General features: G+C 59.4%; 45 protein-coding genes and 1 pseudogene (1 of these 46 running past the window's edge). 17 read left to right on the plus strand and 29 right to left on the minus strand.

The window, feature by feature from the left end:
* The 6 genes from PH5382_RS13215 to PH5382_RS13240 all read right to left on the minus strand — a co-directional run.
* A partial coding sequence (locus PH5382_RS13215) for a hypothetical protein (protein WP_156414912.1) occupies positions 1 to 261 on the minus strand: 261 nt, incomplete at its 3' end.
* A gap of 660 nt (positions 262 to 921) precedes the next feature.
* A complete protein-coding gene (locus PH5382_RS13220; protein ID WP_058334871.1) occupies positions 922 to 2,196 on the minus strand; it encodes an amidohydrolase family protein in 1,275 nt (424 codons plus the stop codon).
* Positions 2,196 to 3,140: an ABC transporter permease gene (locus tag PH5382_RS13225; protein WP_058334872.1), complete on the minus strand. Its 945-nt coding sequence runs from the start codon at positions 3,138 to 3,140 to the stop codon at positions 2,196 to 2,198. The genes PH5382_RS13220 and PH5382_RS13225 overlap by 1 nt, the downstream gene beginning before the upstream one ends.
* 1 nt (position 3,141) lies before the next feature.
* On the minus strand, positions 3,142 to 4,191 hold the full coding sequence (locus PH5382_RS13230; RefSeq protein WP_058334873.1) for an ABC transporter permease: 1,050 nt from the start codon (positions 4,189 to 4,191) through the stop codon (positions 3,142 to 3,144).
* Positions 4,181 to 5,740 (minus strand): ABC transporter ATP-binding protein, encoded by a 1,560-nt coding sequence (locus PH5382_RS13235; protein ID WP_058334874.1) that lies wholly within the window; start codon positions 5,738 to 5,740, stop codon positions 4,181 to 4,183. Before PH5382_RS13235 ends, PH5382_RS13230 begins: the two co-directional genes overlap by 11 nt.
* 15 nt (positions 5,741 to 5,755) lie before the next feature.
* On the minus strand, positions 5,756 to 6,781 hold the full coding sequence (locus PH5382_RS13240; RefSeq protein WP_058334875.1) for a BMP family protein: 1,026 nt from the start codon (positions 6,779 to 6,781) through the stop codon (positions 5,756 to 5,758).
* A gap of 322 nt (positions 6,782 to 7,103) precedes the next feature.
* Between PH5382_RS13240 and PH5382_RS13245 the strand changes: the two genes are divergently transcribed.
* Genes PH5382_RS13245 through PH5382_RS13260 form a run of 4 tightly spaced genes read left to right on the plus strand, consistent with a single transcriptional unit; the run spans position 7,104 to position 12,178 of the window.
* The gene (locus PH5382_RS13245; RefSeq protein WP_058334876.1) at positions 7,104 to 8,354 is read left to right on the plus strand and encodes a sarcosine oxidase subunit beta family protein; all 1,251 of its coding nucleotides are present in this window, start codon (positions 7,104 to 7,106) and stop codon (positions 8,352 to 8,354) included.
* Positions 8,355 to 8,377: 23 nt separating this feature from the next.
* A complete protein-coding gene (locus PH5382_RS13250) occupies positions 8,378 to 8,665 on the plus strand; it encodes a sarcosine oxidase subunit delta (protein WP_058334877.1) in 288 nt (95 codons plus the stop codon).
* Positions 8,662 to 11,619, plus strand: a complete 2,958-nt coding sequence (locus PH5382_RS13255) for a sarcosine oxidase subunit alpha family protein (RefSeq protein ID WP_058334878.1) — start codon at positions 8,662 to 8,664, stop codon at positions 11,617 to 11,619. Before PH5382_RS13250 ends, PH5382_RS13255 begins: the two co-directional genes overlap by 4 nt.
* Positions 11,612 to 12,178, plus strand: coding sequence for a sarcosine oxidase subunit gamma (locus tag PH5382_RS13260; RefSeq protein ID WP_231751876.1), 567 nt, complete (start codon positions 11,612 to 11,614; stop codon positions 12,176 to 12,178). The genes PH5382_RS13255 and PH5382_RS13260 overlap by 8 nt, the downstream gene beginning before the upstream one ends.
* Positions 12,179 to 12,193: 15 nt before the next feature.
* On the opposite strand, the gene PH5382_RS13265 is transcribed toward PH5382_RS13260, so the two are convergent.
* Both PH5382_RS13265 and PH5382_RS13270 read right to left on the minus strand, forming a co-directional pair.
* Positions 12,194 to 13,156 carry a GlxA family transcriptional regulator gene (locus PH5382_RS13265; RefSeq protein WP_058334880.1) on the minus strand — a complete coding sequence of 321 codons (963 nt, stop codon included), beginning with the start codon at positions 13,154 to 13,156 and terminating at the stop codon, positions 12,194 to 12,196.
* Between the two features lie 123 nt (positions 13,157 to 13,279).
* On the minus strand, positions 13,280 to 14,215 hold the full coding sequence (locus PH5382_RS13270) for a LysR family transcriptional regulator (protein ID WP_058334881.1): 936 nt from the start codon (positions 14,213 to 14,215) through the stop codon (positions 13,280 to 13,282).
* Between the two features lie 121 nt (positions 14,216 to 14,336).
* Here PH5382_RS13270 and PH5382_RS13275 point away from each other — a divergent pair, with 121 nt between their 5' ends.
* The 6 genes and pseudogenes from PH5382_RS13275 to PH5382_RS13300 all read left to right on the plus strand — a co-directional run bounded on the left by PH5382_RS13275 (position 14,337) and on the right by PH5382_RS13300 (position 21,859).
* The gene (locus tag PH5382_RS13275) at positions 14,337 to 15,788 is read left to right on the plus strand and encodes an aldehyde dehydrogenase family protein (protein ID WP_058334970.1); all 1,452 of its coding nucleotides are present in this window, start codon (positions 14,337 to 14,339) and stop codon (positions 15,786 to 15,788) included.
* The gene (locus PH5382_RS13280) at positions 15,788 to 16,777 is read left to right on the plus strand and encodes a membrane dipeptidase (protein ID WP_058334882.1); all 990 of its coding nucleotides are present in this window, start codon (positions 15,788 to 15,790) and stop codon (positions 16,775 to 16,777) included. Before PH5382_RS13275 ends, PH5382_RS13280 begins: the two co-directional genes overlap by 1 nt.
* Before the next feature lie 67 nt (positions 16,778 to 16,844).
* Positions 16,845 to 18,389, plus strand: a complete 1,545-nt coding sequence (locus PH5382_RS13285; protein ID WP_058334883.1) for a BCCT family transporter — start codon at positions 16,845 to 16,847, stop codon at positions 18,387 to 18,389.
* A 61-nt stretch (positions 18,390 to 18,450) separates the two neighbouring features.
* Positions 18,451 to 20,157: pseudogene (locus PH5382_RS13290) on the plus strand (hypothetical protein).
* 4 nt (positions 20,158 to 20,161) lie between these two features.
* The gene (locus PH5382_RS13295) at positions 20,162 to 20,809 is read left to right on the plus strand and encodes a DUF3726 domain-containing protein (protein WP_058334884.1); all 648 of its coding nucleotides are present in this window, start codon (positions 20,162 to 20,164) and stop codon (positions 20,807 to 20,809) included.
* A gap of 42 nt (positions 20,810 to 20,851) precedes the next feature.
* On the plus strand, positions 20,852 to 21,859 hold the full coding sequence (locus PH5382_RS13300; RefSeq protein WP_058334885.1) for an Ldh family oxidoreductase: 1,008 nt from the start codon (positions 20,852 to 20,854) through the stop codon (positions 21,857 to 21,859).
* 80 nt (positions 21,860 to 21,939) lie between these two features.
* On the opposite strand, the gene PH5382_RS13305 is transcribed toward PH5382_RS13300, so the two are convergent.
* The 15 genes from PH5382_RS13305 to PH5382_RS13380 all read right to left on the minus strand — a co-directional run bounded on the left by PH5382_RS13305 (position 21,940) and on the right by PH5382_RS13380 (position 42,265).
* Positions 21,940 to 22,866 carry an FAD:protein FMN transferase gene (locus PH5382_RS13305; RefSeq protein WP_058334886.1) on the minus strand — a complete coding sequence of 309 codons (927 nt, stop codon included), beginning with the start codon at positions 22,864 to 22,866 and terminating at the stop codon, positions 21,940 to 21,942.
* Positions 22,863 to 23,396: a nitrous oxide reductase accessory protein NosL gene (locus tag PH5382_RS13310; RefSeq protein WP_058334887.1), complete on the minus strand. Its 534-nt coding sequence runs from the start codon at positions 23,394 to 23,396 to the stop codon at positions 22,863 to 22,865. Before PH5382_RS13310 ends, PH5382_RS13305 begins: the two co-directional genes overlap by 4 nt.
* A complete protein-coding gene (locus PH5382_RS13315) occupies positions 23,393 to 24,214 on the minus strand; it encodes an ABC transporter permease (protein ID WP_082645667.1) in 822 nt (273 codons plus the stop codon). The genes PH5382_RS13310 and PH5382_RS13315 overlap by 4 nt, the downstream gene beginning before the upstream one ends.
* Positions 24,211 to 25,119 carry an ABC transporter ATP-binding protein gene (locus tag PH5382_RS13320; protein ID WP_058334889.1) on the minus strand — a complete coding sequence of 303 codons (909 nt, stop codon included), beginning with the start codon at positions 25,117 to 25,119 and terminating at the stop codon, positions 24,211 to 24,213. The genes PH5382_RS13315 and PH5382_RS13320 overlap by 4 nt, the downstream gene beginning before the upstream one ends.
* Positions 25,112 to 26,371 (minus strand): nitrous oxide reductase family maturation protein NosD, encoded by a 1,260-nt coding sequence (locus PH5382_RS13325; protein ID WP_058334890.1) that lies wholly within the window; start codon positions 26,369 to 26,371, stop codon positions 25,112 to 25,114. The genes PH5382_RS13320 and PH5382_RS13325 overlap by 8 nt, the downstream gene beginning before the upstream one ends.
* 1 nt (position 26,372) lies before the next feature.
* Positions 26,373 to 28,286, minus strand: a complete 1,914-nt coding sequence (gene nosZ, locus PH5382_RS13330) for a TAT-dependent nitrous-oxide reductase (protein ID WP_058334891.1) — start codon at positions 28,284 to 28,286, stop codon at positions 26,373 to 26,375.
* Between the two features lie 26 nt (positions 28,287 to 28,312).
* On the minus strand, positions 28,313 to 30,487 hold the full coding sequence (locus PH5382_RS13335) for a NosR/NirI family protein (RefSeq protein WP_156414913.1): 2,175 nt from the start codon (positions 30,485 to 30,487) through the stop codon (positions 28,313 to 28,315).
* 721 nt (positions 30,488 to 31,208) lie between these two features.
* On the minus strand, positions 31,209 to 33,011 hold the full coding sequence (locus PH5382_RS13345; RefSeq protein WP_058334893.1) for an AMP-binding protein: 1,803 nt from the start codon (positions 33,009 to 33,011) through the stop codon (positions 31,209 to 31,211).
* 17 nt (positions 33,012 to 33,028) lie between these two features.
* Positions 33,029 to 35,401 (minus strand): amidase, encoded by a 2,373-nt coding sequence (locus PH5382_RS19485; protein WP_082645668.1) that lies wholly within the window; start codon positions 35,399 to 35,401, stop codon positions 33,029 to 33,031.
* Positions 35,402 to 35,403: 2 nt separating this feature from the next.
* Positions 35,404 to 36,120: an ABC transporter ATP-binding protein gene (locus PH5382_RS13355; RefSeq protein ID WP_058334894.1), complete on the minus strand. Its 717-nt coding sequence runs from the start codon at positions 36,118 to 36,120 to the stop codon at positions 35,404 to 35,406.
* On the minus strand, positions 36,113 to 37,144 hold the full coding sequence (locus tag PH5382_RS13360) for a branched-chain amino acid ABC transporter permease (protein ID WP_058334895.1): 1,032 nt from the start codon (positions 37,142 to 37,144) through the stop codon (positions 36,113 to 36,115). Before PH5382_RS13360 ends, PH5382_RS13355 begins: the two co-directional genes overlap by 8 nt.
* Positions 37,144 to 38,010: an ABC transporter permease subunit gene (locus PH5382_RS13365; RefSeq protein ID WP_058334896.1), complete on the minus strand. Its 867-nt coding sequence runs from the start codon at positions 38,008 to 38,010 to the stop codon at positions 37,144 to 37,146. The genes PH5382_RS13360 and PH5382_RS13365 overlap by 1 nt, the downstream gene beginning before the upstream one ends.
* An 84-nt stretch (positions 38,011 to 38,094) precedes the next feature.
* Positions 38,095 to 39,318 (minus strand): urea ABC transporter substrate-binding protein, encoded by a 1,224-nt coding sequence (locus tag PH5382_RS13370; RefSeq protein WP_058334897.1) that lies wholly within the window; start codon positions 39,316 to 39,318, stop codon positions 38,095 to 38,097.
* A 58-nt stretch (positions 39,319 to 39,376) separates the two neighbouring features.
* Complete coding sequence (locus tag PH5382_RS13375) at positions 39,377 to 41,017, minus strand: flotillin family protein (protein WP_058334898.1); 1,641 nt, start codon at positions 41,015 to 41,017, stop codon at positions 39,377 to 39,379.
* A 132-nt stretch (positions 41,018 to 41,149) separates the two neighbouring features.
* Positions 41,150 to 42,265: a substrate-binding domain-containing protein gene (locus PH5382_RS13380; RefSeq protein ID WP_058334899.1), complete on the minus strand. Its 1,116-nt coding sequence runs from the start codon at positions 42,263 to 42,265 to the stop codon at positions 41,150 to 41,152.
* A gap of 128 nt (positions 42,266 to 42,393) precedes the next feature.
* On the opposite strand from PH5382_RS13380, the gene PH5382_RS13385 reads away from it, so the two are divergent.
* The 3 genes from PH5382_RS13385 to PH5382_RS13395 all read left to right on the plus strand — a co-directional run bounded on the left by PH5382_RS13385 (position 42,394) and on the right by PH5382_RS13395 (position 47,490).
* A complete protein-coding gene (locus tag PH5382_RS13385; protein WP_058334900.1) occupies positions 42,394 to 42,819 on the plus strand; it encodes a MarR family winged helix-turn-helix transcriptional regulator in 426 nt (141 codons plus the stop codon).
* 251 nt (positions 42,820 to 43,070) lie between these two features.
* Positions 43,071 to 44,384: an efflux RND transporter periplasmic adaptor subunit gene (locus PH5382_RS13390; RefSeq protein WP_058334901.1), complete on the plus strand. Its 1,314-nt coding sequence runs from the start codon at positions 43,071 to 43,073 to the stop codon at positions 44,382 to 44,384.
* 1 nt (position 44,385) lies between these two features.
* Positions 44,386 to 47,490, plus strand: coding sequence for an efflux RND transporter permease subunit (locus tag PH5382_RS13395; protein ID WP_058334902.1), 3,105 nt, complete (start codon positions 44,386 to 44,388; stop codon positions 47,488 to 47,490).
* Between the two features lie 73 nt (positions 47,491 to 47,563).
* On the opposite strand, the gene PH5382_RS13400 is transcribed toward PH5382_RS13395, so the two are convergent.
* From PH5382_RS13400 to PH5382_RS13410, 3 genes are all read right to left on the minus strand, one after another.
* Entirely contained in the window at positions 47,564 to 48,031 is a 468-nt protein-coding gene (locus tag PH5382_RS13400) for a nuclear transport factor 2 family protein (RefSeq protein WP_058334903.1), read from the minus strand.
* Positions 48,032 to 48,057: 26 nt separating this feature from the next.
* Complete coding sequence (locus PH5382_RS13405) at positions 48,058 to 50,196, minus strand: FAD-binding oxidoreductase (protein ID WP_058334904.1); 2,139 nt, start codon at positions 50,194 to 50,196, stop codon at positions 48,058 to 48,060.
* 95 nt (positions 50,197 to 50,291) lie between these two features.
* On the minus strand, positions 50,292 to 50,921 hold the full coding sequence (locus PH5382_RS13410; RefSeq protein ID WP_058334905.1) for a glutathione S-transferase family protein: 630 nt from the start codon (positions 50,919 to 50,921) through the stop codon (positions 50,292 to 50,294).
* 207 nt (positions 50,922 to 51,128) lie between these two features.
* On the opposite strand from PH5382_RS13410, the gene PH5382_RS13415 reads away from it, so the two are divergent.
* Positions 51,129 to 52,037 (plus strand): LysR family transcriptional regulator, encoded by a 909-nt coding sequence (locus tag PH5382_RS13415; protein ID WP_058334906.1) that lies wholly within the window; start codon positions 51,129 to 51,131, stop codon positions 52,035 to 52,037.
* A gap of 17 nt (positions 52,038 to 52,054) precedes the next feature.
* On the opposite strand, the gene nagA is transcribed toward PH5382_RS13415, so the two are convergent.
* The gene (gene nagA, locus PH5382_RS13420; protein WP_058334907.1) at positions 52,055 to 53,257 is read right to left on the minus strand and encodes an N-acetylglucosamine-6-phosphate deacetylase; all 1,203 of its coding nucleotides are present in this window, start codon (positions 53,255 to 53,257) and stop codon (positions 52,055 to 52,057) included.
* On the minus strand, positions 53,254 to 54,150 hold the full coding sequence (locus tag PH5382_RS13425; RefSeq protein ID WP_082645671.1) for a glucosamine kinase nucleotide-binding domain-containing protein: 897 nt from the start codon (positions 54,148 to 54,150) through the stop codon (positions 53,254 to 53,256). Before PH5382_RS13425 ends, nagA begins: the two co-directional genes overlap by 4 nt.
* A gap of 273 nt (positions 54,151 to 54,423) precedes the next feature.
* Between PH5382_RS13425 and PH5382_RS13430 the strand changes: the two genes are divergently transcribed.
* The 3 genes from PH5382_RS13430 (at position 54,424) to PH5382_RS13440 (ending at position 57,402) form a co-directional block, all read left to right on the plus strand.
* Complete coding sequence (locus PH5382_RS13430; RefSeq protein WP_058334908.1) at positions 54,424 to 55,176, plus strand: IclR family transcriptional regulator; 753 nt, start codon at positions 54,424 to 54,426, stop codon at positions 55,174 to 55,176.
* A 138-nt stretch (positions 55,177 to 55,314) separates the two neighbouring features.
* A complete protein-coding gene (locus PH5382_RS13435; RefSeq protein WP_058334909.1) occupies positions 55,315 to 56,715 on the plus strand; it encodes a selenium-binding protein SBP56-related protein in 1,401 nt (466 codons plus the stop codon).
* 15 nt (positions 56,716 to 56,730) lie between these two features.
* On the plus strand, positions 56,731 to 57,402 hold the full coding sequence (locus PH5382_RS13440) for a hypothetical protein (RefSeq protein WP_058334910.1): 672 nt from the start codon (positions 56,731 to 56,733) through the stop codon (positions 57,400 to 57,402).
* A gap of 32 nt (positions 57,403 to 57,434) precedes the next feature.
* On the opposite strand, the gene PH5382_RS13445 is transcribed toward PH5382_RS13440, so the two are convergent.
* Positions 57,435 to 57,671 carry the 3' end of a carbohydrate kinase family protein gene (locus PH5382_RS13445; protein WP_058334911.1) on the minus strand. The gene runs 690 nt beyond the window's last position, so the window shows 237 of its 927 coding nt (coding positions 691-927); its start codon lies off the right edge, out of view — the gene reads right to left on this strand; it ends in the stop codon at positions 57,435 to 57,437.

Below are 57,671 nucleotides of genomic sequence, written 5' to 3' on the forward strand. Positions count from 1 at the left end.
ACACATTAGTGGCCGTTGGAGGCGCGAAAACGTCAAGTTACTTGGGAAATGCGGGGTATAGGGAGAGCGCCACCAGAAAGCGGTTAGGATAAAAATTACATAGATGACACCGCTGGCAACACCAAAAGGTGTCATCAGGTCAAAGATTGCTCCGTCAATTGCCACAGCCGCAGATGCAAAAATCCACTTTTTATTCATGGGCAAAAAGCGATCCGAGATCGGAAGCTTACCTTTTGAGTTCATCACATTGACCTCAATCACTCAACTATGTCAGTGTCAACTGGCTGGTATCTTCATAAAGAAGGTTCGTTATAATTACCATTAGGTGATTAATTTTTTTACCGCCATTGAGAACTATTATAATTTTTCAAAGGCTTTGCAATACACGCTTTGAGGGATCTTACGTAAAGGCGATGCCAAAGGGGCGGTCCCCTTGTGTTTGGCGGAGCGCGCCTGTTGCCAGGAACTGGCTTCCGCTAAACCTCAGGTTTGATGAAAGGTGCGGCCCGCCTGATAGGCCACTGCAGTGGTTTGTGTGGCATTGGCAGGTTACGGGCTTTGCCCTCTTTTGCCGGAGTTTCGGGGCTCTGAAGGGGCCCGAAATATAGTGCCTGGATTGGGCCCCTGGCACTTGAAAACATGGGGTAGCAAATAGATGAGACGGCAACAGTCGCACGCTTGAAAAAAGGCAGTTCGGGCCTGTAGGAAATGCAACTTAAGGGGGGGGGTGTGCTAATGTAGTCAGCAGCCGATATCTCGCTGAAACCAAGGCGAAGGTAATGGCGCGGCCTTAAAGGCTTTTGATGGATCGCCTCCAGACTCCTTGGGCGATTGTGTCGTACTTCGCATGCCAAAGGCGCTGGTCGTTCAACATTCTCGCAAGTCGTAGCTAAGCAGTTAGATGCCTGGATCCTCCGGCATTTAAACGTTGTGGCGCCGTCGGATGGTGTCAGGGCGTCCAGGCAGTGACAGTGCGGCATCTCCGCGTGCCGATTTGGCAATTACTTTGCCTTTTGAGACAACCGCCAATCGGGCCGGGCGGAGGCGTACAGCTTCGGTTGGGGTGGTGGCATCGACCACGACCAGAGAGGCCAGTGCGCCAACTTTCAGACCATACTCCTGCAAGCCTATGATCTGGGCATTGGTCTCGGTGACCATGGTGAAACAGCGTGCCATCTCGTCCGGGTGGGTCATCTGCGCCACGTGCAGCCCCATAAAGGCTACATCCAGCATGTCGCCGGTTCCCAAGGAGTACCAGGGGTCGCGCACGCAGTCTTGCCCCCAGCCGACCGGGATTCCCAGCGCCTGCATCTCTTTGACCCGCGTCAGGCCGCGCCGTTTCGGATAGCTGTCATGGCGCCCCTGCAGTACGATATTGATCAGTGGGTTGGGGATGGCCGAAATTCCAGCCTCGGCAATCAGCGGCAGCAGTTTGGAGACATAGTAGTTGTCCATTGAATGCATCGAGGTCAGATGGCTACCTGCAACCCGGCCCTGCAAGCCCAGGCGCTGCGCCTCGTAGGCGAGGGTTTCAATATGGCGCGACAGGGGGTCATCGCTTTCGTCGCAATGCATATCCACCATCAGGCCCCGCTGGGCCGCAATCTCGCAGAGGTCTTTGACCGAGGCGGCCCCATCGGCCATGGTGCGTTCGAAATGCGGAATACCGCCGACTACCTCGACCCCCATATCCAGCGCACGCAGCAGGTTCTCGCGGCCATTGGGCGCGCGGTACAGCCCGTCCTGCGGAAAGGCGACCAGCTGCAGGTCGATGTAGTCTTTGACCTTTTCGCGCACCTCCAGCATGGCGGTGACAGTGTTGAGGTGATCCGGCGTCGTGTCCACATGGCTGCGGATCGCCAGCAGGCCCAGGCTGGCAGCCCAGTCACAATAGGTGAGGGCGCGCGCGACCATCTCATCAACTGTGGCCTGATCACGCAACTCTCCCCAGAGCGAGATCCCTTCGAGCAGCGTGCCCGAGGCATTCACTCGTGGGAGGCCATAAGACAGCGTCGCATCCAGATGGAAATGCGGATCGACAAAGGGAGGCGAGACCAGATCGCCGGTGGCGTCGATGACCTTGCGGGCTTCCCCCTCGATGGAAGGGGCAATGGCAGCGATCCGGTCGCCTGCGATGGCGATATCGCGTTGGGTGCCATCGGGCAGGGTGCCGCCTTTGATCAGCAGATCAAACATCATCTCTCTCCCTTATTGAAGGGCACCATCAGTGCCGCGGGGACTTCGGCGCGGCGGGACATGACCACCAGCGCCAGAATGGACAGGAAATAGGGCAACATCAGAAAGACCTGATAGGGCACCACGGCACCGATGCCGGTCTGCTGCAGGCGGATCTGCAGCGCGTCAAAGGCGGCAAACAGAATGGCCCCGAGAACTGCCTTGCCAGGCCGCCAGGCCCCAAAGACGACCAGCGCAATGCAGATCCAGCCACGGCCGTTGACCATGTCGAAAAAGAAACTGTCAAAGGCCGAGAGAGTCAGGAAAGCCCCACCAACAGCCATGAAGCCTGACCCGACAATGACCGCGCCCATGCGAATGGCTGTGACCGAAAGCCCCTGTGCTGCCACTGCCGACGGGTTTTCCCCCGCCGCGCGTACCGCCAATCCCAGTGGGGTGCGATACAGAACCAGTGCAGTGAGCGCGGCGAGGATAAAGCCAGCATAGGTCAGCGGTGTCTGCGAAAACAGCGCTGGGCCAACCAGTGGCAGATCCGCCAGCAGCGGGATCTCATAGGGTTGAAAGGCGGTGATCTTGGGCGGCGATGACACCTCGGGTAGGACCACGCGATAGGTATAGAAGGTCAGCGAGGTTGCCAGCAGCGTCAGACCAATGCCGACCACATGCTGTGACAGGCCAAAGGGCACGCTGAGGATCGAATGCACCAGCCCCAGCATCATGCCGGTCAGCATTGCGACAGCGACCCCACCCCAAAGAGGGAGCCCGGCCCAGACGGCGATCCAGCCGGCAAAGGCGCCTGCCACCATGATGCCTTCGATTCCAAGGTTCAATACACCCGCGCGTTCGCAGATCAGCTCTCCAAGGGTGGCAAAAATCAAAGGCGAAGCGATGCGGATGGCGGCAGCCCAGAAACTGGCCGAGAGCAGAATATCGAGAAGATCCATGTCAGTCCCTCCGCAGGCGGAATTTGGTCAGCAGGATCGCCAGCACCATGAACAACAGGGCCGAGGCCAGCATGATGTCGGCAAGATAGCTCGGCACGCCCGCAGCGCGGCTCATACTGTCGGCCCCGACAAAAATGGCCGCGACAAAGAGCGCCGCCAGTACCACGCCCAGCGGGTGCAGGAGCGCCAGCATGGCCACCACGATCCCCGTGTAGCCAAAGCCGGGGCTGAGATCGCTGGTGAGCGACCCCTTCAGGCCAGAGACTTCTGAGAAACCCGCCAACCCTGCTAACCCGCCGGAAAGCAGCGCGGTCTTGAGAATGACGCGGGTCACCGGAATGCCGGCAAAGGCGGCGGCTTGGGCGTTCTGGCCGACCGCGCGCATCTCATAGCCCAGCGTGGTGCGGGTGTTGATCACCCAGATCACAAGGGCTGCGATCAGCGCCAGGGCAAACCCCCAGTGCAGCCGCAACCCTTCGACGATGCGGGGCAGGCGAGCTTCTGGCAACAGGCGGGCGGATTTGGGCCAGCCCATGCCCATGGGATCTTTCAGTGGTCCTTCGAGCAGATAGGACACAAACAGCAAAAAGATGAAGTTGAACAACAGGGTTGTCACCACCTCGTCAACGCCCAACCGGGTTTTCAGCAGGGCAGGCCCCAGCAGTAGCATGGCCCCCGCCAGCATGGCGGCCACAGCGCACAGCGGCAATAGCAGATAAGCGGGCAGGCCAAGTGCGCCGGTGCCGAGCACCACGGTCAGCACCGCTCCGGCATAGAGCTGTGCCTCGGCCCCGATGTTCCACAGCTTGGCGCGAAACGCGACGGCGATGGCCAGACCAGTGAAGATCAGCGGTGTGGCACTGTTGAGGGTTTCCAGTAGGGCAAATTTCGACCCAAAGGCGCCCTTGAGGATCAGTCCCAGAACCGCAAAAGGATTGCCCCCGGCGACCATGGCAAGCAAGGAGGCGACAAGAACGGTCGCCAGGATTGCCAGCACAGGCGGCATAATGCGGCGGGCAGCACTGGGGGATGCAATGGGTTCAAGCCGCATCCGGGCCTCCTGGGGTAATTCCGTGGCTGTCAAAACCATGACCGGCCATCCAGCTACCGAGCTCTTCGGGGCGCATCGTACCCCGCGCAAAGGCAGGGCTTAGGCGGCCTTCGGAAATGACGTGCGTGACATCAGACAATCGCATGATTTCATCCAGATCTTCAGAGATCAGCAGAACGGCCGCACCTCGATCACGGGCCTGTGCCAACATGCTGTGGACATAGTTGACAGCCCCAATGTCCAGACCGCGAACTGGCTGGTTTGCCAAGATGATATCCGGGGCCTCTTCCAACACTCGGCCCAGGATCAGTTTTTGCATATTGCCGCCAGACAGCAGGCGAATGCGAATATCGGGCCCCGGACAGCGCACATCGTAGGTTTTAATGAGGCTTTCAGCAAACGCGCGCGCCTTGGGCCAGTTCATCCAGCCGCGACGGCTGAACCGGGTGGCATAGGTTTCCAGAATGGCATTTTCGGTCAGGTCGAAATCGGCAATGGTGCCGGTTTTGTGGCGATCCTCGGGGATGCGGGCAATGCCATTGGCAATGGCGGTGCGTGGGCTCCAGCGGTGCGGTGTGGTGCCGTGAAGCTGCATCTCACCATTGGCGGGGCGGATCAGCCCGGATAGCAGGTCAGACAGCGCGGCCTGGCCATTGCCAGACACACCTGCAAGCCCGGTGATCTGTCCGGCGCATAGATCCAGATCCAGTGCCTTCAATCCCGGTGCGGCGCCCTGATCGGGGGTACTGACCGCGCGCAGCGACAGAAGCGGTGCGCCGGGTGGGCTGGCCGCAATTGTAGGGGCGCTGACCTCGGCCCCGACCATCAACGCTGCCAGTTCCTCTCGGTTGGTGGTATCAGTGGCGCGTTCTGCCACCAGCTTGCCATGACGCAGCACTATGACGCGATGGGAGATCGACATCACCTCGTGCAGTTTGTGGCTGATGAAAATCACCGCAAGCCCGCTGGCTATGGCTTCACGCAGGGTGGCAAACAGGGCCTCGGCCTCTTGTGGGGTCAGCACTGCCGTGGGCTCATCCAGGATCAGAATCCTGGCGTCGCGATAGAGCGCTTTCAGGATTTCGACCCGTTGGCGTTCGCCGACGGTCAGCTGCCCAACACGGGCATCCGGGTCGACCTTGAGATGAAACCGCTGTGACAGATCGCGGATACGCGCCTTTACCTCACGCGGTTTCAGCGAGGGCGCGGTGAGGTGATCAACCCCAAGCACAATGTTTTCCCAAACTGCCAGATTGTCGGCCAGGGTGAAATGCTGATGCACCATGCCAACACCTGCATCCAGCGCAGCCCGAGGCGCGCCGGGCGGCAGAGGAACACCGAACAGCTCAACCGATCCTGCATCAGCCGTGTATTGGCCAAAGAGAATATTCATCAGCGTGGTCTTACCCGCCCCGTTTTCGCCCAGCAGCGCGATGACTTCACCACGGTGTAGATCGAAGCTGACGTTTTCATTGGCGGTGACTGGGCCAAAGCGTTTGGTCACGCCCTGAAGGCGCAGGACAACCTGCGCCTTTTGAGTTGTGCTCATGTGATCAGACCCAGATCAGGAGGATTTGGGCTCGCTGTCGTCAATGGCCACCGTGAAGGAGCCATCTTTGATCGCCGCTGTCCGTTGTGCCACCAGATCAAGGGCGGCCTGCGGGATCTTGTCTTTGAAGGTGCCATAGGGGGCCAGCGAGCAGCCGCCCTGGGCCATAAAGGAATAGGTGCCATAATCCTTGGCGGTGAAAGTCCCGGCCTGTACGGCGGCAATGGCCGCATCCAGTGTGGGCTCAAAATGCCAGATCGCCGAAGCGACAACCGTGTCCGGATAGTCCGACTGGGTGTCGATGACATTGCCAATGGCCAGCAGCCCCTTTTCCTTGGCGGCGTCCGACACACCAAAGCGTTCAGCATAGAGCACATCAGCGCCATTTTCGGTCATGGCAAAAGCGGTTTCCTTGGCCTTGGGCGGATCAAACCAGGAGCCGATGAAGGAGACCTGGAATTTCATATCCGGGTTCATTTCGCGCGCGCCGGCCATGAAGGCATGCATCAGGCGGTTAACCTCGGGGATCGGGAAGCCGCCAACCATGCCGACATTGCCGGATTTTGACATCGCACCTGCAATGATGCCCGACAGGTAAGAGGCGTCCTGGATATAGTTGTCAAAGACCGACAGGTTTGGAACGGCCGCGTCTTCCTTGAAGGAGGAGCCCATCAGGAAGGCCACGTCCGGATAGTCGGCCATGACTTCGCGGGCTTCGGCCTCGACGCCAAAAATCTCACCGATGATCATGGTGTAGCCGCTTTCGGCATATTCGCGCATCACGCGGGAATAGTCGGAGTTCGAAGTGTTCTCGGAATAGGTATAGGCAATGTCGCCCCGGTCCTGCGCGGCTAGGGCGGCGACATGGATGCGGCTGACCCATTGCTGTTCGACCGGAACAGTATAGATGCCGGCGACTTTGATCGGCTCCGCAGCCAGCAATTTGGCTGGGGAGAGGCCGAGGCCAGCAGTCAAAGCGGCAGCGGCGCTGGTGGTCAGAAAATGACGGCGTGACAGCGCGCCCAAGACGGATTTGGTCATGAAATTCCCCCGATTTGAAATGCCGATCCTTGGCGGATCTTGTCCAAAGGGTAAAAATTTCTGCGAGCTGAGGCAAGGAAGGTTTCCCAAATTTCGTAGCTATCTGGAAGGAATGACTATTTTTTACCCAGTCGACAGGCTTCTTACGGAATGTTGTGCGCCTTTTGCACAATTCTGCACCTGCGGAGAGTTCTATAACACTGCGCGGCATGACGGGGGCTGTGATGCCGGGCTGTCGGTTTTGGAGTCGATTTTGTCCAAAAGTGACGCGGTCTAGTCGTGGGAAAACAGGTCAACTGATCGCGCGATTAGTGAGGGTAAAATGGCCTATTCCGGACTGAGAATCATCAAGGAAGCCTTGAGCGGGCACAAAGGGTGGAAACCCGCATGGCGTGATCCTGAACCCAAGGGGCAGTATGATATTGTCATCGTGGGTGGTGGTGGCCACGGGTTGGCGACAGCCTATTATCTGGCCAGCCGCTATCAGACCGCAAAGGTGGCGGTGCTGGAAAAAGGATGGATCGGCGGCGGCAACGTTGGGCGTAACACCACCATCGTCCGTTCCAACTACCTGCTGGATGGCAACCAGTCCTTTTACAATCTCAGCCTGCGTATGTGGGAGGATCTGGAACAGGATCTGAACTACAATGCCATGGTCTCACAGCGCGGTATTCTGAATCTGGTGCACACGGATGCGCAGCGTGATGCGGCGCGCAGGCGGGGCAATGCGATGCTCCTGGCGGGCGATGATGCCGAGTTGCTGGATACCGAGGGCGTGCGCGCGCTTTATCCCTTTCTCAATTTTGAAAACGCCCGCTTCCCGATCAAGGGCGGTTTGCTGCATCGGCGTGGCGGCACCGTGCGCCACGATGCGGTGGCCTGGGGCTATGCTCGGGGTGCGGATCGGCGTGGCGTCGACATCATCCAGAATTGCGAAGTCACCGGCTTCAGGATCGAGAGTGGCAGATGCCTCGGCGTGCAAACCACACGCGGCTTCATCGGCGCGGGCAAGGTGGGCGTTGCCGTGGCGGGCTCTTCCAGCCGGGTGATGGAAAAGGCGGGTCTGCGCCTGCCACTGGAAAGCCACGTATTGCAGGCCTTTGTCTCCGAAGGGCTGAAGCCGGTTATCCCTGGTGTCATCACCTATGGCGCGGGCCATTTCTATTGCAGCCAGTCGGACAAGGGCGGGCTGGTCTTTGGCGGCGATATCGACATGTACAACACCTACGCACAGCGCGGCAATCTGCCAGTGGTCGAGGACGTGCTGGAAAGCGGTATCTCTCTGATCCCGGCGCTGGGCCGGGTGCGCCTGCTGCGCAGCTGGGGCGGCATCATGGATATGTCGATGGATGGGTCTCCCTTCATCGACCGCACCCCTATCGATGGCCTCTATTTCAACGGGGGCTGGTGCTACGGCGGCTTCAAGGCGACGCCTGCCTCGGGTCTGTGTTTTGCCCATCTGATGGCGACGGATACCCCGCATGAGGTGGCCCGTGCCTATCGTTTGGATCGGTTCCGTACCGGTCACATGATTGATGAAAAGGGCCAGGGCGCCCAACCCAATCTGCATTGACCCAGAAAGAAGGATTTTGAGCGATGATGATCGACCATCCCCTGTTGGGTCTGCGTGACGCACAGGAATTCACCTATCTGGGCGACGCCAGCCTGATCGACCGCCCCGACTGGCAGGCCGAGGACGCGCAAGAGACGTTTCACGACTATCTCTACCTGCGCGAAAACCCGGCAGGTGAGCACCGCGAGTTGTGGTTTCACGAGACTGGGGATCGCTCTTGGCTGGTGGTGACCCGCAATACTCTGACCCATGAAATCACCAAGGTAGAACTGGCCCGCGATGTGGCCCGAGCGCGAGGGCGCAGCAAATGAACCAGATCAACCGACTGACTGGCGGCCAGATCAACCGCAACAAAGAACTGAACTTCCGCTTTGACGGTCGCAGCTTCAAAGGGTTCGAGGGCGACACGCTGGCCTCGGCTTTGCTTGCCAACGGCGAGCGCCTGATGGGCCGGTCTTTCAAATATCACCGCCCCCGCGGCGTGCTGACCGCTGGCTCAGAAGAGCCCAATGCGCTGGTCGAGCTGCGCCAGGGCAATCGGCAAGAGCCCAACACCCGTGCCACCGTGGCCGAGCTGTTTGAGGGGCTTGAGGCCAATGCTCAGAACGCCTGGCCCTCGCTGCGTTTTGACGCCATGGCGGTAAATGACCGTTTCAGCAATTTCCTGACCGCAGGGTTCTACTACAAGACCTTCATGTGGCCAAAACCGTTCTGGGAAAAGGTCTATGAGCCAATCATTCGCAAAGCCGCCGGCCTGGGCTCTATCTCTTTTGAGGAAGACCCGGATCTCTATGACAAGGGTTTTCTGCATTGTGATCTGCTGATCATCGGTGCCGGGCCTTCTGGTCTGGCCGCTGCATTGACCGCCGGTCGTTCTGGCGCGCGGGTGATCCTCGCAGATGAGGACTTCCGCATGGGCGGACGTCTCAATGCTGAGACCCTGACGCTGGGCGATGCATCCGGTTCTGACTGGGCGGCTGAGGCCCATGCGGAACTGGCCAGCCTCGACAACGTGCGTCTGATGACCCGCACCACTGTCATTGGTGCTTTTGATCATGGTATCTATGGTGCAGTCGAACGCGTGCAGGATCACCTACCGCAAACCATTGCCGACAAGCCGCGTCAGATCCTCTGGCGGATCTATTCGCGGAAGGCGATGCTCTGCGCGGGTGCAATGGAGCGCCCGATTGCCTTTGCCGACAATGATCGCCCCGGTGTGATGCTGGCCTCGGCTGTGCGGTCTTATGTGAACCGCTGGGCTGCAGCTCCGGCGCAGGAGATCGCCATCTTTACCAATAACGACGATGGCCACCGTACGGCTGCGGATCTGATCGCCAAGGGCGTCAAAGTACCTGCCGTCATTGATGTACGCGCGGATGCGTCTGCAGTTGTGGGGGCTGAGCTGCTGGCCGGGGCAGAGGTGATTGGCACCGAAGGCCGTCTGGGACTCACGTCTGTCACCGTGCGTCTCGCCAATGGGCAGACCCGCAAGATCAACTGCGGTGCCCTGGCTGTGTCTGGCGGTTGGAACCCAAATCTGCATCTGACCTGTCACCAGCGTGGGCGACCGCAGTGGAATGCCGACCTCGCGGGTTTTGTGCCCGGACCCGATCTGCCAAGTGGCATGTCGGTTGCAGGCGCCGCCAATGGTCAGCTCTCAACCGCGCAGGCCCTGGCGGGCGGCGCTATGGGGGCAGTCGCTGCTCTGAACGCGCTGGGCATTGCAGCTAAACCCGCTGAGCTGCCGCAGGCGGAAGATGCGCCGATTGCTTTGAAACCTTTCTGGCATGTTCAGGGCGGCAAATCCCGTGCCTGGGTCGATCAGCAGAACGATGTGACCGTCAAGGATGTGAGGTTGGCGCATCAGGAGAACTTTGTCTCTGTTGAGCACCTGAAGCGCTATACCACGCTTGGCATGGCCACGGATCAGGGCAAGACCTCAAACATGCTGGGGTTGGCTGTGATGGCTGAACTCACTGGCAAAACCATCCCTGAAACCGGCACCACCATTTTCCGCCCGCCCTACACGCCCGTGCCCATGGGCACCATGGCGGGACGCGCCACGGGCAAGCACTTCCACCCGACCCGCAAGACGCCCTCACATACCTGGGCCGAAGAGAAGGGCGCGGTTTTCACCGAGGTGGGCGACTGGCTGCGGGCGCAGTGGTTCCCCAGACAGGGCGAGACCCATTGGCGTCAGTCGGTGGATCGTGAAGTCTTGCAGACGCGCAAATCGGTTGGTGTCTGCGACGTGACCACCCTGGGCAAGATCGACGTGCAGGGCAAAGACGCTGCCACCTTCCTCAACAAGGTCTATGCCAATGCCTTTGCCAAATTGCCGGTGGGCAAGGTGCGCTATGGTCTGATGCTGCGCGAAGATGGCATTGCCTATGACGATGGCACCGCCGCGCGTCTGGCCGAAGATCATTTCGTCGTCACCACCACCACCGCCAATGCGGTGCTGGCCTATCGCAATATGGAATTTGCGCGTCAGTGTCTCTGGCCTGATCTCGATGTGCAGCTGATCTCCACCACCGAGGCCTGGGCGCAATATGCCGTGGCCGGTCCCAATGCCCGCAGGCTGTTGGAAAAAATCGTTGATGCCGATGTGGACATCTCCAACGCGGGCTTCCCCTTCATGGCCTGCGGTGAGATCACCGTTTGTGGGGGGCTGCGGGCGCGCCTGTTCCGGATCTCGTTCTCGGGTGAGCTGGCCTATGAAATCGCGGTGCCAACCCGCTATGGAGATGGTCTGGTACGCGCCTTGATGGAGGCCGGAGAAGAGTTCGATGTGACACCCTATGGCACCGAAGCCTTGGGCGTGATGCGGATTGAAAAAGGCCATGCTGCCGGCAATGAGCTGAACGGCACGACCACAGCACTTAACCTTGGCCTTGGCCGGATGGTCAGCAAAAAGAAAGACTGCATCGGCAACACCCTGAGCGAACGTTCGGGGCTGAGCGATGAGAGTGGTCTGCGCCTGGTTGGCTTTAAGCCGATCAAGGCTCATGATCCCGTGACAGCGGGTGCACATCTGATGAACGCCAGCGGCGAGATCAGTGCAACCACCGATCAGGGCTATGTCACCTCGGCCTGTTTCTCACCCAACTTGGGCTGCTCGATTGGCATTGGTTTCCTCAAGGATGGGGCCAATCGCCTTGGCGAGGTGCTGCGCGCGGCAAACCCGCTGGAAGGCCAGACTGTTGAGGTCGAAGTGGTCTCGGCACATTTCATCGATCCGGAAGGGGAACGTCTTCGTGCATAATCTCAAACCCATGACCGCCCTTGGTGCGGACACACCCCAGATCGATCAGTTTGACGGGTTGGAGATCTCAGAACGCCCCGATTTTGCCCTCGCCAGCCTTTCGATAAGACTGGGGCGCGACGTGCAGTGTGCTGAGCAGGCAAAAGCCTATCTCGGCTTTGATCTGCCGGAACCGGGGCAGGGGCATTTATCTGATCCCTTTTCTTGTTTTTGGATGGGACCGGTTCAGTGGATGATCTCGGCCCCACATGACAGCCATGAGGATCTGGCGGTGGCCTTGAAACAGGCCGTCGGTGATGCTGGCTCTATCAGTGAACAAACAGACGGCTGGTGCCGGTTTGATCTGTCTGGTCCGGGGCTGACAGCGGTCCTGGAACGGCTGTGCAATGTTGATCTGGCCAGTCTGGCAAGCGGTGATGCCCGTCGGGTTCGGTTGGAGCATCTGGGCTGTTTTGTCTGGTGCCTGAAACCGGCGGAAGCGGTGGCTGTGCTGGGGCCGCGGTCTTCGGCAGCCTCGCTGCATCATGCGCTGGTTGGCGCGGCAAAATCAGCACTTTGAGGCGCTGCAAAAATCCTACATCGACGGCAGTACGCTGTCGTCGGTGATTTTTAGCGATGTCTTGGCCTGGCGTTCCTTTTGCGGGCTGATGCCATAGATTTCGCGGTAGTGGCGCTGAAAGGCGGCAGGTGAGCTATAGCCAACCGTATAGGCAATGCTGGTGATGCTGTCGCGCCCATAGAGCACCAGCTGCCGTGCCTCCTTCATGCGCATTTGCCGATAGTACTTCAGTGGGCTTTGGCCAGTGGCACGTTTGAAACTGCGTTCAAGACTGCGCGATGACATATGGATTTCTTCAGCGACCGCGCTGATCTGGATTGGCTCTTCGATGTGGCGGGCAAAGACCTCGATTGCCTGCGCTACTTTGGGGGGGAGCATGTCGTGGCTGGCGGCATTGCCCAGAGCAGGCAATTTCTGACGTACCGAGGCACCGCGCACAAAGGGGTGCTGAAACCAGCAGGCGGTTTCTGTGGTGATGGCCGGACCCAGACGGGCCTCGATATGGTTGAGCATCAGATCAAACACCGCCGCCGCACCCGAGGCCGTCTGACAGGCGCCCTGATCGCTCAGTACAGTCTGCAGGATGTCGATTTCGGGGAATTCAGCCTGAAAAGCGGCCTCGTAACACCAATGGACCGACATTGGCTGGCCAGCCATCAAACCACTGCGCGCCAGCGGGAAAATACCACCACTGAAAGCTCCAATGCGGCCCCCGGCACGCAGGTGGCGCTGCAGAGCGGCGTTGGCCTTGATCGGGTCCTCAAAGCACCCGTCGGGACTTGCGACAAAGAAGACATGATCCAGCGCTGTTTCGGGTCCAGTGGCCTCTGCCAGGCGCAGGTCCGGGGCAAAGCAGACACCGGCAGAAGAGGCAATAGGCGCATCATCTTCGGCCAAAATTTTCCAGCGAAAGGCCTCTTCTCCGGCGATTTCATTGGCGGCCCGCAGCGGTTCGATTGCCGAGGTGAGACAGGCCATTGGGAAGCCGGGAAAGATCAGGAAACCAAGGGTGATCGGTTGGGTGGCCGACTGTGGGATCGTAGAGGGCCCTGAGCTGCAGGGAGAGAGGGACGGGGAGGGGCTGGATTTCGACCGGGACATCTAAAGCACCTGCATTTGATGCGAAATGGGAGCGGGGATCGGCGGGGTCAGATCTGCGACGGTGGGAATGATTTTGCGCTCAAGTTCACGCGCTGCCGGTGAGGCAGGCGTGTCGGATTTGCGCAGCAGGTGAATTTGCCGCCGCGCGGTGATATCGGCCAGAGGGCAAAAGGCCAACCCGGATGATTCGGCCAGATCAGCCGTCATTTCCGGAAGCAATGTCACGCCAAGACCAGCGCGGACCATGGCCAGGATCGAGGTCATGTTGTGAATTTTCAGCAGCGAAGCTTCGTGTAGCTCCTGTGACTGAGGGGCTGAGATCTGTGCTGAAAGCTCATTGGCAATGAACCGGTGTGGCGTGATGTCTTGCCAGCTCAGCGGTACCCCTGATCGGGCCTGCGCCAAGGCCAGCGGATGGGCCTTGGGGCAGACCAGACCAAAAGCATCCGAGATCAGGTTCTGACGATAGAGATTAGCACCATATTGTCCCACAGTCGCCAGTCCGATGTCGACTCGTTCGCGCGCCAGTTCGCGCAGAACTGAAGCGGAATCCATGTCCCGCAGTTCGATCTTCACGTCGGGGAAGTCTTTGGTGTAGCTCAGAATTGCCTGTGGCAGGATGCTGCCGGCCACCGAAGGAACCGCAGCGATGCGCACGTGCCCTTGCCGGGCCGAGGCAAAGCCTTCGATTGCCTGAACTGTGCTGTCAAACTGGCGCAGCTCATGCTCAGCTTGTTCTAACACAAACTCTCCCAGCGCGCTCAGCTTGTTCTTGCGGTCGGTCTCAAACAGCGGTTCGCCCAGGTGGTTTTCCAGCTGCTTGAGCATCATCGAAACGGCCGAGGGTGTGCGCCCCAACTGATCAGCCGCTTCGCTGAGCTTGCCGCGACGCGCCACAGTGGCAAAGCAGCGGAGCATTTCGATTTTGATCGACACTTCAATTTTCCTGAAATTAACTTAACTTATTTTAGTTTGAATGAATCCGTTTCCAGAGTCCATAAGCATCGAACGCAATTGCATGCTGACTGATACGCTGACTGATACGGGGACCCTTCTCATGAGCGAACTTCAAAAAAACCTGATTGCCGGCGAATGGCTGGCTGGCGAAAGCGAGATCGAGAACCGCAACCCGTCTGATCTGTCGGATCTGGTCGGGATCTTTGCGCAGGCGTCTTCGGATCAGCTGGAAGCAACCCTGGATCAGGCCCGCGTCGCCCAGGCTGAATGGGCCGCCTATGGGCTGGAGCGCAAGCAGGCCGTCTTGAACGCTATTGGCAACGAGATGATGACCCGCGCCGAAGAGCTGGGTACATTGCTGTCGCGCGAAGAGGGCAAACCGCTGGCCGAAGGCAAAGGCGAAGTTTACCGCGCCGGTCAGTTTTTCACCTACTATGCTGCTGAATGTCTGCGTCAGCTGGGGGAAAATGCGGATTCCGTCCGTGACGGCGTCGAAATCGATGTACGCCGTGAACCTATCGGCACTGTTGCTATCATCAGCCCTTGGAACTTTCCCACAGCGACTGCGTCTTGGAAGATCGCGCCGGCCCTGTGCTATGGCAACGCTGTGGTCTGGAAACCCGCCAATGTGACGCCTGCCTCTGCTGTGGCGCTGGCGGAAATTATCGAACGTCAGGACATCCCCAAGGGGCTGTTCAGCCTTGTGATGGGTGCCGGCCGCAGCGTCGGTCAGCGTTTGGTGGAAAGCCCCAAGATCGACGCGATCTCCTTCACCGGATCGGTTCCTGTTGGCAAAGGTATTGCATCCGCCGCTATCCAGAACCTGACCAAGGTGCAGATGGAGATGGGATCGAAAAATGCGCTGGCCGTGATGAATGATGCCGATCTTGATCTGGCTGTGACCCTGGCCCTGGGCGGCGCCTTTGGTGGCACCGGTCAGAAATGTACCGCCAGCTCCCGTCTTGTTGTGCATGCCTCCGTACATGACGCCTTTGTGGAAAAACTGGTGGCAGGCACCCAGGCGATGAAGGTTGGGCACGCGTTGAAAGCAGGCGTGCAGATGGGCCCCGTCGTGAGCGAGCAGCAGCTCAGCGAGAACCTGGCCTATGTGGATCTTGGCAAATCTGAAGGGGCTGAGCTGGCCTGCGGAGGACAGCGCCTGGAGATGCCGACCGAGGGTTTCTACATGTCGCCTGGTGTGTTCCTGAACACGACCAACGATATGCGCATCAACCGCGAAGAGATGTTTGCGCCGCTCACCTCGGTGATCAAGGTTGGCAGCTACGAGGAAGCGCTGAGCGTGGTCAATGACACCAACTTTGGTCTGACTTCGGGCATTGTCACCCAAAGCCTGGCCCGCGCCACCCATTTCCGCCGCAACGCGCGCACCGGTGTTGTCACCGTCAACCTGCCGACCGCTGGCACCGATTATCACGTGCCCTTTGGCGGCCGTGGCGACAGCTCCTATGGCCCGCGCGAGCAGGGCAAGAACGCGGCTGAATTCTACACCACGGTCAAAACCGCCTATATCAGCGCCGGAAAGCCGGTTTGATGCAGCCAAATTTCAGAATTGACGGGCTGCAATATGCCAACTGGTCGGAAAAGATCTTCCGCCAGCTGCGGGCGGGGGGCGTGGATGCGATCCACGTCACCATCGCCTATCACGAGAACTTTCGTGAAACGGTTCTGAACTTTGAACAGTGGAATCGCTGGTTCGAACAATACCCGGATCTGATCATGAAGGGGCAATGGGCCTCTGACATCGATAAGGCCCGCGAAACTGGGCGCACCGCCGTGTTCTTTGGTTTTCAAAACCCCAGCCCGATGGAAGACGACATCGGGCTGGTTGAAATCCTGCACACATTGGGCGCACGGTTCATGCAGCTGACCTATAACAACCAGTCGCTGCTGGCGACCGGCTGTTACGAGGCCGAAGACGGCGGCATCACCCGCATGGGTCGTCAGGTCATCAAAGAGATGAACCGGGTTGGTCTGGTAGTGGATATGAGCCATTCCGGTGATCGCTCCACCATTGAGGCAGCCGAGATTTCAGAGCGCCCCATCGCCATCACCCATGCCAATCCACATGAGTGGTCGCCGGCCCTGCGCAACAAAAAGGATGATGTTATCCGGGCCGTTACGCAGAATGGTGGGATGCTGGGGTTTTCGGTCTATCCGCATCATCTGAAGGGCAAATCCGACTGCACGTTGGAAAGCTTTTGCGAGATGATCGCGCGGGCGGCTGAAAAATACGGCGCCGCGCACCTCGGGATCGGAACCGATCTGTGTCAGGACCAACCTGACAGCATTGTTGAATGGATGCGGGTGGGCCGCTGGAGCAAGGAAATCGACTACGGCGAAGGCTCTGCTGCTGCCCCCGGTTTCCCGCCGATGCCAACTTGGTTCCATGACAACCGTGACTTTGGCAACATTGAGACCGGACTCAGAGCTACCGGTCTGAGCGATGCAGATGTCGCCGGGATCATGGGTGGCAACTGGTACCGGTTCTTCCAAGAAAATTTTGACGCAGCAAACGGATAGCACTGACTTCCAGCTGCAAACGTGAGTGACGGGAACGCGCGACCCGTTTCCCGGGGAGGGGAAAACTATGTCTGATACAACGAATGATACCAAGGGGCAGGAGGGCTCGGTCAACAAACCGGTCTTTTTGATCTCAGGCGGCTTTATTGCCCTGTTCTGCATTGCTGCACTCGTCAATCTGGATGGGCTTTCAGCCCTGGTGGACTGGGGTTTCAATTTTGCAGCCACCTATTTTGGCCTCTACTGGCAGGTGCTGCTGCTGGCCACTTTCCTGATTGGCCTAGTGCTGTGTGTTCTGCCCGGTGGCCGCGCCATCATGGGGGGGCTGGCCGCTCCTGAATTCACCGTGTTCCAGTGGGGATCGATGATCATGTGTACCCTGCTAGCCGGGGGTGGTGTGTTCTGGGCCGCAGGTGAGCCGATTGCCCATTTTCTCTATTCGCCGCCGCTCTATGGTGCCGAAGGCGGCACTGAGGCCGCTGTGAACCCGGCGATTGCCCAAAGCTTTATGCACTGGGGTTTCTTGGCCTGGGCCATCCTTGGCTCGCTCAGCACCGTGATGCTGATGCATTACCATTATGAAAAAGGCTTGCCACTGGCACCGCGTACTCTGCTGTACCCCGTGTTTGGCGACAAGGCGATCAATGGTCCTATCGGCCTGATCGCTGATGCCTCTTCGATCATCGCCGTTGTTGCCGGCACTGTGGGCCCGATTGGTTTCCTCGGGTTGCAGATGAGCTACGGTCTCAATGATCTGTTTGGCATTCCCGACGTCTTTGTCACTCAGTTGCTGGTGATTGCTGGTCTGGCGGCGATCTATACGATTTCGGCAATGACTGGCCTGTCCAAGGGCATCCAGCTTCTCTCCAAGATCAACGTGATCCTGGCCGCAGCGCTGCTGCTGTTTGTGCTGCTTGCTGGCCCAACCGGCTTTATCTTCAGTTCCTTCTTCTCGGGTTTCGCCACCTATCTGGGCAACTTCTTCCAAATGGCGCTGTTCCGTGGTGATGCAGGCGTGTTTGGGGAGCCAGGTTGGCTGAGCTGGTGGACCGTGTTCTTCTGGGGTTGGTTCATGGGGTACGGTCCGCTGATGGCGATGTTCATTGCCCGCGTGTCCCGCGGCCGTTCGATCCGCTCTATCATCATCATGCTGTCGGTTATTGCCCCCATCGTGACCAACTTCTGGTTCACCATCATCGGTGGCACCGGCATTGCCATGGAACTGGCCGAACCCGGCACCATCTCGGCTGCCTTTGAAGGCTTCAACCTGCCCGCAGCCTTGCTGGCGATCACCAACAACCTGCCTATGGGCTTTATCATCTCCATCCTGTTCCTGATCCTGACCACCATCTTTGTGGCCACCACTGGGGATTCGATGAGCTACGTGATTTCGGCTACTATGAGCGACGGTGACAACCCACCGACAGCCGTTCGTGTTTTCTGGGGTATCGCAATGGGCGTCATGGCCGTGATCCTGATCTCGGTCGGCTCTGGTGGTGTCTCCAAGCTGCAAAGCTTCATCGTGGTGACCGCAGTACCTGTTTCGCTGATCCTGCTGCCCTCGCTTTGGGATGCCCTGCGCATCACCCTGGCGAAAGGCAAAGAAGGCTGAACCCCACCAAAAGACCGGGCACCCTAGGGGGCCCGGTCACAACTGACAAAAGGAGCTCAGGATGAGTGCAGTTCAGACCACCCCGTCCAAACCAGACCTGCGGGATCCGGCAGAAGTGATGCGCCTTGCCCGTCTGGGGTCCTTTCATCAGTCGCGTCTGTCCTTCATGCGGGTGCTGACCCGACGGATGAAGCGCGAAAACTGGCGGTTCGACCGCCCCGAATTTGAAATCGATGCCAAGGGTGTCGGTTATGCGGTCTATAGCGCCCATGGGCCAGACCGCAGCTACTCGCTGGTGGCTTTCGCCCATGATCTGCCGCCCGAAAAACGCTCTGACCGGGTGATCGCTGAGGCCTGGGACTGCACCTTTACGCTGTTTGACGGCATTCCGACCTCTGATGATATCGCGCGCCTGTCGCAGAATATCCCACTGCAGGAGGCGGGCCGTGTCAGCGGTTCTGAACTGTCTGTCTCGCGGGCCAACCGCTCGGTGCGCTTGTGGGAACATGTGGTGTCCTGTCTTGCCGCAGGCCAGCAGCCGGACGCGGATCAGATCAAGGCCGTGGGCTATCTGATGCGCACAACTGCGGTCTACGGATCCGGTAAGCTGGGAGCGGCGGATCGCGAGATGATTGCAGGCCGCTCTGAATTCTCTTCGCCCTTCCAGGTTGAGATGCTGTCAGTGTTTCTGACCCGGGCCTTTGTGCGGGATCTGGTTCAGTACATGGCCGACCAGCGCGCCACCCAGAGCGGGACCCGCGCGGCGAGTTTGGACGCTGAGATCGCCCGCAGTATGGGCATTGGCAATTCTACGGGCCTCGGGATGGCGCCATTTTTGCTGAACCATCCGGTCTTGTTCAGCAATTGGGTGGCAGCCCGCGAAACCGCGCTGCAGCGGGTGCGTGGCGTTTTGCAGGCCAGCGCGACCGAGCGCGCCGTCTTTCAGGATATTTTCGACCGCAACAGGCAATCTGTGGGCAACTGGTGCTCGCAGCATCCGGTTCAGATCGAAAAACTCGCGGCCCTGCAGACGGATATTGATCTGATAGCAGCCAAGATCGCGGCCGACGGGCTGGCAGACCAACAGCCCTGGGACAGCCTGTATCGTTGGGGTGCCGAGGAATTGACACTGGAAGGCCAGGAATGGCTGGTCTCGCTACTGCTCGAACCCTAGGGCGATCTGGTGGATGACCTTGCGGATGAAATGTCGGCCGAAAATACCGCCACTTTTCGCATCGCCGGTGCCATGACTGTGGGTCGTCTGCGCGAGGTGCTGTGCGATGTCTACGGCTGGGCGCTGGAAACCGACTGGTCGCTGCCCGCCAACAAAGCCCGCGCCTGGTATGTGTCCGAAGAAAAGTTGGAACCCCGTCTGGGTCAGCGCTTTGAGGAACCGATCGAGGAATATGAACAGCCTCTGGCACCTGGACGCGATGCGACACAGCTGTTTGCCGCCTTGGCTCATTGGCCGGACAAGACCCCCGTGGCGGAATTCCTGCTGCGCCATCCAGAGCACCGCCATTCGGTACGCCGCGCCCAAATCGCCAACCGCGCGCCCTATGCCGAAATCCGCGACAACACCATTTCCGAGGACGTGCTGCCGATTGATATGTTGCGCTGCAAGCTGGCCTTTTTTGGGGCGATGCATTTTGATCCGCGGTCGGACCGCTGGGTTCGGATCTGCATGTATGGCAACGCACCCTATCCCGAAGAGCTGTCGACGCGTGACGGTGATTTCTGGGTCTACCCCGATGCCAAGGAGAGCTGACGCAATGACCCATTCGCTGAACGAAATTGAAGCCATGAGCAAACGCGCAGCACGCGGCGCAGGCCTGCCCTGGGGCCTTGCGGAAGAGGCAGCCAAGGGCACGCGCTGGCTGTCTGCTTTCAGCTTCCCGGGCACGGAAATGCTGGCCGGGCTGCTGGTGCTGAATGATCGCCTTCCTGCGGTGGATTTCTCGCCGACGACCCTTGCCGATCATTGGTCGGCCCCCGCAGGTCGTATGAGCCCGCTGATCGCCGGTGCTGCCATGAGCGACTGCGCAACCCACATGGAAGCCGGTCAGGTGATCGAGATGGAAAATGTCTCTTTCCCGTTGTTGGTGGTGCCTTTTGCCGGCGGTGCGGCGCTGCGTCTCGGAGTGCCGGTCTCGGTCTCTTGGGAAGGCGCCAGGCTCACCACCGATGGGCAGCGTCTCTGTGTGCAGGGCGCGCGAACGGCCATTCTGGCGCCTCATGCCCCACAGCTAAGCTGCGCGGCCCCGGCTGAGATGACGGGTCAGAGCGAGCCGGTCATGCGGGCTGATGTTGATCCTGACGCCTGGGAAAAACTCGCAGGCTTTGCCCATCGCACCTATGCCCCTGCCACCGAAAGTTCGCGGCTGTTGGGGGCTGGCGCCGGCCTTAGCGACAATGACTGACGTGTCCTGCGTTCCAAAACTGCAAGAAGAGGAAACCTCCAGATGAGTGCCACTGAAACCCTGAGCCTGACTGACATCGAAACACTGGCCTATGACGCCCTTGTTGCGGCAGGAACCTCGCCTGAAAACGCCCGTCCGCTGGCTGTGGCCACGGCCATGACCGAGGCCGATGGCGTTGCCTCGCACGGGTTGGCCTATGTGCCGATCTACGCAGGCCATGTGGACTGCGGCAAGGTGGACGGAAAAGCTGTGCCCGTGCTGAGCCAGCCGCGCCCCGCTGTGGTCGCAGTAGATGCCGCAACCGGTTTTGCCCATGCTGCCATCGACAACGGCTTCGAGGCGCTGATCCCACTGGCCCGCGAACAAGGCGTTGCGGTTCTGGCAGTGAAGAACTCCTATAATTGCGGCGTTTTGGGCGTGCATACCCAGCGTCTGGCACAGGCAGGATTGCTGGGCTTTGGGTTCACCAATGCGCCCGCCTCCATCGCGCCTTCGGGCGGGGCAAAGCCGGTGCTGGGTACCAATCCGATCTCCATTGCCGCACCTGGAGCCAATGGCGAGGCACTTGTGCTGATTGACCAATCCGCCAGTACCATCGCCAAAAGCGAAGTAATGAAACATTCCCGCGAGGGCAAAGCCGTTCCCGAAGGTTGGGTTCTGGATGTTGATGGCAACCCCACCACTGATCCGGACGCGGGCCTCAAGGGCTCGATGGTGCCCTCGGGCGGCTACAAAGGGGTCGGCATCGCGCTGATGGTTGAAATGATGGCCGCCGCTATGACGGGGGCCTCGTTGGGGACCGAAGCCAGCCCCTTTTCCGGTCCCGTAGGTGGTCCGCCCAAGACCGGTCAGTTTTTCATTGCTATTGATCCCGTTGCCACATCCGCGGGCAGCTTTGCCGAACGTATCACCTCATTGGTCTCATCGATCCGCGATCAGGATGGCGCGCGCCTGCCCGGAGATGGCCGTGCCAAGGCCCGCGCAAAGGCGGCGAGCGAAGGTGTTGCGGTGAGTGTTGCGACTTTGGAAAAGGTCCGCGCCCTGTTGTGAGGCCTGTCTGACCGATGCTGAATCAAACGGCCCGCGCACCGGTTGGTGCGCGGGCCGTTTTGTATTCAACAAAAAAGGGATCAGGTCAGATATTCAATCCGAGCCGCCGGGAACTGGCCGACCAGACGTGCGGCGTCAGCTGAAGGCACCAAGCAAAGCGCGGTTGACAAGCCATCAGCCAAAGCGGCCCGTGGCGCGCTGACCGAAGCGATGCGGGACAGGTCCGCGCCATGTCCGGTGCGGGGGTCAAGGATATGGCTTTGCCCTACGCCTGTTTCAGAGCCCGCCCCGACCCGCGTTCCCGCCGCCGCCGAGGTCGCCAGCGCACGATCCGAAAGTGTCAGCCTGTGGCGCAAATCCCCACCCGGGGCAATGACGCCAACCTGCCAGTCGTCACCATCAGGACGTTGGCCCAAGGCGGCTACCTCGCCCATATCCAGCAGGACATCGCGCAGCCCTTCGGCACGCAGCAGGTCGGCGATCCGGTCGGTGATGAAACCCTGGGCGATACCGTTCAGGGTCAGGGCCATGTCGGGGCGCAGCATGCGCACCTCTGTGCTGTCAAATCGCAAATGCCGCCAGCCCGTGGATGTCGCATCTGCGGGCTGTCCAAGGGCGAGGGCCTGCCAAACTGGCTGAACGGTGGGATCAAAGGCTCCTTCGCTGGCTGCATTCAGGCTGGCCGAGAGGCTCAGCACATCCAGAAGTTCCGGTGCCGGAGCGGCAAGCTGGCCCGTGCTATTCAGCCGGGCCAGCTGCGACTGCGGATGAAACAGGCTGAAGATCTGTTCAAGGCGCTCCAGCTCGGCCTCGATCCGGGCAAAGGTCGGCGCGGCCTGGGTTTGATCCATGCCAGTGATCTGCATCTGGGCCGGTGCCCCCATGGCACGGCCCTGCCACTTTGCGGATGGTTGCGTAGTAGCCAGAGCAGGGCCTGCGGCGACAGTGGCAGCCGAAATGCTGAGAAACCGGCGGCGGGACAGGGCGGCATTCACGGGAGTGATCATGAGGGGGTCTCCAATTTTTGATCCAGATCTACCGGACCCAGCGCGGTTTCCATGGGAATATCCGCCAGCGATGTGACATGGCCGCCATAGCGGGCTGCAAATTTTTCAGCATCAGAGGCGTGGGCAAAAGGTACGATTTCTGGCGCGCCCATGCCGCCTGCGACGTTGCTGTCTATGACAAAGAAGGCCTCGTCTGCGGCGATCCAATTGTCAGTACCAGGCGCGGCCCAGCTGGGGGCTACCCCCATGTCACTGACATAGATCGCGGTGATGTCGGCCTCGCGTTCAGGCCCTTTCAGATAGGCAACAAGATCGCGCACCTGGGCAAAAAACAGCGGCGCCGGAAAGCCGCTCAGATGGATTTGACCCTTTGGGCCGCCGTGTTCAGCAATGTTCATCTGGCAAAAATAGCTGAGGGCGGTCTGCGTCAGCTCCACCGGGAGCGGGGGCAGGGCGGCCTCTTCTTCCTTGCAGGCGGTGAGCGCCAGCACGGAACAGGTCAGAGCTGCCAAGAGGTTCAAACGTTTCATGGTTCCACCTTTCGAAAGGCCGCGCGGGCGAGCAGAAAGCCGAGGACCGGCCAGGCCAGCAGTGATAGCGGTGCGGCCCAGCCGGGCAGGGCAGCGGCAGCCCCAGCCATGCCGCTGGAGAGTGCAACGGATTCGGAGGCCGCAATATTCCACAGCCGGAACGCGTCTGCCGGATTGGCCACCATCACCCAGGGAAAGATGCTCTGGGTAAAGGTGCCATCACTGTCCATGACGACTGCGCCCAGCAGCGCCAAATCATAGAGAACAACAAAGACCAGCCACAACCCGGCCGACAGCCCGGCGGCGGCGGTGGTGCTGCCTGCCAGAGCCGAAAGCGTGTAGCCTAACACCAGGAAGACCGCGCCCAGAATGATGGAGGTGGTCACCAGGCGCGCCAGCGCCAGCAGGCTGTTTGCCCCCGCTCCGCCAAACCAGGCAGCGATCACCCCGGCGGCCCCGAACCCAATCACCATGGCAATGGTCAGGGCCGCAATATGGGCCAGAAACTTGCCCGCCAGGATTTCGCCACGGCCGGCGGGATAGGTCAGCAAAAGCGCAAGACTGCCGCGATCCCGGTCGCCGGACACCGCGTCAAACCCCATCATCAGCGCCAGCAAAGGCGCAAGATAAACCGAGAGTGTCGTCATTGAGGCCACAGAAACCGTGAGCATATCAACGCCCAGCGTCCCGGTAGGGGCAGAGCCGGCAAAAGATAGCGCCAGAGCAAAGGCCAGCATGATCAGCGTGGCCATAAAGATCCACAGGTTGCGGCGCAGGATCAACATTTCACCGCGAAAAATTGCGAGGATACGCATCAGTTCAGCTCCTCATTGGAATAGTGGCGATACAGGTCTTCCAGTCGCGGCGGCACCATGTCGATATCGACCACCACATCACCCAGGGCCGCAATGCGGCGGAGCTCGGCCATCTTGTCTTGTGGGGCGCAAAGGATTTCGACTGAGGCGCCATTAATGCGCCGCCCGCCGGTTTGTTGTGCGATCTGGTCGGCATGAGACTCGGCAGCACGGATGCGCAGTTTCACCGGCAGACCGGCTTTTTTGGACAGATCGGCCAGAGTGTCATCGGCCACCTTCACGCCATGACGCAGGATGGCGATACGATCAGTACGCGCCTCCACCTCGGTTAGCGCGTGAGAGGCGATCAAAACGGCGGTGCCATTACCGGCCAGCTCATCGATGATGGCATAAAGGTCCTGGCGCGAAATCGGATCCAGCCCACTTGTCGGCTCATCCAGAAGCGCCAGTTTCGGGCGGCCCAGCAAAACCTGTGCGAGACCCAGGCGCTGTCGCATACCCTTGGAATAGGCTCCGATGCGGCGATGCATGGCATCGGCCAGTCCAACGCGCTGCAGCAGGCTCTTGATGTCGGGCTTTTCGCCTGAAAGCCGTGCAAACATTGCCAGTTGTTCATGCCCGGTGAGGGCTGGGTGAAAGCTGACTGCTTCGGGCAAAAAGGCCGTGTCTGTGCGGGCGGATTCGCTGCCGGGGTTTGCGCCACAGATACTGATTGTGCCGCCTTCGGTCTGGATCAGACCCAGAACCGCTTTGATCAGGGTGGATTTGCCGGCACCGTTGTGACCCAAAAGCGCCAAGCGTTCACCGGGCTTCACGCTGAGATCTACCCCGTGCAGAACCTGTGTCTTGCCGCGAAACTTGTCGAGGCCAGTGATCTTCAGGACCGGGTTGCCGTCTGTATTATCCATCATTCTCAACCTTTGTGGCGACTGCGGGCTTTGCGGGTCGCATCAGGGGGTTGCTGTCAATCACGCCACCAGGAAGTAGGGCGGGGAAGGTCGATTGCGACCACCGCACCAGCTGCACAGCCGGGGAGCCCATCAACATTTTGGCGGCAGGCTGGGTCCAGAGCACGTGATCCATGCTGTCATTGGGACGATAGGGCGTGTCGCCAATGCCATCGCCATCGACATCAAAGCCTGCATTGTCGGACCAGTAGTTGCCGCGGCCATCTTCGGACCATTCGACCCATTTAGAAGCGACATATTTTACCTGGTGGCGATTGCCGACAAAGGCATTGCCAACCATGCGGTTGCCTTCGCTGCCGGCGGTAAAGTGGATGCCGATTCCGCAGCCCTGAAACCAGTTGTCGGAGAAGTCGTTCTTGTGCGCGTTATAGAGAAAAGTGCATTTGTTTTTCGCACCTTTGACGTAGTTGCCGCTGATCACACCCTTGTTGGTGTAGTTCAGCATGACGCCGTGGTCGCGGTCATTGAACGAGACATTGTTCATCACCTTGACGCGGGTAGAGAACATCACCGCGTAGCCCAGGTGGTTGCCGATCGAGACATTGCCGGTGACTTCGGAATTGTCGGCATACATGTAGTGCACAGCAAAGCGCAGATCGCGAAACAGGTTGTCGCGGAAGATATTGCGTTTGGAAGAATTTACAAAGACGCCGTCGCGCCCCCAGCGGATATCATTGCCTTCAACAATGGCACCGGGTGCGTTCCAGACATAGACGCCGTTGCCGCGCATGTTCATGTGGCGGTCTTGTCTGCCCTCGATGACATTGCCAGAAACCAGCGCGTCGCGCGCGCCGTGGATATCGACACCGTAGAGATTGCCGAGCAGGATATTGTCGCGGATCACTGGCGCCTTGGCAGTTTTTGTCAGCTGAATGCCGCTGTCGATGGTTTGATGATCCGAGCCAGACCCCCGAACGGTCAGCCCCTGAACGATCACACCGGGGCCGGATACGGTAATGGTGCTGCCGGAATTGCTGCCATCGATGATGGCATGGCCCTGACCATCCAGTGTGACCGGACGATCCAGGGTCAGGTTTTCAAAATAGGTGCCAGGCGCCAGACGGAGGCTATCCCCGTCTGCCGCCCGCGCAAGCGCGTCCGCGATGGCCCCCGCCTGATTGGGGACCTGCCAATCGGCGGCATTTGCGCCGCCACCGATCAACAGAGCTGCAGTAAGCAGGAGCCAGCGCATCTTAGGCCCCCCGAGGCTCTACGAACATCCGGCCGCGCATTTCCATGTGCAGCGCGTGGCAGAACCACTGGCAGTAGTACCAGTGCACGCCAGGACGTTCGGCCACAAAGGTCACCGAAGCAGTCGCTTGTGGGCCAACTTCCATAGCGACACCAAAGTTGGCCATACAGAAGCCGTGGGTCAGGTCGTCGATGTCATCCAGGTTGGTGACAAAGACGGTGACCTCATCGCCCTGTTTGACGGTGAACTTCTCGAGGCTGAAGTTCGGCGCCTGGCTCGACATATAGACGCGGACCTTGTTGCCATCACGGATGATGGTGTCTTGATAGTCGTCCAGATCAACACCATCGGCCTCGGCCTGAACACGGGCATCGGCCCACATCGGATCGTTACGATCCCAGACATTGACCGGGTTCACTTTGGAGCGGTGCACGATGATGCTGTCGTGGGGTTCGGCAAAGGTCGGACCATCGTGGACGATTTTCATCGTGTCGCCAGAGATATCGATCAGCTGCTCGTTCTCGGGCTTCAGCGGGCCAACGTTGAGGAACCTATCTTTCGAGAACTTGTTCATCGAAATCAGCCATTTGCCATCCGCCTCGGAGGTTTCCCCCATCGAGGTGGAGTTGTGGCCTGGCTGGTAGTGCACGTCGATCTTTTCAAGGATCGGATCGGCGTCGCCACCGGCATAGGCTTCAATCGCTTTTGCGATGTCCCATTTCACCACCTGGCTGTCGAGGAACAGAGTGGTATAGGCGCGGCCCTTGTTGTCGAATGCCGTGTGAAGTGGGCCAAGACCCAGCTCGGGTTCTGCCACGATGGCAGAGCGCGGATCGGCGTCGTCGTTGAACAGGGCATCGACTTTTTCAACGTCGATCACCGAAACGGTGGGCGACAGCTTACCATTGATCATGATGTGACGCTTGTCGGGGGCCGCGTTCACGCCGTGCGGCGAGTTGGGGATCGGGATGTAGCGGGTATATTTGTTGCCCGCACCCTTGCGGCCATCCACAACCTTGACGCCTTTCAGCTCCTGGAAATCGCCGGCCTCGATGCCTTTTTCGATTTCTTTCAGGTTGAAGACAACAACGTGGTCCATCTCGTTCTCGGTCATCTCGGCCAGGTTGGTGCCCATTTCCGAGTTGTAGGAGGTCGAGAAGGCATATTTGCCCTGATAGTCACAGTCGGTGTTGTCGAGGTTGCCCGAGACGATCACCTGCCAGGCCACTTCCATCTCGTCGCCGTCGATGGCGGTGAAGATGTTCACATATTCCGAAGGTTCATCCAGGATCTTGCCGTCGTTGACCAGTGGTGCTTCGTGTTCGCCGTTGGCAAAAACATAGCCGGTGCGCGGGTATTTCTGTGGCCGCATGCCGTGGATGTCATGGGCGTTGGGGATCTCGATGATCTTGTCGCATTTCATCACGTCACAGCGTACACGGGCGACGCGGGTGTTGGCCTTGTCATTCATAAAGATGAAGCGACCGTCATAGGCGCCATCAGTGAAAGACATGTGAGGGTGGTGCAAATCACCGTTGTCGTAGGTCTGCTTGCCATTGGCGGCAAGGAATTCCTTGGTTTCGGGCAGCAGGCCTTCGGTGAGGATCTTCATCGACTCGTTGGTCTGGCCCCAGCCGGTGGCAGAGCAGCGGTTGAACACCGGGATGCGCATGAATTCGCGCATCGAAGGCACACCAAGAATGCGCAGCTCGCCGGTCTGACCGGAGGACCAGAAGCCGTAGTATTCGTCCAACTCGCCGGGGGCCAAGCTGGCTTCATTGCCCGAGGCTTTGGCCGGGCTGGCGCTCATCATCGAGGTGCCGACGCCGGTGGCGGCAAGCGCTGCGCCGGTGGCGGTAGCGCCCAACAGGCCGCGTCGGGTGACGGAGAGGTTGTTTTTCACTTCTTCAGACATGATGTCCTCCTTTGGGAAACAGGTGTCTAGTTCGCGTTGGGATGATTGGCCGGGGGGCGGCCAATGTTGAGGTCAGGACCGGGAGTGCCGGTCTTGGCGCGGCGTTTGATCTGCTTGATCACCACCGGGCATTTGGTCTCGGACTGGTAGAGAACCTGACAGTGCAGGCAGTTGACGCACTCATTCGGGTTGATTTCACCGGTGGGGTGGATGGCCTGAACGGGGCATTCATTGGCGCAGGTCTGACAGGGGCTGCCGCACTCCTTGTAGCGTTTGAGCCAGTCAAACATGCGGATCCGTGCGGGGATCGCCAGCGCACCACCCAGCGGGCAGAGGTAGCGGCAGTAGAACCGTTCGACAAACAGACCAGCGAGCAGCAGAAGCAGGGCGAAGACCACAAAGGGCCAGTCGCGCACGAATTTCAGAATGATCGCGGTCTTGAAGGGCTCAACCTCGGCATAGGTTTCTGCCAGCGGCATCGACACCATGGAAAGCCCAAACAGACCAAGGAAGATCATGTATTTCACCGGCCAGAGGCGCTCATGCAGACCCCAGGGCAGGGTCCATTGTGGAACTTTGAGCGCACGCGCCAGCTTGTTTGTCAGCTCTTGCAGCGCGCCAAAGGGGCACAGCCAGCCGCAATAGGCACCCCGGCCCCAGAACAGCAGGGCAGCGGCGATGGCGAACCATTGGATAAAGACCAGCGGATCCATCAGGAAGGCATCCCAGGTGAACCCAGAGCGCAAGCTGCCTGCCAGCGCCATTAGGTTGACCACGGAAAGCTGCGCATTGGCGTACCAGCCCAGAAACACCAGCGTAAAGCTGAGATAGCCGATGCGGAACCAGTAGAAGGTGCGGGCATTCATGGTCGCTTGGAACTGAAAGAAGAAGGTTGCGGTCAGCACCAACAGCATGACGCCCAGGATTGCGATTTCGACCTGTTTGTCGCGCCAGATCCGCTGCCAGAGTGCCGATTTTGCGGCAGCCTCGTCGGTTGCACTGTCGACAATCACAGGGGCTGCCGCCACAGGTAGTAGGTACTGTTCCGGCAGCTTATAGCCCAGATCAAAGGTCAAAAAGGTCTTGTCGATGGCACCTACAACGCGCTGCGCCAACAGCTGCAGGCGGAAGGGTTCTGCGGGATCGAATTCAGAATTTGCAGGGATCTTGAAGATATCGAGCTCTGCAAAGCTGGGACTGTCATCCGTGGCAAGCTCCCCCAGACGCCGCTGTTGCTTGTCAAAGAAACGGACCGAATTGTCGCCCTGGATCAGCTGAATACGGTCAAAGATACCGCCACGCACATACCCCGATCCTTTGAAGCTGTAGACGCCGCGACCCAACACCAGAATGGCCTGTTCACCCTCTTCCAGCCAGTCGGTCAGGTTGGTGTATTCGGCTTCACCCAGCAGGCTGAGGCCGATGGAGGGCACAGAGACCAGCGCCACATGCATGTCAATATAGGTGTCATCGGGCTCACCCGGTTCAGGGCGTTTGATAGCACGGGCGTCGCCGGTTTCCTCAAAGGCGGCATTGATCTGGCCGATGTCCAAAGTCATGCGTCGGGTTGTTCCGTCGCCTGCCATGGTGTGCCAGTCTAGAATTTCGCGCTGGGCCATATCGACTTCGCGCTTGGGGCCATCGGCGACATTTGGAGACAATCCACCCAGACCCAAAGCGCGAGAGACCTTGATACCGCCGCGCACCAGACTGTCATCAATAATCATGATAGTGACGGTGGCGCCCGAGATGATGTCGAGATCATGCGCCTCGCCGCCGGTTGCGGCCTCGGCTTTAAGGTCAAGCCCTGCGTAGCTTTCGGTCAGCGCCACCATCTTGGAGTTGGGAATACCGATCAGAACGATTGGCTCGGAGTGTTTCACCAGTTTGACGCCCGTCAGCACTGCGTCGGTATCAATGCCAGCGACCACGTGGATTGGCTTGCCGGAATAGCCGGTTGTGCCAACAAAATCCGAGGTCAGGAAGGCATAGCCGAGGGTCTCACCATCCTTGAGGATCGGTGCGACAGGGACATCGGCACGGATCGGGCCAAAGGCATCGGCGCCGGGATAGAGCTCTTCTGGTGTGAGGTCAGTGAGGAAGGAGGCGAGGCTATCTGCCTGGGCCGAGCTCGGGGCGGCGAGAGCCGCAGCGAGAGAGAATAGCAGGGCTGTGAACCAGCCGCGAAGGGTGCGCATCATGTCCACGGCGCCTCCTCCCTAAATTGAGTGGTCGCCATGGACGCGCCGCATGCGCGTGCCATTTTATCTATGTTCAGACGCGGAGGTCCGCGGCCATCATGCCAGAATTGCGCGGGATTTGACCCCACTTGTATCGGCCGCATCTGACCTGCGAGGGTTTTTGGCAGGACCAAGCGAGATGCGGAAAACGATGTCAGGCGTGCCTGGTCATTCTGCGCAGTACACATCAGGCAGATATCGCAATCCGGGCAATTCTCGGACTGGTCACTACTGGCGCTGTCACTGTTTACATCTTCGGTGATCTTGATCTCAATGGCGCCAAATTCGCTGCAGATCTCAATCCAGGTTTCGGCAGTCTGTGCTTTGCCGACACCAGGGAGCAGAATCTGTACCGCTAAGAATATGACTGTGACACATCCCACAAGGCGCCGGAAAAATCCGTCGCATGGTAAAAGTTTATGTCGCAGTACTTGGGGCATCAACACGCCAGAATCGTTACAGGTTCAAGGCTGACCCTACGCAGGCACGTTGGCAAGGGAATTGACCTGAGTCATGAAATTGGCATTTGAATAGATTTCTGCGCTGAAAAACGCATTTCCTGTACCTCAGATACCACATTCAATTAGTTGAATTTATTGGTTTTTTCAAAACTATCTATAGAATTTTTCTTTACTACTCAAGCATTTGGCAGGCATTTCAAGAGGGGGCGAGAAGGTCGAAATCACTCCCGGTTTTCAGGCGTTTGACGAGCCTCTTTTTGGAGTTTTTCCTCCTGTTGACGCATCAAAAATTTTTGAGGCTTTCCGGTTATTGTCATCGGCAGCTCTAAAACGATACGAATCTTGCGTGGAATTTTGAAATGGGTGATTTGTCCCTGGCAAAACCGCGACAGCTCTTCTGTCGTGAGCGTCTCACCGGTGTGGCCGACCACCCAGGCGCAGACCTCTTCGCCGTAAGTGGCATCTGAAATGCCAAAAACCTGTACCGCGCTGACCTTTGGATGGCTGGACAGGAAATCTTCGACCTCGCGGGGGGCGATGTTTTCACCACCACGGATAATCATGTCTTTGATACGCCCCGTGATGGTACAATACCCGTCTGCATCCAGAACCGCCAGATCGCCGGTATGCATCCAGCCATCACGAATGCTGGCACTCGTGGTATCGGGATCCTGCCAGTAAGATTTCATCACCGAATAACCCCGTGTGCAGAGCTCCCCGGGCTGGCCGACCGACACAATCTGGCCTTTGGCATCGACCAGCTTGACCTCTAGATGGGGATGGATGCGGCCAACCGTTTCACAGCGCCGGTCCAGCGGGTCTTCGGTGAAGCTCTGGAAAGAGACGGGCGCAGTTTCGGTCATACCGTAGCAGATCGTCACCTCTTTCATGTTCATATCGCGGCTCACCCGTCGCATGACATCAATCGGGCAGGGGGCGCCGGCCATGATGCCGGTGCGCAGGCTGGTGAGGTCGCGCGGGCTGCGGTCCAGTTCCTGCAACATGGCGACAAACATGGTGGGCACACCATAGAGCGCGCTGCATTTCTCGTTCTCGAGACAATCAAGCACCTGTGCCGCGTCAAAGCCTTCGCCGGGAAACACCATGGTGGCGCCTTTGCTGACCGCCCCCAGGACCCCCATCACCATGCCAAAACAATGATAGAGCGGCACCGGAAGGGCGAGACGATCCTCTTCGCTCAACCGGATACGACCAGTCACAAAGCGCGCATTATTGACGATATTGTAGTGGCTGAGCGTGGCGCCTTTGGGGCTGCCAGTGGTGCCGGAGGTGAACTGGATGTTGATGGCATCATCCGGCGAAAGCTTTTGGTCGATCTCGGGCAGGCGCAACTGTTGTGCCGGGCCGCCCAATGCGCTGAGCTGGTCAAAACTCCAGACACCTCCCGGCCAGACACCTCCCGGAGTATCGCTGTCCTCCCCCTGCATAACCACCACGTGGCGCAGGGCTGGTAGTCTAGCACTGTGAAGGGCGCCGGGTTTGCAGCTGGCAAGCTCCGGGGCAAGCTCCTGTATCATTTGCAGGTAGTTGGAACTTTTGAAACTTGGCGCCAGGATCAGGGCAACACAGCCGCTTTTGTTCAGGGCGTAGTCCAGCTCTGCCAGGCGATAGGCGGGATTGATATTGACCAGAATGATGCCGATCCGGGCGGTGGCAAACTGCGTGAGCACCCATTCCAGCCGGTTGGGCGACCAAATACCCAGACGGTCGCCCTTGGTCAGCCCCAGCGCAAGAAACCCGGCGGCGAGCTGGTCGACCGCGCGGTCCAGATCATAGTAGCTGAGTCGGCGCTCCTGCTGTGCAAATACCAGAGCCTCGCGCGGGCCAAAACGGGACACGGCATCGCGCAGCAACTGCGGAATGGTTGAATAGCTGAGCGGTGGCGTTTTGGGGCCTTGGAGATAGGACATCCCGTTTTGCGGCAGCAGGGTTTCAGCATCGTCTGCTGATGGGCCGCCAAACAGGGCGACCCTGTCGGCCAGGCTTTCGTTCAGAATGCTCATCTTCGCTGCTCCCTCAATTACATGTCACGCCAGTCGCCGCTTTGTTCAAAGGCATGTGCCGCCTGATAGATCTTCATCTCGCCGTAGTGCGGCCCCACAAGCATCATGCCGATGGGCAGCCCCTCCAGAAAACCGCAGGGCACATTCATTGCAGGCAGGCCTCCATTGAAGGGGGCGGTATTGGCGACCATTTCAAAGGCCCGCTGCACATAGAGACTGATCGAGCAGTCGGCAGGCGGGATCTCCTGGGGTTTCATCGGCACAGTTGGCATCAAAAGCAGGTCATATTGCTTGAGGGCTGCCAGATAGCGTTCATTGACCAGTCGCATGATGTTCTGGCCCTTGCCGTAGAAGCGGCCGCGATACTGGGTTTGGAAGAATTCTCCGACAAACATGCTGACCTTCAGCGAGGCGCTCAGCTCATCTGCGCGATTGCGCCACTGCGCCATGTGATCGGTCATCGAGGGCAGGAACAAACCGCGGTAATTGCTGCCGCCAGAGTTGCCCCACATCATATGGTCCTGCATGCCTTCCAGTGTGATGGCGGTCCAGGCGTCAATGGCGGTGAAATGTTCCGGGATCGAGACCTCTTCGACCCGCGCGCCAAGGTCGCGAAACCGCTCGCCGGCCTGCATGACTTTGGCATCTACATCAGCTTCGCTGACCTCATGGCCAAATCCTTCTTTCAGGATGCCGATGCGCAATCCCTGTGCACCGCGCCCCAGGGCCTCGGTGTAGCGGTAGGTTTGGGGGTTGTACTGTCGTGGATCCAGCCCGTCTTCGCCAGAAAGCACTTCGAGCAGCAACGCGTTGTCGGCTACGGTACGCGACACAGGGCCGACGTGGTCGATGGTCTGCTCCACCGGCATCACGCCGGTATAAGGCACCAGCCCGTGGGTGGGTTTCATGCCATAAACGCCGCAGTTGGAGCTGGGAATACGGATGGAGCCGCCCTGATCGCCGGCGATTGCCATGTCCACCTCGCCAGTCGCAACCAGGGCCGCAGACCCACCAGACGACCCACCCGCCATATAGCCACGTTTCCAGGGGTTATGAATCGGGCCTTTGGCATTGGTGTGTGAACCTCCCGACAGGCAGAAGTTCTCGCAGTGGGCCTTGCCTGCGATCACAGCACCTGCATCCAGCATGCGGGTGACGATGGTGGCGTCGATCTCGGGCGTGTAGCCCTCCATGATGGAGGAGCCATTCATCATCGGAACACCGGCCAGGCAGACTGTGTCTTTCAGCGCGACGCGTTTGCCGCGCAATGGTCCATCAGGGGCACCGCGCACTTCGGTTTTCACATACCAGGCGTTCAGCGGGTTTTCCGTCGGGCTGGGGAAATGGCCGGGGCTGCGCGGATAGCGGACTTCGGGCAGGTTGTCGGGCATGGCGTCCAACCGGTCGTAGGACTGGATGTAGGGCTCCATCAGCTCGGCGTATTCTGACAGGTCCGCATCCGTCAGATTCATGCCAAAACGGTCGGCCATCTGACGCATCTGGCTCAAGGTGGGGCGTTTGATTGTCATGGCGGTCATCCTGGAGGGCTGGGGCTGTGGAGGTTGTTCATTCTGTGAGGGCTGGGTCAATGAGGGGTGTTGCGGTTTGGGCTGCTGTTGAGATCCGGAGGCTGTAAGATCAGAAGTGCCCCGCGTGGCACGCGCGGCACCAAAGCCCAGGAACTGGTCGACCTTTGACTGATCGTGCAGCTCATCGCGGCTGAGCGCACCTGTCAGACGGCCCCGTTCCAGCACCAGCACTCGGTCTGACAGATCAGCGATAAAGTCGAAATTCTGCTCGACCAGCAGGATCGACAGGCCCCGGCTGGCACGCAGCGCGTTGAGCGTTTCGGACATTTCTTCGATGATCGAGGGCTGGATGCCTTCGGTAGGCTCATCCAGCAGCAACAGATCAGGATCGCCCATCAGGCAGCGCGCCAGCGACAAAAGCTGCTGTTCACCGCCCGAAAGGGCGCCGCCCTCGCGGCCCAACAGGGGTTTCAGGCGGGAAAAATCTGCCAAAACGGCTTCCATCACCTCGGCCTCGGTGCCGCCGGAATAGGGCTGCCAGGCAAAGCGCAGATTGTCGCGGACTGACAATTGCGGAAAAATCCCCCGCCCTTGTGGCACATAGCCAAGCCCCAGACCGGCGCGATCAAACACCGACAGGGTTGTGATCTCGGTTTGGTGGTAGCGGATCTGTCCGGTGCTGGCGGGTAAAAATCCCATCAAGGTCTTGAGCAACGTGGTTTTGCCCATACCATTGTGGCCGAGTACGCCAACAACTTCGCCTTCGGCCAGATCAAAGCTGATGTCATGCAGGATCGGCACCCGCCCATAGCCCCCCGAGAGCGCATTTACTGTGAGCAGGGTTTGAGGATCATCACCCATGGTCAGCCTTTCTTTCCAAGATAGACAGCGCGCAGGGTGGCATCCGCCATGACGCGATCAACGTGGTCTTCCATCAGCACTGAGCCCTGATGAAACACCGTCACAGTCTCGGCGATGGCGCGGATAAACTGCATGTCATGTTCGACAATCACCACGGCGGCAGTGCGGGTGAGGTCATGGATGATCTCGCTCATGCGGGCGACGTCTTCAGCGCTCATGCCCGCTGCGGGCTCGTCCAGCAGCACCAGCCAGGGATCGCCCACGGCCACCAGTCCCAGCTCCACCCTTTGACGCTCGCCATGGGCCAGCATGCCCACATCCGTGCGCGCAATCGGCCCCAGCGCCAGACGTGCAATCATCGCATCGGTGCGCGCCGTGGCCTCGGCCACATCATGGAACCGGCGGGCGGCGAGCCAGATGTTTTCAAACACTGTGAGTGCATCCATCACATTGGGCGTCTGGGTTTTGATCCCCACGCCAAGGGCCGCGATCTGATGCGGCTGCCAGCCGGTGACCTCTTGGCCGCGCATGTAAATGTGGCCTTCGCTAGGGGTGAGTAGGCCACTGACGCATTTGAAGAATGTGGATTTTCCCGCCCCATTGGGGCCAATCAGGCAGCGCAACTCGCGCGATTGCAGTTTAAAATCGACGTTATTGCTGGCCACCACACCGCCAAAGCGCATGGTGAGGCCACGGGTTTCAAGCACGGTTTCAGCCATGGTTGGATCTCCTCATGCGGCGGTTTTGGGGTTTGCGGCCAAAACGGCTGCGGCCAATGCTGGCGCGCCACAGTTGCGTCAGGGCAGGCAGCAGGCCCTTGGGCAGGAACAGCACAAACAGCACCAGAATGAGGCCGGTAATCAGCGTGTTGTCCACCAGGCTTTGCTGGCCCAGAAGGAATTTCATATAGGCCAGACCTGCAGCCCCCAACACCGGCCCAAAACGGGTGCCAAGGCCACCAACGATGCACCAGATGATGATCTCGGCGGATTGGCCCAGCGAAAACAGACCCGGTGTGACGATCTCGCCCCAGTTGGCAAACAGCGCGCCTGCAAGGCCTGCGATGCCGCCGCCAATGGCAAAAAGAACGGTTTTTCGCGCCGCCACATCATAGCCCATCAGGGACATGCGGGTCTCGTTTTCGCGAATGCCCAGTGCGACGCGGCCAAAGCTGGAGCGTAAAAGCCAACTGACCAGAAGATAGACCAGCACCAGTGTCAGTGCACAAAGGTAGAAATATGCGTCCCCCCAGATATAGGCATCAGGGTCGCCGGGCACGTTGAGGGTCTGAAAGCCCGGGATACCGTTGAACCCACCCAGACGCGCGGAACCGATCTTGTAATGCGGCGCGGCGGTGGAGTTGATGAATTTGAACAGGATCAGGGTCACAACCAGGGTGATCACCCCGAGATAGACATCCGTGAGCCGCCCGTAAAACATCATCGCCCCAAGCAGCAGCGCAAACCCGGCAGGCACGAGTACGGCCAGCAGCATCGGCAGGGTGCTTTCGCCGATATTGATTGCGGCGATGGCATAGGTATAGGCGCCCAGCCCAAAGAAGGCAGCTTGACCAAAGCATAAGATACCGCCAAAGCCCCAGATCAGGCCCAGGCTCAACCCCAGCATCCCGTAGATCACCAGAACGGTCAGCGTGTAGGTGCCAATCAGCATCGGCATCAGCCAGATCAGCCCTGCGGCGACGGTTAGCGTCGTCAGGGTCTCTTGTTTCGCAGAGCGGTGCATCAGAGCTTTCCCTTGAAGAAACGGCTGGTGATCCCCTGGGGCATCAGGCGCAGCAGGATGACGGCGGCGACCAGCAGGGCGACCTCTCCCATCACCGGCGATACCGCAAAGGTGAAGATCTGACTGACAATCCCAAAGGAGGTGGCAGAGCTGATCAGCCCGGCAATCAAGGCAGGCCCGCCCGCGATCACGGTGATGAATGATTTGGCGATATAGGCTCCGCCCGAGGTCGGCACGAGGCCCACCAAGGGCGCCAGCACAGCGCCCGCCAGCCCGGACAGGGCCGAGCCGCAGAAAAACGTCGCCATATAGATGCGGTCAGGGCTGTAGCCCAAGGCGGCGGCCATATCAGAACGCTGCATGGCCCCACGGGCAATAAGCCCGGCGCGTGATCCTTTGAGCACCGCCAAAAGCGCCAGCACCAACGCGATGGCGACCAGAATGATAAAGAAATTGTAGCCGTTGATCTGATAGGCTCCGACGGCAAAACCGGGGATCGGGGTGGAAATCCCGGTGGTTGTATTGCCAAAGATCATCGTGGCGGCCCCGATGAAAAACAGGCTCAGCCCCCAGGTCGCCAGCATGGTATCCACCAAACGTCCATAAAGATGGCGGATCACCAGGCGTTCGACCACCAGCCCGATCAGGCCGACGATCAGGGGCGCAATCACCAGCATCGCAACAAAGACATTCACCCCCAGGCTGGTCGCTGTGATGGTGGCATAGCCGCCCAGCATCATGAATTCACCATGGGCGAGGTTGATGACCTTCATCATGCCAAAAACCACCGCTAGCCCGGCGCTGATCAGCACCAGCGTGGCCACGGCATAAAGCATTTCTATCAAGATGACGAAACTGAGATCCATAATTGTGCCAGTCTTCCTATACGTTCCCCGTTTTGGTCAGGGCCGCTTGATGCTGCCCTGACCTGATGCATGTGACAGCGGGCGTCAGATCTGGATTTCGTATTGGGTGTTGTCATTGGGATTGGTGCCCAGATCGCAGACCGCCTGCGTGTCAATCGGCTGGCGCTGCGGCAGGGTTTCGATCACCTGCATCTTCTGACCCTTGAACTCCATCAGATGCACGTCAAGCACCGCATGATGGGTTTTGGCATCCACGGTGATCTTGCCGCTGGGCCCATCGATCGAGATGCCGCTCTCCATCGCTGCGATCAATGCGTCACGATCCAGCGAGCCCGCCATATCCACGGCTTTGGCCCAGGTCTTGACGCCCTGATAGGTCGACACGGCTGTTTCATGGATGTTGTCGCTGCTGCCATAGGCTTTAGCCCAGGCCGCCTTGAAGGCGGTGTTGGCGGGTGTGTCCAGTTCCTGGCTGTAGTTATAGGCGACCATGATGCCGTCCCCTTCTTCGGCAGTCAGCACCTTTTGCTCGTTGCCAACCCCCAGCGTGGTCGAGGCCAGCGGGATTTTGCCCTTCATGCCAGCGGCAGCCCATTGACGGAAGAAGCTTAGATGTGCGCCGCCTACGAGTGGGGCGATCACCAGATCCGGCGCCGCGCCCTGGATTTTGGCCAGGGTGGAGCCAAAGTCGCTGACGTCCAGTGGGAAGAAGTCAGTGCCGACAACTTCGCCGCCATTGTCGGCAACAAATTTCTGGATCCAGCGCGCGGTGATCTGGCCGTAGTTGTAATCAGCCGCAAGAATATAGACTTTTTTGCCGGCCGCTTTGCCCATGGCATAGGGCACCAGGGCTTCGACCTGCTGCGCCGGGGTGACGCCATTGATGAAGATGTTGCGATCGCAGACGCCGCCTTCATAGAGCACGTTGTAGAAATAGGGGGTTTTGGTCTTGCGCATGGTCTGGCGGATCGCCTCGCGCGAGGCAGACAAGATACCACCATGCACCACATCGACGCGATCCTGACGGGTCAGCTGTTGACCATATTGCGAATAGAGCGCCATGTCGGATTGGGTGTCATAGGCAAAAACCTCGACCTCGCGGCCAAGGATCCCCCCGGCGGCATTGATCTCTTGTACCGCCAGGCGCACGGCCTGATCCATCGGTTTGCCGTAGGCATCAAAGATGCCAGAGGTGTCGTGAATGGCCCCCAGTTTGATGCTGTCTGCGGCAAAAGCTGCGCGCGGCAGTAGTGGGCTGGCCGTGAGCGCCGCAGCGGCGCCAAGGAAATTTCGTCTGTTCAGAGACATGGTATCATCCTCCGTTAGGGTCTGTTGGGGGTTGGAAAAAAAGGGGTGACTTTAGGCGTCACTCTTTGGGTTTGTCAGAAGTGGGCGGAGCAGGCTTTGTGTCTTTGGCTCTGATGCGGTTGGCATAATCCGCCGTGCGCCCGGCAAGATTCGCGTCAAAGTCGAGACCGATTTCTTCGCCCATCTGCTTCATCGCGGGCAGGCGCACCGCCATGCCGAGGATCTGATCCATTGCTGCCCCAAAGGCTCCGTCGACGCCTTCGACTGTACCGCCTGTGCCGGTCTGGCCACCCATGCCACCGACACCGCCGATCTGGTTGATGCGGATCGAGTCGATTTTCTCGACGGGTTTCATCATCTGGGTCATGATTTCCGGCATCCGGTCCAGTTTGCGCTCTTCCAGACGCATGCGGATCACGGCATCGCTCAGGGCGTTTTCAGCACTGTGAAGCGCGGCGCGGCCTTTGGCTTCGGCCTCCATCACCTGCTGCGTGGCTGCGGCCTCAGATGCCTTGGCTTTGGCATCGGCCTGGGCGCGTGCCAGTAATGTTTCGACATCGCTTTTGACGCGGGCCGCCTCCAACGCGCTGTCTTTGTCTTGCTGCATCAGGGCCATTTCACGCTCGCGGGTATTGATGGCCCGGTCTTTTTGCGCCTGCACTTCTTCGGCGGCCAGGATGACCTGCGCCCGAGAGGCTTCTGCGGCAGCCTTCGCTTCGGCCTCCTCAGTGCGTTTGCGCGCCAGCTGGATTTCAGTGTCGATCTTGGCCTGTTCCAGCGTTAGAAGGGCGGCCATTTCTGCCTGTCGCAAGGCCTCGTCGCTGTGTACCTGCGCTGTTTTCGTCGCCTGTTCCTGCGCAATGCGAGCTGCTTCGGCATCCTGGCGGGCACTGGCGTGGGCTTCGTCTGCGCGGGCATTGGCCAGAGCTTCGGTTCGGGCGAGATGCTCCGTCTGGGCGATTTCTGCCTCGCGTTCTGCCTGGTGTAATTCCAACTGGCGCTGATGCTGTGTCAGGCGATATTCCCGCACGGCAATTTCAGCGCTGGTTTCTGCGGCAACACGGGCCTTGCGCTCATCCGCGATCAGCTCTGCCAAATGGCGCATTCCTTTGGCGTTGAAGGCGTTGTTTTCGTTCATCTGCGCAAGATCGCTTTGATCGACGCTCACCAACGAGGCGGAAACCAGCGTCAGGCCAAGCCGCGCTGCCTGATCCTCGACCATAGCGGCGACCCCACTGGTGAATCCGGCGCGGTCCAGGTGGATTTCGTCCAGATTGCGGGTGGCTGCCAGTGTCTGGATCGCATTGCTGAGCGGGCCTGCGAGAACCTCGGAAATGGCCTCGCCGCTGCGGGCAATGCGGTGACCCAGCGCCTGGGCTGCGGTGGCGATGCTGTCGGCCTCCGGAGCGACACGCAGCTCAAACTCCATCTCGATATCGGCGCGCAGCTGGTCGCGGGTCAACACCGCCTGCGGGCCTGTTCGGGTGCTGTTCAATGCGGTGGCTTGCATCGACACCCGCTGCAGCTGATGGAGGATCGGCAGGGCGATACAGCCACCATCCGTGAGAACGCGGCGACCGCCTAAGCCGGTGCGTACCAGTGCTGTCTCGAGGCTCGCCTTGGCGAAGAAATTCTGTAGAAACCAGATGCCAATCAGCGCCGTGATAATGAATGCAACAAGTGCCAGTGCCCAGATCAAACCCGTTCCTCCCAATCCTGTCTGACCCAATGCAATTGCGCAGTGGGCCCGGTTGACCTAACGGTGGGAGAATTTAGTTTCCAATTCAAGTAAAATGTTTGAATTGGAAATTAATAATTGTAATGATATGATTTATAACATTTTTACGATGTTAAACTGAAGTCCATCGGCCCGTGCTAGATAGACCGGTGCACGGCTGTTGCCAGTTTGATGGCCCAAGTGGCGCCCGCTTTTATGCGCAACCGGCAGCGGATCATGGGCGCCTTTTTGCTGCCAAACCCCCGGATGCGCCCCGATCAGGCCCGCAAGATAATGCACCCCCTCATAAGTCGACTGACCCAGAGCATTGAGCACCGGCGCCTGCGGGCCATGCAGGGCGTAATAGCGCTCTTTGAAAGCGGCATTTGCCTCGGTGGGCAGGACGCCAAAATAGGTCGAAGCCGAAAACAGACGCTGCAGATTGGCGGAGCCACAGGCCAAAAGCCCGTTTTCCTCGAGCGCGCAGGACAGCCGGATCATGCGCCGATGCAGATCTGCCCGCCCAAAGGCGCGATTGAAATCAACGGCGTCCTGACCCACCAGTGACAGCAAAACCGCCTCGGCACCCGAACTGGCCAGCTCTTCGACCAGAGCATTCATCCGCCGCAGCCCAAAGGGAACATAGCGTTCCATAGCGAGACCGGCCCCCATGTCCTGCAGGCAGGATTTGGCAAAACTATGCGAGCTGCGCGGCCAGACATAATCGTTGCCGATCAGGGCCCAGGATTTGGGGCGGTAGGTGTGCTGCAGGTGGGTGAGGGCCGGGCGCAGCTGTTCCGCCGGGGTTTCGCCAATGGCATAGAGCCCGGCGGTGGTTTCACCGCCCTCATAGAGTGGCGTGTAGATATAGGGCACCCGCTGGCGCACGACCTTGCTCAGCTGTTGCCGGACCGCGCTGATATGCATACCGACGATGGCGTCAATTGCTGCGGTGTCGATCAGCCGGTTGATCACCTGTTCGATGGGTTCTTCGGCTTCGAGTGCTGCGTCAATCATGATCAGCTGAACCTTGCGCCCGGCGATGCCACCGCTGGCGTTCAGCTCCTTGGCCGCGACCTGGGCGCTGGAAATGCAAGACGGTGCCCAGATCCCGGCAGAGCCGCAGAGCGGTATCAACAGGGCAACCCGAAAGGCTTCGTTGCGGCCAAGATGGCTACGGCTGTGCAGATCCGCCAGCTCGATCGGCATTTTTGGTTGCATCAGCGTCATTCTGCCCAGGGCCCCTCAACCCGTTTTCGCGGCCGTTTTCGCGAAACAGTGACCGAGATCGCAACATTGCAATTGAAATTACTTTCCAAGTCAAATAAATTCGACCTGTCAGCGTTCAGGTGAGATCCATGACCCTTCAAGACAGCCCATTTCACAGGCAGATTTCCTACGCCCTAGCGGCGGCGCACCGCAAAGTTGCGCAGGGGTTGACTGCGCGTCTGAAAAAACACGGGGTCCAGATTGAAGCCTGGCGGGTGATGGAGCTGCTGGATGGCGATGCGCGCCTCACCATGGGGGAGCTGGCCAAAGCGGCCTTGATCAATCCGCCGACGCTGAGCAAGCTTGTGGATCGTATGGTGTCGGATGGGTTGGTGCATCGCCAGATCGCGGATGAGGACCATCGCCAGATCAATCTGTTGCTCACGGATCTAGGTCGTCTGCGCATGTTGCAGATCCGCGAAGATGTGGTGCAACAGGATCTGCAGTTGCGCGATCAGATGGCGCAGGAAGACAGCAAACAACTGCTGGAGCTGTTGAGCCGTCTGGCCGGGTAGCTGCCGCTGGGAGCAGCTGCACAAACCGGTCTGGCGGTCTGGTTTCGGGCAAAATTATTACAGCGCTATTCTTCTTTGAAATTCTGACGCAATATCCGACGGAAACGCGCCGGTGTTCCGTGTCTGGTTGTGGTGCTCTTTTACCTTGGGCACCCGCTGAGCTGGACCAATGTCAGAAAGTAGCCTTGATGAACCTTCGCCCCCTTCTTGTTATTCCCCCTGTTGTACTTGGTGTTCTGGGGTTCATATGGATGACCTCCCGTCCGGTCTCAGAAGGGGCTGCCCCACCAGAGACGGCATTGGTGGTTCGGGTGTCGCCCGTGGAGCCGCGCGCGATCATTGCCACAGCCACGGGGTTCGGTCGGGTGGTCGCCGAGCACAGCTGGTCCGCCATCGCAGAGGTCCAGGGGCGGGTTACCGGGGTTTTGCCGGGGTTGGATATCGGTAGCATCGTGGAAAAAGGCACGGTGCTAGTCGAGATTGATCAGACCGACAATGAACTGTCGCGGCAAAAGACCCTGGCCAATATCACAGCAGTTCAGGCCGACCTGGCAGAGCTGGCCCGACAGGAAGAAAACTCAGAGCGTCTGCTGAAGGTCGAAACCCGTATTCTTGAAGTGGCCGACGCAGAGCTGGCGCGGGTGCAATCCCTGTTGGAGCGAGGCGCAGGCACTCAGGCCACTGTAGATACAGCGGAAAAAGCGCTTTTGGCGCAGCAAACCTCGGTCACCGATCTGGCCAATACGCTGGCGCTATATCCGGCTCAGGAGGACGCGTTGCGGGCAACCCTTTTGGTGCGTCAAGCGGAGCTCGCGGAAGCAGAGCGTGCCTTGGAAAAATCGACCATCGTGGCCCCGTTTCGCGGTCGCGTCGCCAGTATGGATGCCGAGGTCGGCCAGTTCGTCGGCACTGGAGACAACCTGTTGTCACTGGACAGCACCGCGGCTGCCGAGGTGACAGCCGAAGTGCAGCCCACCAGTTTTGGCCCAGTTGTCTTTTCGGCGATAGAGACTTCTTTTCTGGAACAGGGCACCTTTGATACCAGCCAATTTATCGAAACTTTGCAACGCCTTGGCGTTCAGGCCAGAGTGGAGCTGACCACCTCTGATGCGTTTGATGGCTGGGAGGCAGAAATTGTTCGACTGCGCGGGACGATGGATGCGGAAACCGGCACTATGGGTATTGTTGTCCGGGTGGCCGATCCGCTGACCTCGCAGCCCGGAATGCGCAGGCCGCCGCTTCATACCGGCAGTTTCGTCCGCGTGGTGTTTTCCAGTGCCCCCCGTGCAGGCAGCATAGCCGTGCCCCGACATGCCGTTCATGTAACAGATCAGGGGCACCCCTTTGTCTACATAGCAGATGTCGAGGATCGTCTGGCCATCCGCGAAGTCACACTGGGCCAGGTGATTGGCGGCGAGGTTCTCATCCGGTCCGGGCTGGCGGGCGGCGAAACTCTGATACTGGGACAGCCGAGCCCGCCGGTGTTGGGCATGAAGCTGACACCGATCTCTGATGCGCAAACTGGGGCGGATAACACCGCAGCGGTTTCGGGCGAAGGAAACTGATATGATTTCCTTTTTTGTGCGCCATCCGGTTGCGTCAAACCTGATGATGGCCCTGCTCTGCATTCTGGGGTTCAGTGTCCTGAGCAGCCTGGAACGCGAGACCTTCCCTGAATTTACCGCCTCGACCGTCGGGGCAACGGTTGTCTATCCCGGTGCCTCGGCGCGGGATGTCGATGAAGAGATCTGCAACCCGCTTGAAGATGCCCTGACCGGCACCAATGGGTTGACGGAACTGACCTGCCTTTCGGTGGATGGCTCCGCCACTGCAACAGCAGAGCTGGAGGAGGGGGGCGATCTCACCCTGTTTTTCAACGATGTGTTTTCGGCAGTCTCCGGCATCAATGATTTCCCGACCGATGCGGAAACGCCCACCGTTGAAATCCTTGCCCGCAGCGATCTGGTGGCCCTGGTTGCCGTCTCGGGCGTGCATGGAAAACAGGGGTTGATTGAATATACCGACCAGCTGGCCGACCGGTTGCAGACCCTGCCGGGGGTTGCGGACATTGCGGTCTCGGGGATCACCGACCGCGAACTTCAGGTGGTGTTCAATGAGGAAACCTTGCACCAATATGGGCTGTCGACCCGCGACATCGTTGATGCGATCAGCGCGCGCAGTCTCAGCCAGCCGCTGGGCAGTGCAGAGCTGAATGAAAACAGCATTGTTTTGCGCTATACTGATACCCGTCGCACGATTCAAGATCTGCAGGATCTGATCGTGCTGCAAAATGACTCCGGCAGTTTTGTGCGCCTCAGGGATCTTGCCGAGGTGCATCTGATGGATACCGATGAAAACATCGAATCCTTCATTGATGGTGATCAGGCCGCGATCATTTCGGTCTCCAAGGCCAAGGAAGTCGACAGTATCCGGGTCTTTGAGGCGGTGCACGAAGTGCTTGAGGCGGAGCGCGCAGCCTATCCCGATCCCTTTCGGCTGACCGTGACCAACAACATGACCGAACTGGTCGAAGAGCGTCTGAACCTGATCGTGCAGAATATCGCGCTGGGTCTGGTGCTGGTCTTTATCACCATGTGGCTGTTCTTTTCCCTGCGCGAAGCTCTGTGGATTTCGGCAGCTCTGCCGGTTTCGTTCCTGGGCACATTGTTCGCCATGAGCGTCTTTGGCATCACCATCAACATGATCACACTGGTGGCGCTGTTGATGGCGGTGGGGCTGATCATGGACGATTCCATCGTCATTGCGGAAAACATCGACAAATGGCGCGCACGGGTCGGCCCCGAAGAGGCCTCGGCGCGGGGGGCACTGGAAGTGATGCCCGGCGTTGTGTCGTCGTTTCTGACAACCGCCTGTGTCTTTGGGCCTTTGATGTTTCTGTCCGGCGATCTGGGCCAGATCCTGCGCTATATCCCGTTTGTGTTGCTGATCACCTTGGCGATCTCCCTCTTTGAGGGGTTCTTTATCCTGCCGCATCACCTCAACCAGGGCACAAAAGGCAAGCCTGAGGTCCACAAGACCCGCATGGCGGCGCGCGGGTTGGAGTGGCTCAAGGAGCGTTGTGTGTTGCCAATCGCGGCTAGGCTGGTGGCGGTGCGCTACCTGACGCTTGGGTCAGTAGTTGCCATCTTTATATTGACGGTCGGCCTGATCGCCTCGGGCTCGGTCAAAATGATCGGCTTTCCCGCCACAGAAAGTGACACGCTGACGGTCCGCTTTTCGCTGACCTCGGGGATTGCACGGGATCGGACTGTGGCGACTGTTGACCAGCTGTTGGCAGGGCTGCGTCAGGTGGATGCGGATCTTACACCAAAAACCGAAAGTGGCGCACCACTGGTCGAACGGGTTTTGGTACAATATGCGGTCAACTCAGAGGTTTATGACAACGGATCCAACACCGCGACCATTACGGTGGATCTGCTTGAAAGCTCCAAACGCAATGTGCTCGCCGATGATGTACTCGTGGCCTGGCGCGCTGCGGCGGGGCCAATCCCGGACCTGATCCAATCGTCGTTCTCGCAATCTGAGATGGGGCCGGGTGGCTTTGATCTTGATGTGGAACTCACTGGCTATGATCTGCAAGAATTGGAGGCGGCCTCGACCGCGCTGCGTAGCGCCGTTTTGCATCGCCCCGATGTGTTGGAGGCGTTCCAGGATTTTTACGGCGGCCGCCAGGAGGTGCAGTTGGCGCTGAACGAATATGGCTATCTCGTCGGGTTGACGCCACAAGGGCTGGCCGATCAGCTGCGCAGCGCCTTTGAGGGCACCGAAACGGACAGCTTTCGCTCCAACCAGTCCAATATGGCGGTGCGGGTCAAACTGGATGACACCGTGGCACATCTGACTGAGCTGGAGCAGTTCCCGATCCTTGTGGGGACTGGTGAGCTGGTCTCATTGGCGACCGTCGCCAATATGACGCTAAGCAAGGGCTATCCCACCATCACCCGAAAGAACGGCAAGGCGTTGGCGCGGGTCCGGGGGCAGATCGACAATGCCACGATCACCTCGGCGCAGATTTCTGCGGTGATCACCGATGAGATCGGTCCGGCCATTCTGGAAACCTATCCGGGGGTCGATATCGCCATCTCCGGGGCGACAGAAGAGCAGCAGGAATCGCAGTCGTCGCTAATGACACTGCTGATGCTGGGACTGATCGGTGTCTATATGGTCTTGGCCTTCCAGTTCCGCTCCTACTCTCTGCCGGTGGTGATCATGCTGTCGATCCCCTTTGCTCTGATCGGTACCATTCTGGGCCACTGGGGGCTGGGGATGAACATCTCCATGCCGAGCCTCATTGGCTTTGCCTCTTTGGCGGGGATCGTGGTCAACAATGCGATTTTGTTTCTCACCTTCTTTCAGAACCACCTCGAAGGCAGCGACTATGTTTCCGCTTCGCTGAATGCGGTGCGTGCACGGTTCCGACCGATCCTGCTGTCGACCTCGACCACCTTTGTCGGGCTGGTGCCGATCCTGTTCGAAACCAGCCCGCAGGTGCAGACGCTGGTGCCGACCGTGGTCTCGGTGGCCTTTGGTCTGCTGGCCTCGATGGTGCTGGTGCTGCTGGTGCTGCCCGCATTGATTTCGATCTATTTCGATTTCGTTGATGTGCGCAAATGGGTGGATCAGTTCGAGCCGGATGAAAACGTGCTCTGACTGTCTCGTTTGCGCTGAATGAAACGGGGCGCCAGAATATGGCGCCCCTCGGTTTTCAAGTGATCGGACGGTTTCAAAGGCCAAGATCCGAAAGGCCGGGATGATCGTCCGGGCGGCGTCCCAGCGGCCAGTGGAACTTTCGATCATCCTCTGCGATGGGCAGGTCATTGATGCAGGCAAACCGGTTCTGCATCAGGCCATTCTCACCAAACTCCCAGTTTTCATTGCCGTAAGAACGATACCAATTGCCGCTGTCGTCGTGCCATTCATAGGCATAGCGCACCGCGATGCGGTTCTCTGTAAAAGCCCAAAGCTCCTTGATCAGGCGATAGTCCAGCTCGCGAATCCATTTCGCCTCGAGAAAGGCCTGGGCCTCGGCCCGGTTGGCGACAAAAGTCGCGCGGTTGCGCCATTTGGTGTCGGGCGTATAGGCCAGCGCCACCTTGGCGGCATCGCGGCTGTTCCAGCCATCTTCGGCAAGGCGCACCTTTTGAATTGCGCTATCACGGGTGAAGGGCGGCAGGGGAGGACGGGTTTCCATTGGGGCTTCCTTTTCGGATTTTGGTGTTAGAGATCAAGTTCAAGCGGGGCGCTACCCTTGGCCAGCCGGGCGGGGCGGGCGCAGCACAGCAGCACTTCATCAGCTTCATGAGCGGCAGTGGGCGTCTTGCGATAGCTCACTGCCCCATGGCGCAGCCGGGTGGCGCAGCTGCCGCAGGAGCCTGTGCGGCAACTGAAGGCGGGGCTGTGACCATGGGCCTCGGCCAGCTCCAGCAGGGTGCCATCGGCGGGGCTCCAGCTATGTTCCGTGCTGGATCTGTTGCCGGTTGCCCCATCCGTTTTGGCAAATGTGACCAATGCCGCGTTTGCCTCATCCGCCGCAGGAACATCCTGATCCGTGGGCTGCGCGGTTTCATCCAGCCGCCGGGTCAGGCTGGCAGGGCCAAAGCCCTCGGCAAAGATCCGAACGTCCGCCACACCAAGATCGCGCAGGCTGTCATAGACCCCCTGCATGAAAGGCGCAGGCCCACAGAGGAAAAAATCATAGTCATCCAGCGCCAGAACCTGGCGCAGGGTATCTGCGGTGATGCGACCGGTACCGTTGTAATCGGTGCCTGGCTGTTCATCTGCCTTTGGGGCACTGACAATCGAATAGTAGCGGATCTGCCCCTCTGAGGTCTGCTGCAGGGCGCGAAAATCATCGGCAAAGGCGCGCTGGGCGCTGTTCTTTGTGGCATGCAGCACCGTGAGTGGACGCAGATGGCGGGTGCGCAGCCCTTCGCGCAACACGTGATTGGCCATGGAAATCATCGGTGTTATGCCAACACCGCCTGCCAGCAGCACGGCCGGGCGGGTCTCGGCGGCATCAATGAAAAAATCACCGCGTGGGGATTTCACCTCGAGCATGGCGCCGGGAATGATCTCATCATGCAGCAGGCGCGACATCGTTCCTTGTTCTTCGCGTTTGACCGAAATCCGGTAAAAAGCCTCTCCCGGGGCGGAGGAGATCGTATAGCTGCGGGTGAGAATGCCTTGGCTGGAACTGGCGCGCAGGGTCAGGAACTGACCGGCTTGGAACGGCAGAACGGGTGCGCCATCCGCAGGCTCCAGATAGAAAGAGCGGATGACGCTGCTTTCTTGCTGCACCCGCGCGACACGAAAGCTGCGCCAGCTGTCGCGGCGCGTTTCCAGCGCCGTGCGTTGGGCGGCCTCTCCCCAGGTATCGGCCAGCAGGGAATTGGGCGAGGCCGCGCCACGTTTGGCCCGAAAGGGCAGCGCATCGCGCAGCCACAGCCCATGCGACAGGGTAAACCGCCAGCCGCGTTCGGCGCCGCGAAATCCTTGGAGGGCGGGGTCGTCTTTCGCCAGCAGCTCGGTATGGCCGGTCAGGGTCAACATGGTGCCGGTTTCAAAATCAGGGAATACCAGCCCTGCTTTAGGGTTGAGCAGGAAGTTTCCGAAGGTGTTGAAATGATTGTTGCCAGGGAAATCCGGGATCAACAGTGTGTTGCCCTCAACCTTGATGAAACCGGGGCGTCCGCCGCGATGCGAGACATCAACGCCTTCATTGACGGGGTTGTCGCGGGCCGGGATGGCGCTGGCGACAAAAAACACATCTGCCGAAGCAATCCGGCGGCGGGCCTCGGCGTCAAACTTCTGAAAGATGGCAGAAGCGGAGCTAGGGCTGGTGTCTTCGGGCGCGCGCAAAAATTTCACATCGCGATGCTGGATGTATTGCGGACAATTGCCAAAGGACTGATCGACACGCAGGCGCATCTGGTCTGGTTCCAGCGATGTCACGCGCCCATTCAACCGATTGCGGCGACGGGTCTCAAGCTCGATGCCTAGAATGCCTAGGGGGGCACCGGGGCGCAGTGCCTTGCGGACCGGATCACTGGCAGGCGCGTTGAGCGCGATATCCAGATTTTGCGGGTCCGGCGATTGGGCAAAACCGGGGGCGCCGGGCAGCAGCGTTGCCCAGGGCCAGCCATCGGCATCGACCGCGCCGACCGCCAGAAAGGGCAGTTGCGCAAAAAAGGCGCGGTGCTGGTCGGGCATATAGGGGCGGATCACCTTGCGGCCAAACCGCTCCATCATCTCACGTTTGCCGTTTTCGGCCTGCAGGGCCTGCTCTCCGGCGTGAAACGGAGACGCGTCGGAAGCGAGTGTAGCGTCAAGAGTGGCGTCAAGCGTGGGGCGGTTCATGGCGGACCTCGTGAAATGACAGGGGCGGCAAGGGCGAAAAAAACGGTGTCTCTGGGGCAAAGCGGCTGCCCCAGAGAGGGAGGTGGGCTGCGGGATCAGGCGGCAGCAGCAGACAGGCCGACCGGGGTTACGGGCATCGGCTTGAAGCCTTTCAGTCCTTCGATATTGGCGAGCAGGCGGCGCACATTCGGATAGGCCTCCAACGAGACATTCCCTTCGGGGGCATGTGCCGTGTAAGAATAGATCGCCACATCCGCGATGGTGGGGGTGGCGCCGACCAGGTAATCACGCCCCTCCAGATGCGCCTCGAGTTTGTTCAGGAACCGATCCGCAATCATCTGGCAGAAATCGGCATCAAATGGCGCGTTGAAGACAGTGATCAGCCGTGCGGCAGCCGGACCAAAGGCCAGATCACCTGCCGCCAGTGTGAGGAACTTCTGCACCTCGGCCTCGGCTGCCGGATCACTGGGCAGATAGGCAGGGGCATACTTGCGGGCCAGATAGACCAGGATGGCGTTGGAGTCGGAAATCACCACCTCGCCATCTTCGATCACCGGCACCTGGCCATTGGGGTTCAGCGCCAGAAAGGCGTCGCTTTTCTGAGCGCCATTGGCGAGGTCAACATTGACCACCTCATGGGCGATGCCGGCGAGGCTGGCAAAGAGTTCAACCCGGTGGGCGTGACCGGAGAGGGGAAAGCTGTGGATACGCAGTGTATTGGACATTTGGATCTTCCTCGACTGAGCCCCGATTGAAGGGGATGCTGGGGCATTGGTGGTATGGGTGGCAGCAGGGATGGTGCCGCCGTTTCGATGAGGAAGAGATACATTCGGAATGGTCAGGTGATAATTGACTTTCTTGTGGAGTGAGTGTGTACATTTTGTGGATAGTTGGCCTGCAAGGCGCAGCTGAAACAGTTGGAGACCGGATCGATGGATACCCTGGATTGTATGCGGGCCTTTGTGGCGGTGGCGGCTCAGCACTCGTTCACGGGCGGTGCGCGTCAGATTGGCATCAGCACCAAACTGGCCAGCAAATATGTCGCCCGACTGGAGGAGCGTCTGGGTGCGCAGCTGTTCAATCGCACCACACGATCGGTCACACTGACAGATACCGGGCAGGCCTATCTCGAGCGCTGCATCCCCCTGCTGGACCAGATCGACGAGATGGAAGGCGTCATTCAGGAGCGCCAGTCAGAGCTGGCCGGTCCGATCCGCATCACGGCCCCCACCGGCTTTGGCAGCCGCGAGCTGGTGCAGGCGGTGACGCCGTTTCAACAGGCCCACCCCAAGGTTCGGATCGAGATGCTGCTGTCGGACTATCACGCCCCCATCGTGGAAGAGGGGATCGATCTGGCGATCCGGTTTGGCACCCTTCAGGATTCAACGTTGGTGGCGCGCAAACTATGCGATATGCGTCTGGTGGTGGTGGCTGCCCCTGATTATCTGGCGCAGCATGGCGAGCCGGGCCACCCACGGGCGCTGGCCACCCACAACTGTCTTCTGCTGCTGTCTGCGGCGCAGCCGGATCAATGGAAGTTTCAGACGGATGATGGTGTTCTGACGGTGCAGGTGAACGGGCATTTTCGCGCCAATTCACCGCGTGCGGTGGCGCATATGGCGGCAGGCGGGCAGGGCATTGCCCGTTGTCCCTACTATACCGTCAAACCTTTTGTTGAGGCAGGAGCGCTGCAGCTCTTGTTTGCGGATCAGGAGGCCGGACCACTGCCGCTATATGTGGTCTATCCGCCCAGTCGTCACCTGACGGCGCGGATTCGGGCGTTGATCGAACATCTGGCGCAGTGGTTCCAGTCTGCTGAACAAAACCAGTGGGCCCCCTAGGGCAATTTCCCTTGATCTCAGGCTGTCGGTGTTGGTGACGCAAACAGTGGTGCCGCACTGGTAAGGTCAGCCTGGATGCGGATGAAATCCACCTCCGCCATGCCAAGGGCTGTGCTATCGCCTTGCCAGTGCCCAATCACCTGCCGCGGTGTGGTGACGGCGGCCGCCAGGGCCTGATCCAGCGGCAGATCGCAACTGTGCTGTAGGTTACGCACGGCTGTGGTGAGGTCGAGATCGGCCCCGGCCAGCGTGCCATCTGCCAGCGTCAGACGCCCGTTGCGGCGCGAAATCCGGCGCCCTTCGAGCTGGAACTCATCCATGTCGGTGCCCGCAGGGGCCATGGCATCACTGACCAGAAACATTTTGCCTGTCGGCGGTGGGAGCGCCGATTTGCCGACGCAGGCCATCCATGCTGCGCGCAGGCTGGCCGGGTGGACATGGATGCCATCGGCAATCACCCCAGCATGGAGGCCGGGCGCGGTGAGGGCCGCCCCCACCAGACCGGGCGCGCGATTTCCCATCTGGCTCATGGCGTTGAACAGATGGGTGACGCAAGAGACCCCAGCGGAGGCATAGGCCATGGCTTGCTCAAAATCCGTATCACTATGGCCGAGCGAGACCAGCACACCGGCCTGCACCAGACGGTGCACCTGTTGCAGGCTGACGTTTTCCGGAGCAATCGTAACCATCAAGGTTGGCAGCGTTGCCGCTGCCTGTAACAGCAGGTCCAGATCCGTGTCGGTCATTGGCCGGATCAGAGCGCCATCATGGGCCCCCTTGCGTGACAGCGCCAGATGTGGCCCTTCGAGATGCAAGCCGACAATGCCGGGCACCCCGGCGGCAATGGCCTGCTGAACCGCCTGAACTGCCTGCGCTGTCTTTTCCGGCCTGTCGGTGATCAGCGTTGGCAGGATCGCAACCGCGCCAAGGCGACGGTGTGCGCTGGCAATGCGTTGCAATCCGGTGATGGTCGGGGCTTCGTTCAGCATGATGCCATCCCCGCCATTGACCTGAAGATCCAGATAGCCGGGGCTGAGGAATGCGCCTTTCAGGTCGACAAAATCAAGCTGGTTTTCCGAAAGCTGTTCCGAAAGGTGTTTCGGCAACTGTGAATAAATGCGCACCAGTCGTCCGCCCGAAAACTGCGCCACGCTGTCGCTATGCAGCCTCTGGCCATCAAAGATGCGGCCCCCACCATAAAATCGATCGGTTCCGGTCATGAGCTCTGCGGTCCCTGTTGGGCGCGGTGTCGGGCAAATTTGCGCGCTAGGGTGAGGGCCCCATCCAGAGGAGGCCCTGCGGGCGGTGCAATCTGCGCCTGCATCTCGGTCGGCAAGTCGTCGCGATACTGGGTGGCAAGCCCCCCGGTGAGGCACAGGGGCATCTGCGGCGTCCAGCCAATCTGGGGCAGCCTCTTTGCGATTTCTTGCGCGCCTGCCTTGAGGAGAGCCCGAGCAAGAGGATCTTGCCGGTCTGCGGCAGCTGTAATGCGCGGAGCCAGGGCGCCCATCTCGGCCGGGGTGGCCTGGGCGGCAAAGGCAACAATATCGGCGGTCGTGCCAAAATGGGACAAAAGCTCGTGGCTCAGCCGGCTTGCGGGACGGGTGCCATCCTCGACCTCCAGACAGGCAGACAGGGCGCATCGCCCCAGCCATTGCGCCGAAGCTTCATCGCCCAGAACCGGCCCCCAGCCGCCGATGATACGGCGCTGACCGCTGATCAGGCTGGCCAAAAAGGAGCCGGTGCCGCAATGGGCAATCGCGCCATCCCGGTCTCCAAGAGCGCCGCAGAGGGCTGCAGGCCTGTCATCCTCGACCTGGCAATGAACAAAGGGCAGCGCCGCGCCTATCCGCTGGGCAATATCCGCACTGATGACCCCCGCCAGACCAAGGTAGACGGGTATTTCTGCCAAATCCATCAGCGTGCAGTCGGCCTCTTTGGCCAGTTGAGACAGGCCATCTTTTAGCGCCTGCACAGTGGCAGAAAAATCGGAGGAGGCATTGGCAGCACCGGCTTTAGCCGTGATGCGCTGATCACCCTGCGCCAGGACGAAACGGCAGTGGGTGCCGCCGCCGTCAACGGCAATGATCGGAGCTGTCGGGTCAAACGTCATAGGAAAACCTTTGCAATACCTCCTCTCGGAATGGAAGTGGCTTTCTGTCGTGCCAGCGCAGTTGCGCAACCGCCATGCCCGGACCGTCTGTTTGTGCAGGGAAGTATTGGAGGGAGCATAGCCGGTGTTTGTTTCAGTTTTCTATGTGCAGAGGGTCGCAAATCTATCGTGAAAAAACTCAACTTTGCGCCAGGAATTCTCCTGAAAGCTTGATCAAATTAGGATTTGGCTCTCACATAACGAGACGCCGTCTCATTATGTGAGGGTTTTTCAATGCATCTTGATCGCCTGATTGAAGTTCTGGAAGTGGTTGCCACCGCTGGGCGGCCAGTGACGGCTCGCGAGGTGCAGCAGGCCACCCGGATCCCAAAACCAACGAGCTATCGTCTGTTGCAGAGCCTGCAGGATCAACGTCTGTTGCAGGCGCAGGGCGGCGATGGCGGCTACGTGATTGGTGACCGCCTGATCCGTATCGCCCTTCTGGGGAAATCCGATCTGGATGTATGCCAGGTCGCGGCCCCATTGTTGCAGGGGGCAACGGCCGCCTTCAATGAGACGGTGTTTCTGGCCCGGTTCCGTAACAGCCGGGTTGAGCTGATCCATGTGGAAACCCCGCGTGATCCGTCTCGCGCCTATATCCATCCCGGCCTGGGAGAGCGGCCGCTGCACGCCTGTTCCTGTTCCAAGGCGATTGCCGCCTTTGCGGAACCTGACTTTCAGGATTTCATCCTGCGCCGTGCCATGAGGAAATATACCGAGCACACCAAAATCACAGCGGCCCAGCTGCGCCAGGATTTCGACCAGATCCGCGCGCAGGGCTTTGCCGATTGTGATCAGGAGATCGACATCGGCGTCGCCAGCGTCGCCGCACCAATCATGGTTGGCAATATCGGTGCCTCTTTCAGCGTCGGCGCGGTGGGTCCCATCCGCCGCTTTCAGCCGCAGTATCGCCGCCAGATCGGCCAGGAACTGACTGTTCTGGCGACAAAAATTAGTGGGGCCATTCAGCTGTGTCCGGCAGCATAACTGTCTAGAAATAAATCTTTAATCACAATGGAGGGTGCAGAGAATTTTCCCGAATACCGGCCCCGGAGGAGCAGCATATCCACGCTGTCGGGCCCAAGAAAACGTTCAAAGACGTAAGACATTCAAAGGGAGGAAATAATGAATTTACGACCAGATCCAACATTTCACGCCTCGCCCAAATTGGCGATGCAGGCCCCGGTTGAGAACTACGCCTTCACGGTGATGCTCAGCCCTGATGGTTCGCAGTCCGACGGCATTGCGGTTATCGATTTGCAACCAGACTCAAAGACATATGGCGAGATCGTGCATCAGGTGATCGTGCCCTACAAAGGCGACGAATTTCACCATTTCGGCTGGAACGCCTGTTCCTCGTCGCTGTCGCCTCTGTCGGGTCATGCCTTTTTGGAACGGCGCTATCTGATCGTGCCGGGCATCCGGTCTTCGCGGATTTACATCATTGATGTGAAGGAACCGCTTGAGGCCAAGATCCACAAGATCATCGAGCCGGAAGAGGTTTTTGAAAAGACCGGCTATTCGCGTCCCCATACGATCCATTGCGGTCCCGAAGGCATTTATGTCTCGACCCTGGGTGGCGGTGGCGAGGATGGCACAGATGGCCCACCCGGCATCTTTATCATGGATTGCGAAACTTTTGAGATCATCGGCCGCTACGAGATGGATCGCGGCAAGCAGGACAAGCACTATGATTTTTGGTGGAACCTGCCGCAGGACTACATGGTGAGTTCGGAATGGGGGCTGCCGCCACAATTTGAGGGCGGTATAGTGCCCGAAGATCTGTTGTCGAACAAATACGGCCATTCCATCCATTTCTGGGATCTGCGCGCGCGCAAGAACATCCAGACGATGGATTTTGGGGACAACTATCAGATGGCGCTGGAAATCAGACCGGCCCATGATCCGACCAAATCCTACGGGTTTTGTGGCGTGGTGGTGGATACCACCAATCTGCAGGGAGCGATCTTTACCTGGTGGCGCGATGACGATGGTACATGGCAGTCGAAAAAAACCATCACCATCGATCCGCGCCCGGAAGAGGCGGACAACCTGCCCGACCTGCTGAAAGGATTTGGTGCGGTGCCGCCACTGGTCACCGATATCGATCTCAGTCTGGACGACCGGTTTCTCTATGTGGCTTGCTGGGGGCTGGGAGAGATGCATCAATACGATGTCACTGATCCGATGAACCCCAAACTGGCGGGTAAGGTGGAGCTTGGCGGTATTGCCCGGGGCACCAAACACCCCAATGGCAATGGGTTTGCCTATGGGCCACAGATGGTCGAGATCAGTCGCGACGGTAAGCGAGTCTACTGGACCAACTCGCTCTATTCCAGCTGGGATGATCAGTTCTATCCGGGCGACAGTGGTGGGCAGATGGTGATGGCCAATGTTGGCGCGGATGGCGGGCTCAAGCTTGATCCGGATTTCTACGTCGATTTTCCCAAAGGCTATCGCAGCCATCAGATCCGGCTGGAGGGCGGCGACTGTTCGACAGACAGTTTCTGCTACCCCTCGGTCTAGAGGGAGGTCGCCTGAATGGACGTTGGCGGTCTTTCGGAGGCGGCCCTCTGGGGGGCCGTCATCCTATCCGGCATCTATCACGGGGTGAACCCGGGCATGGGCTGGCCGCTTGCGGTTTCAGCCGCTTTGATGGAGCAGCGCGGGTTGGCGCTGCTGCGCGCCTTTGGACTGTTGGCGCTGGGGCATTTCCTGGCGATGCTGGCGATCCTGCTGCCCTTTTCGCTGATGATCGTTCTGGTGCAATGGCAGATAGAGATTCGGGTGGTGGCCGGGGCGACGGTGATCGCCATGGGGTTGTATTTGCTGATCAATCGAAAGCATCCGCGCATTCTGGCACGGGTACATCCGGCGCGGTTGGCGCTCTGGTCGTTTTTGGCGGCCATGGCGCATGGGGCCGGGCTGATGCTGGTGCCAATTTTCCTGGGTCTTTGTGCCATCGACCCTGCCGAGACCGGACATCTGGCGGCCCAGAGCCTGATGGCAGGAAACTTGCCGACCGCCCTTTGGGTCGCCGTGGCGCATACGGCTGCGATGACCCTAGCTGGCGGCAGCGTGGCTCTTGCGATCTATCTCTGGCTGGGGCTCAAGTTTCTGTCCAGAACTTGGTTCAATCTTGATCTTGCCTGGGCCATGAGCCTGGTGTTGGTCGGGGCGTTTGGGATCACTTCGGCGCTTGGGCATGGCTAGGCATGCGCCCGGAATTAGGTGGGTGCCCTGAACTACATTTCAGCGGCCCAGGGCGGGTTTGCTCCGGCCCTGGAAACCGTGACCGCAGCAGCTCGCGCAGCATGCTCAAGCGCCTCTTGCAGTTGTGCAGGCGACAAAAAGGGCAATTTGGCTTTATGTAATTGGCCAAACTCTGACAGCATGGCCAGCAGTCCTGCATTGAAGGTGTCCCCGGCGCCGACGGTGTCGGTGACTTCGACAGGTGTTGCGGCGACATGCACCTGGGTGCC

This window comes from Phaeobacter sp. CECT 5382 (assembly GCF_001457775.1).
Classification (GTDB): Bacteria; Pseudomonadota; Alphaproteobacteria; order Rhodobacterales; family Rhodobacteraceae; genus Pseudophaeobacter.

Bases quoted from the DNA above. Each gene is read 5' to 3' on its own strand.
- PH5382_RS13415 (WP_058334906.1), top strand. From the start codon at position 51,129: ATGGATACCCTGGATTGTATGCGGGCCTTTGTGGCGGTGGCGGCTCAG.
- PH5382_RS13390 (WP_058334901.1), top strand. From the start codon at position 43,071: ATGACCTCCCGTCCGGTCTCAGAAGGGGCTGCCCCACCAGAGACGGCA.
- PH5382_RS13385 (WP_058334900.1), top strand. From the start codon at position 42,394: ATGACCCTTCAAGACAGCCCATTTCACAGGCAGATTTCCTACGCCCTA.
- PH5382_RS13310 (WP_058334887.1), bottom strand. From the start codon at position 23,396: ATGAAACGTTTGAACCTCTTGGCAGCTCTGACCTGTTCCGTGCTGGCG.
- PH5382_RS13275 (WP_058334970.1), top strand. From the start codon at position 14,337: ATGAGCGAACTTCAAAAAAACCTGATTGCCGGCGAATGGCTGGCTGGC.
- PH5382_RS13245 (WP_058334876.1), top strand. From the start codon at position 7,104: ATGGCCTATTCCGGACTGAGAATCATCAAGGAAGCCTTGAGCGGGCAC.
- PH5382_RS13380 (WP_058334899.1), bottom strand. From the start codon at position 42,265: ATGACGCTGATGCAACCAAAAATGCCGATCGAGCTGGCGGATCTGCAC.
- PH5382_RS19485 (WP_082645668.1), bottom strand. From the start codon at position 35,401: ATGGGTGATGATCCTCAAACCCTGCTCACAGTAAATGCGCTCTCGGGG.
- PH5382_RS13230 (WP_058334873.1), bottom strand. From the start codon at position 4,191: ATGCGGCTTGAACCCATTGCATCCCCCAGTGCTGCCCGCCGCATTATG.
- PH5382_RS13235 (WP_058334874.1), bottom strand. From the start codon at position 5,740: ATGAGCACAACTCAAAAGGCGCAGGTTGTCCTGCGCCTTCAGGGCGTG.
- PH5382_RS13305 (WP_058334886.1), bottom strand. From the start codon at position 22,866: ATGATCACTCCCGTGAATGCCGCCCTGTCCCGCCGCCGGTTTCTCAGC.
- PH5382_RS13325 (WP_058334890.1), bottom strand. From the start codon at position 26,371: ATGCGCTGGCTCCTGCTTACTGCAGCTCTGTTGATCGGTGGCGGCGCA.
- PH5382_RS13365 (WP_058334896.1), bottom strand. From the start codon at position 38,010: ATGGATCTCAGTTTCGTCATCTTGATAGAAATGCTTTATGCCGTGGCC.
- PH5382_RS13255 (WP_058334878.1), top strand. From the start codon at position 8,662: ATGAACCAGATCAACCGACTGACTGGCGGCCAGATCAACCGCAACAAA.
- PH5382_RS13440 (WP_058334910.1), top strand. From the start codon at position 56,731: ATGGACGTTGGCGGTCTTTCGGAGGCGGCCCTCTGGGGGGCCGTCATC.
- PH5382_RS13410 (WP_058334905.1), bottom strand. From the start codon at position 50,921: ATGTCCAATACACTGCGTATCCACAGCTTTCCCCTCTCCGGTCACGCC.
- PH5382_RS13360 (WP_058334895.1), bottom strand. From the start codon at position 37,144: ATGCACCGCTCTGCGAAACAAGAGACCCTGACGACGCTAACCGTCGCC.
- PH5382_RS13400 (WP_058334903.1), bottom strand. From the start codon at position 48,031: ATGGAAACCCGTCCTCCCCTGCCGCCCTTCACCCGTGATAGCGCAATT.
- PH5382_RS13370 (WP_058334897.1), bottom strand. From the start codon at position 39,318: ATGTCTCTGAACAGACGAAATTTCCTTGGCGCCGCTGCGGCGCTCACG.
- PH5382_RS13320 (WP_058334889.1), bottom strand. From the start codon at position 25,119: ATGGATAATACAGACGGCAACCCGGTCCTGAAGATCACTGGCCTCGAC.
- PH5382_RS13345 (WP_058334893.1), bottom strand. From the start codon at position 33,011: ATGAGCATTCTGAACGAAAGCCTGGCCGACAGGGTCGCCCTGTTTGGC.
- PH5382_RS13395 (WP_058334902.1), top strand. From the start codon at position 44,386: ATGATTTCCTTTTTTGTGCGCCATCCGGTTGCGTCAAACCTGATGATG.
- PH5382_RS13430 (WP_058334908.1), top strand. From the start codon at position 54,424: ATGCATCTTGATCGCCTGATTGAAGTTCTGGAAGTGGTTGCCACCGCT.
- PH5382_RS13280 (WP_058334882.1), top strand. From the start codon at position 15,788: ATGCAGCCAAATTTCAGAATTGACGGGCTGCAATATGCCAACTGGTCG.
- PH5382_RS13425 (WP_082645671.1), bottom strand. From the start codon at position 54,150: ATGACGTTTGACCCGACAGCTCCGATCATTGCCGTTGACGGCGGCGGC.
- PH5382_RS13220 (WP_058334871.1), bottom strand. From the start codon at position 2,196: ATGTTTGATCTGCTGATCAAAGGCGGCACCCTGCCCGATGGCACCCAA.
- nosZ (WP_058334891.1), bottom strand. From the start codon at position 28,286: ATGTCTGAAGAAGTGAAAAACAACCTCTCCGTCACCCGACGCGGCCTG.
- PH5382_RS13225 (WP_058334872.1), bottom strand. From the start codon at position 3,140: ATGGATCTTCTCGATATTCTGCTCTCGGCCAGTTTCTGGGCTGCCGCC.
- nagA (WP_058334907.1), bottom strand. From the start codon at position 53,257: ATGACCGGAACCGATCGATTTTATGGTGGGGGCCGCATCTTTGATGGC.
- PH5382_RS13240 (WP_058334875.1), bottom strand. From the start codon at position 6,781: ATGACCAAATCCGTCTTGGGCGCGCTGTCACGCCGTCATTTTCTGACC.
- PH5382_RS13435 (WP_058334909.1), top strand. From the start codon at position 55,315: ATGAATTTACGACCAGATCCAACATTTCACGCCTCGCCCAAATTGGCG.
- PH5382_RS13265 (WP_058334880.1), bottom strand. From the start codon at position 13,156: ATGGCCTGTCTCACCTCGGCAATCGAACCGCTGCGGGCCGCCAATGAA.
- PH5382_RS13285 (WP_058334883.1), top strand. From the start codon at position 16,845: ATGTCTGATACAACGAATGATACCAAGGGGCAGGAGGGCTCGGTCAAC.
- PH5382_RS13335 (WP_156414913.1), bottom strand. From the start codon at position 30,487: ATGATGCGCACCCTTCGCGGCTGGTTCACAGCCCTGCTATTCTCTCTC.
- PH5382_RS13295 (WP_058334884.1), top strand. From the start codon at position 20,162: ATGACCCATTCGCTGAACGAAATTGAAGCCATGAGCAAACGCGCAGCA.
- PH5382_RS13300 (WP_058334885.1), top strand. From the start codon at position 20,852: ATGAGTGCCACTGAAACCCTGAGCCTGACTGACATCGAAACACTGGCC.
- PH5382_RS13250 (WP_058334877.1), top strand. From the start codon at position 8,378: ATGATGATCGACCATCCCCTGTTGGGTCTGCGTGACGCACAGGAATTC.
- PH5382_RS13405 (WP_058334904.1), bottom strand. From the start codon at position 50,196: ATGAACCGCCCCACGCTTGACGCCACTCTTGACGCTACACTCGCTTCC.
- PH5382_RS13355 (WP_058334894.1), bottom strand. From the start codon at position 36,120: ATGGCTGAAACCGTGCTTGAAACCCGTGGCCTCACCATGCGCTTTGGC.